Raw genomic sequence first — 55726 nt, forward strand, 5'->3', positions numbered from 1 at the left:
CTCCCTCCCCTCCGCGGTCCAGGGCTGAGCCGCCGGCCACCGCCCCGGGGCCGGGGGGCGGGGGCCCCCGGGCCCCGGGGCCCCCCCCGCCCCCCCCCCCGGGGCGGGCCCCCCCATCGACCAGGTCCGCTCCGTCGAGTGCGGCGGGGAAAGGGCTCCAGTCGGGGTCGAGCAGCCCGAGCATCGCCTTTTGAGTGAGCACTCGGCGCAGGGCCCGATCGACCAGTGCCTCCGGTACACGGCCGTCGGCGACGGCTTCGGTGAGGGGTACGCCGTATGCCTTGACATTGGGGAGTTCCACGTCGATGCCCGCGCGCAGTGCCGTTCCGGCGGCGTCGTCCCAGCCGGCCGCGATGCCGTGCAGAGTTCTGAGGAAGGCGACGGCGAAGTAGTCCGAGACGACGGTTCCGTCGAAGCCCCATGTGTCGCGCAGCAGTCCGGTGAGCAGTTCCTCGTCCGCACCGGCGGGGATGCCGTCGGTGTCGGTGTAGGCGTTCATGACTGACCGGGCGCCGCCTTCACGGATCGCCATCTCGAAGGGGGGCAGCAGCACGTCGGCGCGTTCACGGGGTCCTACGGAGGCGGGAGCGAGATTACGCCCGGCACGCGAAGCGGAGTGGCCGACGAAGTGCTTGAGGGTCGCGATGATCCCGGCGGACTCGAGGCCCTGTACGTAGGCGGTCCCGATGGTGCCCACGAGGTAGGGGTCCTCGCCGATGGTCTCCTCGACGCGGCCCCAGCGGGCGTCGCGCACGACGTCCAGGACGGGCGCGAGTCCCTGATGGACGCCCACGGAGCGCATGTCCCGGCCGATGGCGGCCGCCATGCGCCGCACTGTGTCCGGGTCGAAGGTGGCGCCCCAGGACAGCGGAACGGGATAGGCCGTCGCTCCCCATGCGGCGAAGCCGGCCAGGCACTCGTCGTGGGCGAGAGCGGGGATGCCGAACCGGTTGGTGGCGGCGACACGGGTTTGGGTGCGAGCCAGGGAAAGCGCGCCCAGGGCAGGGTCGACGGGGCCTGTGCCGAAGGGGCGGGTCAGCTGGCCCAGTCCATCGGGCAGGAGCGCGTCGAGATCGACGGCTTCCTCCATGTCGTGCTGATGGGGGGCTACTTCACCGCCCTGATCGGAGGCTCCCACCCACACTCCGTACAGTTGGGCGGTCTTCTCCTGCAAGGTCATCGCGTCGATCAGGGCGTCGACTCTGGCGGTGACGGGGACGGTCGGGTCGTTCCAGACGGAGACGGCGGGGGAGTTGTCTGCAGCCACGTTGGAATTCACTTTCCTCCCATGCCTGTCAGCCCCTTGAGCGGGCCCGACGGGCGAACGGGTAGACGGGCGGAACTGGGGCTGGGGATCCAGCCTGATCGCGGGCCGGCCCGGCGGCGCGATGTCGTCAGCGGCCGAAGCCGGCGGTCAGACCGCTCAGCAGTTGCCTGCGGGCGAACGCGTACAGGACCAGGACGGGCAGGGTGGTGAGGACGACCGCGGCGAGGACGGCAGGGACGTTCACGCCGTACTGGCCCTGGAAGGTCCAGAGCGCCAACGGCAGGGTCCGCCGGTCAGGACTCTGAGTGAGGATCAGCGGCAGCAGGAAACCGTTCCAGATGGTCAGTGCGTTGAAGATGGTCACCGTGATGATGGCCGGCCGGGTGAGGGGTGCCGCCAACCGCCACAGTACGGTCCACTCGGAGGCCCCGTCGATGCGCATGGAGTCGAAGAGTTCTTTGGGGATGTCCCGGACGAAGTTGCTGAGTACCAGCACGGACAGCGGGATGGCGAAGGCGATGGACGGGAGGATCAGTGCCAGCAGACTGTCGTACAGGTGGAGCTTGATGATGATCAGGTAGACCGGAATCACCGTTGCCTGAAGCGGGATGGCCAGACCCATGAGGAACAGCCCGTTCATCGCCCGCAGGATCCGCATGCGCCAGCCTCGGACGACCGCGTAGGCGGCCATGAAGGAGACGACGACCGCGGGGAGGACTGCGCCGACCGTGACCACGACACTGTTGATGAAATAGCGCAGGAAGTCGGACTCGATGACCAGCCGGTAGTTGTCGAGGGTGGGGCTGGCCGAAGGCACCAGAGGGTTGCTCGCGTAGTAGTGGCTCTGCGCCTTGAGGCTCGTGATGAGGGTCCAGTACAGGGGTACGGCGACGACGACGAACCAGAGCCATCCGGCGAGGCCGCCGGCCCAGTTGCGCCGACGGGCCGGGTGCGGGAAGGGGCGTTGCCGCTTGCGGGGGGTGGATTCCCGCGGTCGTCGCGGATCGGTCTGTGTGATCGACACCTCAGACCCCCTCGAGTTGGCTCGCACCGGCGTCCCGGCCTCCCAGCCGGCGCAGCAGCAGGGCGAGGGCCAGACCGATCAGGACCAGGATGACCGCGATGGCGCTGGCCTGTCCCATCAGGCTGGCCTGGAATCCCCGCTTGTACATGTCCAGTGCCAGCACACGGGTGGCATCGCCGGGGCCGCCTTCGGTCAGGACGAAGATGAGGTCGAAGAAGGTCAGTGATCCGACCACCATGAGCGTGGACGAGGTGACGATGGTGTATCTGAGCTGCGGCAGCGTGATGCTGAAGAACTGCCGGACCGTTCCGGCTCCGTCCAACTGTGCGGCCTCGTAGAGGGACTTCGGGATCTGCTGGACGCCGCCCTGGTAGATCAGTGAATGGAACGGGATGAACTGCCAGGAGACGACGAACACGACGATCCCGAAAGCGAGGCCCGGCCTCCCCAGCCAGTCCTGGCTGAGCACCTGGATCTTCAGTCCTGCCCCGAGCCCGAAGTTGGGGTCCAGGAGTGCCTTGTACGCGATCGCGATCGCCGCGGAACTGAGCATCAGGGGAACGAAGTACACCACGCCCAGCACGGCGCGATAGCGTTGACGGCCGGCCAGGAACACCCCCAGCAGAATGCTCACCGGCGTCTGAACGGCCCACGACACCGCCATGACCAGAAAGGTCACCCAGAGCGCGTGGGGGAGCCGCGGATCGGTGAGCACCGCACGCCAGCTGGCGAGGCCCGAGGGGTTGATCGCGCCGATCCCGTCCCATGTGGTGAAGCTCAGCGCGAAGACACCGACCAGCGGAATCACCGCGAACGCGACGAACACCACCAACGCCGGCATGGCCAGCCAGGGCAGGATTCCAGGAGATCCAGGACGTGGCGGATGGCCGTGGAATGAACTCATTTGCCGGTGACCTCGTTGAGGTTGCGAGCAAACTGCTGGGGCGATACGGACAACTGGAACAGCTTGACGATGTTGTCCAGCAGGGTCTCGGCGGCCGTCGGGGGGAGGGCCTGGTCCCAGGACTGGCCGAACACCTTGGCCTTGCTGGCGATGTCATAGGTGAACTGCAGGAAATCGGCGCTCTTCGAGGCGGCCAGCAGCTTCTCCGTGCCCAGCCGGATCGGAACGGACCCGTTGTCGATCCACCTCTTCACCTCGGCGTCCTGGAGGACACCTGTGGCGAAGAAGTCTTTCGCGATCTTCTTCTGCTCGGCGCCTGCCTTCGAGGAGATGGACAGGTACTGCGCCGGGTTGCCGACGGTGTCGCTCGGGTCGCCCTTGCCGCCGTCCACAGGCGGGAAGGTCATGTAGCCCAGCGCGCCGCTGGAGACGAAGTCCCCGCCGTCCGCCTTCTGGATGCCGTAGGACCAGGCGCCGTGCAGCATCATCGCCGCGCGGCCGGTGTAGAGCAGCGCCTGGTCCGCGTTGGAGTCCGCGGTGATGGAGGAGAAGCCCTTGACGAACCCGTGGGCCCTGACAAGGTCCTGGACCTTGGTCAGCGCGTTGATGGCGTCGGGGTTGGACCAGGCGTTCTTCTCGCCTTCGATGACGGCCTGGAACACCTCGGGACCGCCGATGCGGTCGAACAGGAATTCCAGCCACATCATGTTGGTCCACCGGGACTGGCCGCCGAGGGAGAACGGCGCTATCCCCTTCGCGTTGAACTTGGGCACCAGCGCCATGATGTCGTCCCAGGACTGCGGGGGTTGCGCGTGGATCTGATCGAAAGCCTTCCTGTTGTAGTAGAGGATGATCGGCTGGACGGTCTCGCACGGCATCGCGTAGATCTTGCCGTCGACGGTCGCGGCACCGAACGAGGACGGGAACAGCCGCTTCTTGACCTCGGAGTGCTCCTCGAACCACGAGGTGAGGTCCTCGACCTGGCCCGCTTCGACGTAGGTGCGCAGCGTCCCGCCGCCCCAGCCCCAGATGACGGTGGGCGCCTGGCCGGCGCCGATGGCGGTCTTGATCTTCGTCTTGTACGCGTCGTTCTGGTAGGTGGTGCCCTTGATCTGCTGCTTGGGGTGGGCCTCGTTGAACGCGTTCACCGCACCGGTTCTGACGCCCTCCTGCGGCTGGCCGTTCAGATACCAGTACGTGGCAACACCTCCGCCCTTGCTGGGGCCGGAAGAACCGCAGGCCGCCAGTGCCGCGGAGACCGGTACGCCGGTGGCCAGGCCAAGGAGGGTGCGTCGGGAGAGCGCCATGTTTTTCTCCGCACTCGAGAGCCGTCGGCTTCTCGTGAGTCATGGTGAAAATGTTTCGAAATCCCTTGCGCAGAGCTCTGGTTGTGAAAATTAGGTTTCGAGCTGACGCGCTGTCAAGATGTGTGTAGGGCTGTTGTCAGGTGCTCTTGAGCTGGATGATGTTGGCTCGGCATAGCGTGAAGAGCATCCGGAGCCGGACCGAAACAGTTTCGGAGATGCGTGGTCGGTGCGCGAGAGGGTCGCCGGCTGCCGCACCGTTGGCGCAGGTCACTGCCTGCCGACTGGGGCCGATGCCTCGGGTGCAGGACGAGGAGGAGGTCCCCTTGCCGAGGCGCTGCGGCACCCCACAGCGGCCGGGTCCGCGATCGTCCACCGGACAGCGGATGGGCCGCGGCTGACCCCCGCGGAGCATGCGTTCGTCGGGATCCGGGGAGCGCCCCCGTGCGAGGCCGACCACGGGCCTCGTCGTGGCCCCCGATACCCACCGTCATGGAGCGGGCGGCGGCCCCCGCCGCCCGTCGGTCGGGTCGCCCTACTGGACGGAGGCCGGGCCGCCCGGTCCAGCTCAGGGCCGGGATTGCCGTACTGTTGACCGGTTCCACCCGTGTCGCCGGCCCGACCGGCGGCCCGTCCCACGGGTGGATTACAGGTGAGAGGAACCGATGCGACCGAACGCCAGGCGGACCACGTTGGCGGACATCGCCCAGGCAGCCGGGGTCTCCGTCGCGACCGTGTCCAAAGTACTCAACGGTCGCGGTGACGTGGCGCCGCATACACGCACCAGGGTGCAGGAACTACTCCAGCAGCACGAGTATCTCGCACCCGTGCTGCGCCACATCGAGGCCGTCGAGAGTCCCACCATCGAGGTGCAGTTCAAGGGTGCACTCAAGTCGTACGTGGCCGAGACGCTGGAAGGAATCATCGATTCCGCCGCCGGGCTGGGAGCCTCGGTGGTGATCAGCAGGGCGTCCCATGCCCCCCACTGGGCCAGGGACCTGGTCTCGGCCGGACGGAGGGCCGTCATCGCGATAACCAGCGTGTACACCGCGGCGCACCTGAACGAGTTGGCCCGGTCGGGGCTGCCGCTGGTCGTGCTGGACCCGCTGCACCTTCCGGACGGCCGGGTCAACAGCGTGGGGGCGACGAACTTCGCCGGGGGTCTGGCAGCGACGCAGCACCTGCTCTCACTGGGCCATCGCCGCGTCGCGTATCTCGGCGGACCGGCCCTGGCCGTGTGCAACCAGGCGCGGATGCACGGCTACCGCGCCGCGATGGAGGCGAGTGGAGAGCAGGTACCCGACGTCTACGTGCGGCCGGGCGAGTTCACGTACGAGAGCGGGTTGCTCGGTGCCATGGCGCTGCTGGATCTGCGTGAGCCGCCGACGGCGATCTTCGCGGCCAACGACGAGATCGCTCTCGGGGCCGTCGAGACCGCTCGCACCCGAGGTCTGCGTGTTCCCGAGGACCTGAGCGTGGTCGGCTTCGACGACACGAGCCTGGCCCAGATGGCTTCACCGCCACTCACCACGGTGCGCCAGCCTCTGCGCGAGATGGGCGGTGCCGCCCTGCGCACCGCCCTACGGTTGGCCAACGGCGAGAAAGTCGAGTCCCATCACATCGAACTCGCCACCGAACTCGTGGTTCGCACCTCGACCGCGCCGCCTCGCGCAGGCACCCCGGCCCTCGGGTGATCGCGGGGGAGAGGTGTCCGGACGGAGCCCGCACAGCGTTCGGGGCCGCGCACAGGAAGTCGGTGGCGCTGATGAAGGTGAAGTGGACGATCGGCGGTGCGGTGCCGCGATGCCGATGAGGGGGCGGGGCGGGGTTCTGCGTGCCCCTGTCCGGGTGTGGCCGTGGAGATCCGGGCGATCCGCCGAGGGAGGGCGACCGAGGCCCGAAGCCGGTAGAAGCCGGCACTTCCCGTCGCTTCGGGGGAGTTGCCGACATGCACGCGGCTCGGCATCGAGCTCCACGGCCGTTCCCATTGGAGCGGTGACGGCGTCCGGTTGTCAGGTGGTTGTGGCGACGAGCAGGAGCAGCGGGTCGTCGGCGGGTCGAGTCTTCAGGCATGACGTGGGGACCGAGCACTCGTTAGACGTCCGCTTCTGGCTTTCAGGGCGGCCGTGCTGGTCGCAGCCGTGGATCGGCCTTTCGCCCCCGACACGGTCGTCCGCGGGGTGCTCGCCCGGGGCCCGCCACATCGCGAGCGCCTGGCCGGCGTGTTCCCCAAGACCTGGAAGCAGGACGGCCGGCCCGACACCGCTCCGCCCTTGATGCAAGCGGCGTGCGAGTACCCGGAAGCGGCGACGCTGGTGGGGGAGTTGTTCAGGGGCCGCGTCGTCAGCCCGATCGTCGCGGCGATCGACCCGGAGCGGGCCGGGCCGTGGGCCTTCCTGAAGGGCAGTTGCCGCCCTGGGCCCGCACGTAGGACGCTCTGCTCGCGTTCGACGCCCCCGCCGCCCTGCTCGGACAGGCTCTGGCACCGGGCCGGGTTCGAGGTCTCTTCGGTCGGTGCGGGCTCGGCGCGGACGACCGCCGATCTGGTCCGACGGCTGGGGAACGACAGTGGGGATCCCGCGTCGGCGGAGGTGATTTGGGTTTGCGCGGGATGAGTACGCGCGGTCCGCGAGCACAGTATCGGGTCGGGTCCCCGGCCCTCCGGGTCCGCATCGCGGCACACGGATTGCTGCCGTGGCGGCTTCGAAGGCTGGGGCATCGCCCGCCTGGCCCGTGGCGACGCGAAGGTCCGGCTGCCGTGCAGGGCTGTCGTCGGCGAGGGGGGACTTTCGTACTTGGAGGACGTCTGATCCAGGTGGCGATAGGTGCGGATGATCCTGTGACCACAGGCGTCGGCGGTTGTTGGGTGAGGTGTGAGTGCTCGTCGCCCGTACCGCCGTGATGTCTCCGACGCTCCCTGGGCCTTGATCGAACCGGTCTTCACGGCCTGGCGAGCCGGCTGGACCGGCCCGGGCGCGGCAGCCAGGGGCATCTGATCACCGACACGCCAGGCCTGTTCCTGGCAGCCTTCATCACCGTGGCGAACGTACACGACACCGTCGGCGGCAAGCATCTCCTCGATGACCTGGCCGCAGCCCATCTCGCCGTGTCCAAGGTCTGGACGGACGGCGGATACCGGAGCAGCATCCTCGACCACGGCGTCTGGCTCGGCATCTACGCGGAAGTGGTCCAGCGACCACGGGGACTACGAGGCCTTCCCGTAGAGGTCCCGCACGACGACCCACTGGGCGGTGGCTAAAAAAATGTCCCGCGAACCGTGTCTGCCGACGGGCTCCGTGAAGGGGGCTGCTGATAGCCGGCAGGGTGGCCCAGGGGCGGAACGGGTTTCCCCTGGTGGGTACGGCCATCGACCGTAAGGAGTAGGTCGGGAGGGCTGGAGGGTGTGGCCAATCTACGTCGCGTCACCCCGGGGGGTCGTCTCGGTGAATCCGATGGCGAACGCCCTCAGAGAGCGATTGAGACGTGGAGCGAAGTCGAGTGCAACGTGGCCCCACTGGGGTTCCTGCTCGTAGAGCGCCGCGAGGGTGGGGGTGGGGTGTGAGACCTGCCAGAAGCCGGAGGCCAGGGTGATCGCGACGGCCAGCAGGTTGCCGATCTGTTCCAGCGTCATGGTGCTTGCACGGTCCAGCGCGTCGGCGATCTCGTCGTGCGCGGCGAAGGCGTTGGACTTGTACCGGCGGGCCCGTTCGATGTCGACGTCGCCTTCGAGGTGGAGCGTGACGTGGGTCAGCAGGTCGCAGAAGACCGGCAGTGCGACCAGGGTCTCGCTGACCACGGCCGCGGTCTGTGCCGGCCCGAGCTCCGCGCGGCCGTCTGTCTCGTTTCTGATCGCGTCGCGCCACTGCTGCCATCCGCGTTCTGCCAATTCAAGGAACAACTCCTCCTTGCTGGCGAAGTAGCGGCGTACGCCGGTGCGGTGCAGGCCGGCGCGTTCGGTCACTGCGGTGAGCGTGACGTGCCGGACGCCTCCGAGGTCGAGCGCGAGCGCTTCCGCCGCCTTGAGTAGATCTTCCGAGCGGCGGGTCTTGTCTTCGGCTGACCTGGCTCTCTGCTGCATTCCCCCACAGTAACGCACGTTGTGATGCGCTAACCGGAATCGGGTGGTACGGTCGAGATAACGCATCACGAGGTGCGTTAAATGAGGAATGGGAACCATCATGAAGGCGATACAGGCTGTCCAGTTCGGCGCACCGAGCGTGCTCACCGTTGCCGACCTGCCGGATCCCGCCCCCGGGCCCGGCCAGATCACGATCGACGTCACCCACGCCGCCGTCGGGCTCATCGACGTGTACCTCCGCCAGGGCCTGTTCAAGGGCGCCCCGGGGCTGCCGCAGCCGCCCTACGTTCCCGGCCTCGAGGTCGCAGGCACGGTGCGCGCGCTCGGCGAAGGCGTCACCGGCTTCGCCGTCGGCGAGAAGGTGGTGTCACTGTCCTCCTACGGGGCGGGCGGATACGCATCCGTCTTCGTCACCGACCAGGAGCGAGTCGTCTCCACGCAGGACTACGACATCGATCCCGCCCTGGCCGTCGCCGCCATCCCCAACGCGCTCATGGCCCACATCGCTCTCACCCGCGCCATCAGCATGTCCGCCGGCGAGAGCGTCCTCATTCACGGCGCGCTGGGCGGCCTGGCCTCCGCCTTCCCCGGTATCGCCCGACAGCTCGGCGCATCCCGGGTGGTGGGCACCGTCCGCTCCGGGAAGGTGGCCGCGGCGGCCGCGAGCAGGCTGCACTACGACACCATCGTCGACTCGGCCCAGCTGCCCGACGTCCTCGGTGACGAGAAGTTCGACGTCATCGTCGACCCCGTCGGCGGACTCCTGCGTACTCAGAGCCTGGACCTGCTGGCACCCTCGGGCCGTCTCCTGCTGGTCGGCAACGCCAGCGGCGACTGGGACCAGGGCATCGACGGCAACCGTATCTGGCAGGGCAACATCACCGTCACCGGATTCAACGCGGGCGGTTACGTCCCGTCCCACCCCGAGTCCGTTGAGTCCGCCGCCCAGGCCGCACTGAAGGCGGTCGCGGGCGGACTGGCCGACATCGAGATCGAGACCCTCCCCCTGGCCGACGCGGCGACCGCACACGAACGGCTTGAGAACCACGCAACCGACGGCCGCATCGTCCTCACCGTCTGCGATGCTTGCTGAAGCTCCCTGCTTCGTTGAACCCCATCAGATCTGGCGGTGAACACGGACGGCCGCGCTCGCGCTCTCGGCCGTTGCGGCCCTCACCTCAGGTGCGACCGCCCGACCGGCGCGGCAGCGGCCCCCGCTCCCGCGAAACAGGGACCAACCTCGGTGGCGTGCTCCGCACCGGAGTGAACATCGTTGATCGGTCTCCCATCGCATGGAGCGGTGCCCGACCTGTTCGCGGGCGCCGGGAAAGCCCCCCGGATCCTTCCGTTCCCACGGCCGCCTCTTCAGAACCATGGGGGAACTCTTCGCGACTGCCACGCACGTACGTCGCACCGTAACCCTGGATCCCGGCACAGGAGTCAGTGGAATGCCGCGCCGGCCCAGGCCGGCGACCAGCAGAACCCGCGGAGATCGGCATCGGCGCGATCGCCGCAGGCGCACAGATCCCGCACCCCGGCGGCGTCCTGGCCGTCGAGCCGGCCGCCGTCGACGATTGGCTTGCTCCGTTCCCGAAGAGCTGCACGGCATCGGCCCCCGCCATGCCGCCACCCTCAAGCTCTACGGATCGACCACGTCGGCGTGCTCGTCGCTCTCACGCCCGCGACGGTTCAGCGGATCCTGTGAGCCCTGGTCGGTGAACCCGGCGTCGGCGCCTGCTGCCGGCCGGCCGGCTCTTTCCCGGGTGGCGCTGCCCGGCGTCGTGCGGCACCGCGGGTGCCGGACGACGGGCAACGCCGATCCGGCCTACTGAGAGGTGAGTGTGAAGGACTGGGCAGCACCGCCGGAGCAGCTCCACTGCTGGAGCCGGGCGCCGTCGGTGGTGGAGACATCGGTGACGTCCAGGCACTGGGCGGGATTGCTGCGTGGCGTCAGGGTGTAGGTGCCGCCTGCCCCGGGAACCGGCCTCCACTGCTGATTGGCACCGCCGCCGTAGGCCCAGAGCTGGATCTTCGCTCCGTCGCCGGCGCCCGTCCCGCCGGTGACGTCCCAGACGGCGTTGGCCGCGTTGCGGCTGACGACCTTGTAGTAGCCGCTGTCGGTGGGCTGGAACTGCCACTGCTGGTTGGTGCTGCCGGGCACGCAGGTCCACTGCTGTACGGCGGCGCCGTTGGCGGTCGAACCAGCCGCGTCGTCCACGCACTTGCCGCTGTTGGTGTTGGTGACCGTGTACCACTTCGCGGGGTCGACGGGCCCGGTGCTGCCTCCGCCGACGTCGGGCCAGATGTACGTGCCCACCGTCTTGGCGGGCAGCGTGCCGCTGATCTGCCGGCCGTTGGCGCGCAGCGTGACGGGCTGGTCGGAGGCCGTCTGGTTGACCACCACGGTCACCAGGCTGCCGTCGGGGTTGAGGAAGGCGACGTTGGTGACACTGCCGCTGGTGCCGTTGTTCGTCTGGACCCGGGTGGCGCCGCGGGCGATGAACTTCGAGAACTGGCCGACGATGTAGTACTCGGGCAGTGCCCAGTACGTGTCCGGGTTGCTCGGCGACTGGATGAACATGGTCGGGTCGGGTGCGCCGGACCACTGCTCAGGGCTGCGGTTCTGGTCGAGCATGGTGACCCAGTCCTGGTACATGACCGACTGGTTGCGGAAGTACTGGACGATCCGGTCCGCGCCGGCGGTGCCCCACACGGCGCGTTCGGTCATGGCCACGTCCTTGGTGGGGTAGCTCGACTTGACCTGTCCCATGGAGGTCGGATCGCCGCCGTAGTCGTGGAAGGCGACGCCGTCGACCGAGCTGAACGCGCTGCTGGGCGAGCCGGGACTGCCGAGGACCCCGGCGGTGTAGGACGGGCCGTCGCCGAAGTTGTGGTCGAAGGCCCAGATCTTGGTGGCGGACGCGCCGTTGGAGTTCAGCTCGGTGCGCAGCGCGGTGGCGATCCTGCGTTCCTGGTCGGCGGTGAGCGTCATGCCCGGGTAGTCCGGTGGCGAGAACAGCGGTTCGTTCTGCATCGTGACGGCGTACAGCGGCAGTCCCTGGCCCGCGTAGGCGGTGACGGCCTTGCGCAAGTAGGTCGCGAGCACGGGGATGTTCGCGTCGGGAAGCGTGCCGCCGATCAGGCTGTTGTTGTTCTTCATCCAGGCCGGCGGGCTCCACACGCTGCCGAACAACAGCAGGTTGGGGTTGATCTCCTTCGCTTCCTTGAGGACCGAGATGATGTTGTAGTCGATGTCCTTCTGGATGGAGAACCGCGACAGGCTCGGGTCGGCCGCGCCGTCGTCGTAGGTGTAGAACTGTCGCGAGGTGAAGTCGCTCGAACCCAGCGGGATCCGGGCGATGTTGAACCCGGCACCGTTGACCGGGTCGACGAGCTTGCGCAGTGCCGCGGTACGCGCGGAGGCGCTCATCCGGGACAGGTTGTAGATCGTGGACTCCTCCAGCGAGGAGCCGACGCCAAGGACGGACTGGTAACGGGTGGCGGTGTCGGCGGTGATGGTGGCCGTGCCCGACGCGGTGACCGCGGTGAGGTCGGACTGCCGCGACAACTGGTACCGGGTCGAGGCGAGCCCCGTCGCCGGGTTGGTGAACCAGTTCGCGTTGGCCGGGCCGAATCCCGGGGCGGTCGACTCCGAGCTGAAGTACACCTGAACGGGAGCGGCGGCCGCCTGGGCCGACGGTGCGTTCACTGCGGTCAGAGCGACGGGTGCGAGCAGCGCGCCGACCGCCGTCGCGGTCAGTGCGAGCGTGGCCCGACGGCTGCGTACCACGGGAGTGACGGTCCGGGAGCGCGGTCGCCACCAGTGGGGGTGTCTCAGAGGCACGGGAACTCCTGATCGGGTGGGGGTGTTGCCTGCCGCTCGTGTGAGCCGGCGTGACTCGCTCGTCCGACGCCTTGCGTACGTGGCGGTGCTGGATCGGGCGGGGTGTTCCGAAGGCGGGAGGCTGATGCGACTGTGGTGGACGATCAGTGCGGTGACACAGGGGATTTACATCTTTTTACAAGTCGTGAACTTAGAGCGGGTGCCGAAGTACCGTCAACCCATGCGTCTCAACGGGCGCATCGGGTGAGGTGCCTCGGACCAGCCGGTCGGTGTCTCCGTGCGTCGTGGGAACCTGGCGCGCGGAAGGCCCGACCGGCCCGAGCTGGTTCGGAGCCGAGCCGACGGCAAAGGAGGCGGCACGGGTGGCAGACCCGATGCGCTTGCCTCTCGTCCTGACGTCCTCTGGACGCCCCGTCATGTACGGACAGTGGGGCGATGCGGCACCTGCCAGGGAGAAGTTCTCCTGGTGGATCGGCTCGTGTGCCGTTTGCATGGACGGCCGATGCGTCTGGTGGAACGGACGGCCGCCATGACGTGTTCGAACGGCGGCGCGTCACATGCCTGCCCCGGCGGCGAGGTCGTGGAACGCTCGGCGTTCGGCGGTGATCGCGTCGCCCGCCCTGGTGGGATGCACGCGGTTGGTCAGCAGTACGGCGTAGCGTCCCGCGGCCGGGTCGACCCACACGCTGGTGCCGGTGAAGCCCGTGTGCCCGAACGAGTCCGGGCCGAACACCTCACCGGCGGGGGAGCCGACCGGGTCGCGGCCCTGCCAGGCGAGCGAGCGGCGCGGCCCCAGGCCGTCGGTGTGCGGGGCCGTCATCAGCGCGAAGGTGTCCGGGCGCAGCAGGCCGCGGCCGCCGGCGGCCAACGCGGCACCGATGCGTTCCATGTCCTCCAGAGTGGAGAACAACCCCGCGTGCGCCGCGGGCGCGCCGAGCACGACCGCGTTCTCGTCGTGGACCTCGCCGACGACCACACGCCCGCGCCACGGGCAGTCCTCGGTGGCCACCGCCCGTGCCCGGCGCGCCGCGTCCGGTGCGAAGCCGGTGTCCCGCAGGCCGAGCGGCGCGGACACCAGCCGCTCCACCAAGGCGTCCAGCGGTTCTCCGGACGCCGCCTCGGCGATCAGCCCAAGGATGATGAACCCCTGCGAGGAGTACTGCACCCGCGTGCCCGGCCGCGCGGTCAGGGGCAGCAGGCGCACCGCCTCCAAGAGCGCGGCCCGGGTGGGATGTTCCCGGTAGAGCGGGATCCGGCCGGGGATGCCGGAAGTGTGCGTGAGCAGGTGACGCACCGTCAGATCGGCTTTGTCACCGCCGCGGTAGCCGGGGAGGTGGGCGCCCACCGTGTCGTCGAGGCCGAGTGTGCCGCGTTCCACCAGGGCCATCACGGCCAGCCCGGCGAGCGGCTTGGTCACCGAGGCCAGGTCCCACACGTCGGTACCGTCCAGGGGCGGTCCCTCCCAACTCCGGGTTCCGATCCAGCCCCGGTCCAGCGGGCCCGACGCGTTCCCGACGGACCAGGCGGCGCCCGAGTGGATCCGCCGTGCCCGTCCCCGGGCGAGCAGGTCGGCCGGCTCGCTCACGAGCGCTCCTCCCGGGCTTCGGCCTGCACCAGGCCGAACATCGGAGCGCGGGCGCCGAGCCCGGCGGACACCGTGCGCGCGGCGGCCCGGACCATCGGCCCGAACACCTCCACACTGTCCGGATCCAGGGTGAAGGTCACCCCCGCGATCCCGATCGCCCCCACGACCCGGCCCGCCGCGTCCGTCACGGGTGCCGCCACGGACCGAACGTCCAGCTCGTCGTACTCGTCGTCCAGGGCGTAGCCGCGCTCGGCCGCCTCGGTGAGCAGGGTGCGCAGGACTGCCGGGTCGGTCGGTGTGTAGGGGGTGCGGGCCTCCAGGTCCAGTGTGTCGAGCACACCGTCGCGCTCGTCGGCGGGCAGTCCCGAGAGCATCGCCAGTCCCACTCCGCAGGCGTACAGCGGGGCACGGTGACCCGGCCGGGTGCTGATCCGGTACTCGCGAGCCGCCTCCGACTGCTCCAGGCAGACCGCGTCCCCTGCGTCGCGGGCCGCGCAGAACGCCACATGGCCGGTGTGCCGGCGCAGGTCCGCCAGGGCGGGCCGGGCCAGTTCGAGGACGCGGCTGTCGTTGAGCGCCGCCGCGGCCAGGCCCAGCAGGCGCGGACCGGGACGGTAGCTGCCGCCCTCGGTCGCCTCCGCGAAACCGTGTTCCGCCATGGTGCGCAGGTGCCGGTGGACGGTGGGCTTGGTCAGCCCCGTACGGCTCGCGATCTCCCCCAACCGATGCGGACTGCCGGGCTGGACGAGCGCTTCGAGCACCTCCATGGCCTTGTCGACGGGGCCCTTGACGAGTTCCTGGTCGACCGACCGGGTGTTGACCGCTTTCACCATGTCGCTTAGCTTAACCCAACCGCATTCCATCTGACGGAACGGAGGTGTTCTTCAATGGAACGATTTCTTCAGGGGTGCACGGCGGGCAGCAGCCGTCCCGGCCGGCGTCAGGTCCTGCGGACCGGTGGTCTGCTGCTCGGAGCCCTCAGCGCCCCTGCGCTCCTGACCGCGTGCGGCACGACGGCCGCGGCGGACAGAGCCGGCAACGTCCTGCGGGTCTCCCAGCCGGGCGACCCCAAGACACTCGACCCGCAGAAGCAGGGCGACATGGTGTCGATGAACGTGCTGATCAACATGTTCGACACACTCACCACCCGCGGCCGGGACAACCGGTTGCACCCCAGACTGGCCTTGTCCTGGAAGGCGACCGCCCCGCACACCTGGCGTTTCACCCTGCGCCCCGGCGTGACCTTCCACAACGGCGAAGCGTGCGACGCGCACGCGGTGGCCTTCAGCATCGAGCGCCTCCTCGACCCTGCGACCAAGTCGCCCATCGTCGAGCTGCGCTTCGTCAAAGGCGTCACCGTCGTCGACCGGCACACCGTGGACGTGCACACCACCGTGCACGACCCGATCCTGCCCGCCAAACTCTCCCTGTTCGGAGGCGTCGTGGTGCCGCCGCGGCACCTCTCCGAGGCCGGAGACGCCGCGTTCGCCGAACACCCCGTCGGCACCGGCCCCTTCGTCTTCGAGAGCTGGCAGCGTGACCACGAACTGCGCATGCGGGCCTACGACGACCACTGGAACGGCCGCCCCGCACTCGACGGCGTCGTCTTCAGCCCCGCACCCAACGCCTCCTCCTCACTGGCCTCCCTGCAGAGCGGCGGAGTCGACCTGGTCGCCGGACTCACCCCGGACGCCGCCCAGCAGCTCGACGGCTACGGCGGAATCAAGATCGACGGCCACACCGGGATCCGCACCGCGTACCTGTCGCTGAACACCCTGGAACGCGGCCCCCTCCAGGACCGCCGAGTACGTCAGGCACTCAACCACGCGATCGACGTACCGCTCCTGATCAAGGCCGTACTCGGCGGCAAGGCAACCGAGACCCCCGCCCTCGTCCCACGGGGCGCCTTCGGCTTCGACCCCACCGTCAAGCCCTTCACCCGCTCCCTGGACACCGCGCGCAGTCTGCTCGCCGAAGCCGGCCACCCCCACGGCTTCGCCACCACGCTCACCGCCTCCAACGTCGACGCCAACGTCGCCGAGGCCCTCTCCGGACTGCTGTCCCGCGTCGGCGTGGACGCCCGCGTCGACCTGCTCGACCCCGGTACCTACTCCGCCCGTCTCACCTCGGACAACCGCGGCGCACTCGGCCCGATCTACCTCGCCGCCAGCACCGTGTGGACCCTGGACGGCGCCAGCATCGTCCAGTCCAACGTCCGCAGCGACCGGCGCCAGAGCCGGTGGCACTCCAAGGAGGCGGACCGCCTCATCGACATCGAGGAGCTTTCCGAGGACCCGGCCGAGCGCACCCGGGCCCTCTCGGACCTGCAACGGCTGATGCGCGAGGAAGCCCCCTTCGTCTTCCTCTACCAGATCGACAACATCTACGCCCGCAACGACCGGCCCCGCTGGACGCCGGGATCCGCGGGCGTCCTCGCCATGGAGAGCGCGGAGGTGACCCGGTGAGCACACCGACCCTCGACCGACCACCCGCACCGGCGGCCCCGGCCGCCCGCCCCGGCCGCAGGACGGGACTCCTGCGCGACGTGGGCAAACGCCTGGCCATCGCCGTGTTCGTCCTCTTCTGCACGGCGACCGTCGCCTTCTTCCTGGTACGCCTGTCGGGTGACCCCGTGAAGATCCTGCTGCCGCCGGACGCCACCGCCGCACAGGAGCAGGCGCTGCGCCACTCCCTGGGCCTGGACCAGTCCCTGCTCTCCCAGTACCTCGACTACCTCTGGGGGCTACTCCACCTCGACTTCGGCGACTCCCTCGTCTACGGCCAGCCCGTGAGCGAGATCCTCGCCGACCGGCTGCCCGCCACCCTCGAACTCGCCGCTGCCGCTCTCGCCGTGACCCTCGTCATCGCGGTTCCGGCGGGCATCCTCGCCGCCATGCGACGCGGCCGGGGCACCGACAGCACCGTGATGACCGGAGTCCTGCTCGGCCAGTCCACCCCGCCGTTCTGGGTCGGCATCCTGCTCGTCCTGGTCTTCGCCGTCTGGCTGCGCGTCCTGCCCGCCTCCGGCTACGGCGCCTTCGCCAACCTGATCCTGCCCGCGATCACCCTCGCCGTGTACTCCGTCGCCGTCGTCGCACGGCTGTTGCGGTCCTCGCTCGTCGACGTACTCTCCTCGGACCACATCCGCAGCGCCCGCGCCAAGGGCTTCGGCCCCCTCCAGGTGGTCCTCCGGCACGGACTGCGCAACGCCTCCCTGCCCGTGGTGACCGTCGTCGGCCTCGAAGTCGGCAACCTGCTCGGCGGCGCGATCCTCACCGAACGGGTCTTCTCCTGGCCGGGAGTCGGACAGCTCACCGTCGAGGCGATCTCCAACCGCGACTTCCCGCTCGTCCAGGCCACCGTCCTGTTCTTCGCCACCACCTTCGTCGTGGTGAACCTGCTCGTCGACCTCTCCTACAGCTTCCTCGACCCGAGGGTGAGGACGTCACGATGACCGTCACGACCCCCGCCACGACCGACCGGGCCGCGGCGCGGACAGCGACCGGCGGCCCCGGCTCCGGCAGCGGTTCCCGGTCCGTCGTCCTGCGGGCGCTGCTGCGCAACAGGTTCGCCGTGGTGGCCCTCGCGGTCCTCGCGCTGCTGCTCGTCGCCGCCCTGTTCGCACCGCTGATCGCCCCCTACGACCCCAACACCCAGAATCTTCTGCTACGACTCAGGCCTCCCGTCTGGCAGCACGGCGGCAGCGGCGCCCACCTCCTGGGCACCGACCAACTCGGCCGTGACATGCTCTCCCGCGTCGTCTACGGCGCCCGGGTCTCCCTGCTCGTCGGCGCCGGCGCCGCCCTGCTCGCCGGTGTCGTCGGAACCGTCGTGGGCCTGTCCGCCGGATACCTCGGCGGCTGGGCCGACCGCACCCTCATGCGCCTGGCCGATGTACAACTCGCCTTCCCGGCGCTGCTGCTGGCCCTCGCCGTCGTCGGCTTCTTCGGCTCAGGACTGTGGATGGTGATCCTGGTCCTCGGCTTCACCGGCTGGGTCTCCTACGCCCGCGTCGTACGCTCCGAGGTGATGTCGCTGCGCAGCCGCGACTTCATCACCGAGGCCCGCGCCATCGGCGTCAAGGACGTCACCATCATGCGCCGGCACCTGCTGCCGAACGTGATGGCACCGCTGGCCACCATCGGCACCCTGCACGTCGCCGCCGCCATCGTCGCCGAGGCCTCCCTGAGCTACCTCGGCCTGGGCGTGCCCAAGGAGACCGTGACCTGGGGCGCGATGCTCTCCGACGGCCAGCTCTACCTCGGCACCTCCTGGTGGGTCGCCGTCTTCCCCGGCATCGCCCTGATGCTGACCTCCCTCGCCATCAACATCACCGGCGACGCCCTGCGGGACGTCGCGGACCCGAAGGCCTACCGCCGATGACCAACGACCGACCCACCCCCGAACCGTCCCGGCGGCCGGACGACGAGCAGCCGCTGCTGGCGATCGACGGCCTCAGCGTCGACTTCCGGCTCCCCACCTCCGTCGTCCACGCCGTCCAGGACGTCTCCCTGCACGTCCACGCCGGTGAAACCCTGGCCGTGGTGGGGGAGTCCGGCAGCGGCAAGAGCGCCACCGCGCTGTCCGTGCTGCGCCTCAACCCCAGCCCGCCCTGCGTCTACACCGGGGGCGAGATCCGGTTCGACGGCCGCGACCTGCTGAAACTCTCCGAGAAAGAACTCGGCAAGGTCCGCGGACGCGACATCGCCATGGTCTTCCAGGACCCCATGACCTGCCTCGACCCGCTCCAGCGCGTCGGCAGCCAGGTCGCCGAGGTCCTGCGGCTGCACACCGGCATGTCCCGCGCGGACGCCGCCGAGGTCGCACTGGCCGCCCTGGACGAGGTCGGCATCCCCGACCCGGCCGCACGCTACCGCCAGTACCCGCACGAACTCTCCGGCGGCCTGCGCCAGCGGGTGATGATCGCCACGGCCCTGGTGGCCCGCCCCCGTCTCCTGATCGCGGACGAACCGACCACGGCCCTCGACGTCACCGTGCAGCGCCAGATCCTCGACCTGCTCGTCACCCTTCAGCACAAGCACGACATGGCCGTGCTCCTCATCACCCACGACCTCGCCGTCGTCGCGGAGACCGCCGATCGGGTCGCGGTCATGAACCAGGGCAAGGTCGTCGAGACCGGCGACGTCCTCGACGTCTTCGACCGGCCTGCCGACCCCTACACCCGCGCACTGCTGGCGGCCACCCCGCGACTGGAGGCGGCATGAGCACCGACGGCACCACACCCACGTCCACCGCCGAGGCGGCGACCCCACCCGCTCCGGTCATCCTCGAACTGGTCGGCCTGCGCAAGGAATTCGGCACCCGGCACACCCACGTCGCCGTCGACGACGTCTCCCTGGACGTCCACCAGAACGAAACCCTCGCCCTGGTCGGCGAGTCCGGCTGCGGCAAGACCACCCTGACCCGGCTGCTGCTCGGCCTGCTCGAACCCACCGCCGGCAGCGTGCGCTTCGACGGACAGGACCTCGCATCCCTCTCCGCGGCCCAACTGCGCTGCATCCGGCGGCAGATGCAGGTCGTCCTCCAGGACCCCTACTCCAGCATGAACCCGCGCATGCGCATCACCGACATCGTCGCCGAGCCCCTGGTCACCCACGATCCCGAGGCCCGCGGACGGCACGCCCGGTCCCGCAACCGCGAACGGGTCGGGGAACTCCTCGAAGCCGTGGGTCTGGACGCCGGCATCCAGGACCGCTACCCCCACGAGTTCTCCGGCGGCCAGCGCCAACGCGTCTCCATCGCCCGTGCCCTCGCGCTCCACCCCCGCCTGCTGGTGCTCGACGAACCCACCAGCGCCCTGGACGTCCGCGTGCAGGCGACCGTCCTCGATCTGCTGGCCGAACTCCAGCAACGCCTGGGCCTGACCTATCTGTTCGTCTCCCACAACCTCGCCGTGGTGGCCCAGGTCGCCGACCGGGTCGCGGTGATGAGCAAGGGCCGCCTCGTCGAGGTCGGCGAGGCGGCGGCGGTGCTGCGCGATCCGCAGCATCCCTACACCCGGCGCCTGCTCGACGCCGTACCGGTCCTCGACCCGCGCCACGGGCGCCGGGCCGCCGAGCGGGCCGCGGCGACGGCGGGCACGCAGGGCCGATGACCAGGCCCGCTCCACGGGAGGCGGCGCCCGTGCCCACGGCACAGGCCCCCGCCTCCGCACCCGCCCTACGAGTGGGACAGGACCAGCCCCGCCCCGCCCAGCAGCGCCACGTCGTCGACGGCCGCCGTACCGACCAGCACCCGCGGCTGCTCGGCCTCCGCGAAGGCGACCGCGTCCCGCAGCCGCTCCTCCACCACGACGCGGAACCGCTCACCGCCCTCGCGGGCCTCGCCGTGCAGGATGAACAGGCCCGGCGCGAAGAGCTGCTGCACATTCACCAGCCCCAGAGCCAGGTTGTGCGCGTACTCCTCCACCACCCGGTCGGCCAGCGGATCACCGCAGGCGACCAGCGACTCCAGCGAGCACGCCGCACCGAGCCCCGCGGCACTCGCCCGCGCCCGCAGCCAGCCGGTGGTGGCCAGCGTCTTCCAGCAGCCCCGGCTGCCGCAGGTGCAGCGCTCACCGCTGGCCGAAACGGTCATGTGCGCGCCGCTGCGGCCGCCCGCCGGGGCCATCACCTCACCGTCGTACAGGATGCCCACGCCCAGCACCTCACCGGTGGACACCGAGGCGAACGTACGCCGCCCGCGGCCCGCACCGAACCAGCGGTCGCCCAGCACCTGCAGCCGCGCCCGGTGCTCCACCCGCACCCCGGCCCCGGTCAGCGCGGCCAGCCGGTCGGCCACGGGATAGCCGCGCAGCGCGGGAACGTCGTTGACCTCCAGGATCCGTCCCGCGCCGGGATCCACGAGCCCCGCCGCGGCCACCCCGATCCCCTCCAGTCGATGGTCGGCGAACAGGGGCGCGACCCGGGCCAGCGCCCGGTCGATGTCGGCGGGGACGGCACGCGCCGCGTCGTAAGACGACTCGGTACGGTCCAGGACCCGACCGGCCATCGACAGCACGGCCGCCCTGACCCGGCCGGGCACCAGTTCGACGGCCCCCAGCCGCGGTGCTGCCGGAGGAGCGGCCGGTTGCTCCGCGGCGTCGGGGACCAGTCGCAACAGGGAACTTTTGTGGACCATGCGCCGACTCTGCCATGGCCCCGTTTCGGAGAGGTAGCACTGTGAGTGAATTGAGGCTGACCGAACTCACCTGGCGTGAGGTACGCCGGGCCGGCGAGGAGGGCATCGTCCTGCTGCCCATCGGTTCGCAGGAGCAGCACGCCGCGCACCTGCCGATGGGCACCGACACCCTGCTCGCCGAGGAGGTCGTCGACCGCGCACTGGACCTCCTGGACCGTGAGCCCGAGGCGCCCCGCGTCGTACGGCTGCCCGCCCTGCCCTTCGGGCACAGCCCCCACCACCTGTTCGCGGCGGCCGTCTCGCTGTCCGCGGCCACCCTGGCCGCGGTCCTGGACGACATCCTCGACTCCCTGGTGGCCAGCGGCTGCCGCCGCATCATGGTCGTCAACGGCCACGGCGGCAACGACGAGATCATGCGGCTCGCCGTCAAACGGCTCGCGTTGCGCGCCGAGGTGACGGCCGCCGCCTGCTCCTACTGGACCCTCGGCACGGGCGACGAGCCGGCCGGCCGGCCCGAGGTCACCCCGGGACACGCCGGATGGTTCGAGACGTCCCTGATGCTGGCGGCCCACCCCGACCTGGTGCGCACCCCCGTACCCGCCCGCATCCCCGTCGAACCTCCACCCCTGTTCGACAACCCGCCCCACCCCGGCCTCACCGTGGAACGCCACGGCGAGTGGGAGCGGGTCGGCGGCTCCACCGACGACCCCTCCGGCGCCGACGCCGGCCGGGGCGGCCTGCTCCTGGACGACCGGGCGCGCGCACTGTCGGACGCGATCCGGGCCTTCGACACCGCGAGCCGCTCAGCCCGATGAAGCAAGGAGAAGAAATGAAGATCACCGACGTCGACGTGTGGGTCGTCAACCTCCCACTCGTCAATCCCTTCACGAGTTCCTTCGAGACCAAGACCGGCGAGACCCGCACCGTCGTCCGCGTGCGCACCGACACGGGCGTCGAGGGCTGGGGCGAGACGATGTGGGGCCGGCCGGTCGCCGCGATCGTCCGCCAGCTGATTCCCGACCTGATCGGCACGAGCCCCTTCGCGGTCGAGAGCTTCCACCGCAGGCAGCACATGGTCCCCTTCTTCTACGGCTACCTCGGCTACGCGGCGATCGCCGCCGTCGACGTCGCCTGCTGGGACGCCATCGGCAAGGCCACCGGCCAGTCCGTCACCGACCTGCTCGGCGGCCCCGTGCGCGACGAGGTCCCGATCACCGCGCTGATCACTCGCGCCGACGCACCCGGTGCGACCGGCGCCGACCTGCCCAAGGCCATGGCGGAGCACGCCGTACGCGTCGTCGCCGAGGGCGGCTTCGAGGCGGTCAAGCTCAAAGGCACCCGGGACTCCCGCGGAGACGTGGCCATCCTGCGCGCCGTCCGCGAGGCGCTGCCCGACCTGAACCTGCGCGTCGACCCCAACGCGGCCTGGTCAGTGCCGGACTCGGTACGCGCCGGCATCGCCCTGGAGGAACTCGACCTGGAGTACCTGGAGGACCCCTGCGTCGGCATCGAGGGGATGAGCCAGGTCAAGGCGAAGGTCCGTATCCCGCTGTGCACCAACATGTGCGTCGTCCGCTTCGAGGAGTTCGCCCCGGCCATGCGGCTCAACGCCGTCGACGTCATCCACGGCGACGTCTACAAATGGGGCGGCATCGCCGCGACAAAGGCGCTCGCCGCGCACTGCGAGACCTTCGGCCTGGGCATGAACCTGCACAGCGGCGGCGAACTCGGCATCGCCACCGCGGCACACCTGGCCGTGGTCGCGAGCACCCCCGTCCTGTCACGGGCCATCGACAGCATGTACTACCTGCACGCGGACGACATCATCGAGCCCCTGCACCTGGAGAGCGGCCGACTGCACGTCCCGTCCGGGCCCGGCCTGGGCGTCACGGTCGACGAGGAGAAGCTCCTCCACTACGCCGCCGTCAACGAGCGCGACGGAGACCTGACCGGATGACCGACACACCCAACGGCAAGCGGGGCGTGAGCACCCCCGACGCACCACGTCCGGCCGGCGCCTACTCCCAGGGAATCGTCGCAGGCGGCCTCCTCTACACGGCTGGCTTCGGCCCGCAGCACCCGTCCACCGGCGAGGTCCCCCAGGGCGTCGGCGCGCAGACCGCCCAGGTGCTGCGCAACATCCGCGCGGTCCTGGCCGCCGAGGGACTGACCATGCGGGACGTCGTGAAGGTCACCACGCACCTCCAGCACCTCAAGCGGGACTTCGCCGAGTACGACGCGGCCTACCGCGCCTTCTTCGAGGACCCCTGCCCCGTACGCACCACCGTGGGGTCCGACCTGATGGACATCCTCGTGGAGATCGACGTGGTGGCGGCCCTGCCCGGCCTGGACGCGTCCGGGTGACACGGCGTCGCGCCCGCAGGCCCGTCAGAGACCGGTGGCCACGACGTCCGACGGGCGCGGCACCCCCCGCGCCCGCCCGTGTCGGCCGGCGCACCCTGATCGAACACTCACCGAGGCCCGCCGCGAGGAATCCGCGTCGGTGACGTCCCCTCCGATCGGTACGACCAGGAAGGCCGACCGATGTTGCCTCAGGGCTTGCAGGGAATCGAGGTGTTGTTCCCACACCTCGACGAACTGCAGCGGCGGCGGTGATGGGGGCCGAGGCCCGGGGATCCTGGGCCACGGCGGTGTCCGGGCGGTCGCGCGGGCGGCCCGGGTGAGCGAGACGACGGTCCGCAGGGGGCGTGGACGAGATGGAGGCCGGCGAGGAGCGCTGGGCCGGGTGCGCAGGACCGGTGGTGGGCGGAAGTGGTCCCCGGTCTCATCGTTCCCAGCGCCATCGGCCAGATCCCTTCGGCAGCAGTCGTGCGCGCGCTCCTGCTCGACCAACTGGGCACGATCCTCGGCGTCACCTGGGCACAGGTCCCCCGACCTCGGCATCACGCCGGGCCCACGGAGTCGTCGGTCCTGTAGGTGATCGCTCAGCGGAGTTCGGCGCGAGGTTCCTGGGCCCGGTCCGTACGGAGGAGGCGCCCGCCCCCCGAACCCGATGTCTCAGCGTGCGGTGGCCACGGCGAGGAGGAACCAGCCTGTGTGCGGGATCCACTGCTCGGCCCACCGCCACGACTCGCCCTGCGGGGCGTCGTCCGGCAGGAAGGCGATGTCGTCCTCGTCCGCCCAACCGGAGGTAATGCCGTTGACGATGCCGCCGGGCAGATTCGGGAAGTCCGACGCGTAGTCGACGTTGCCGCGCCCGCGGCCCTGAAGCATGCACGTGTGAAAGGGATTTCGGCCGGTAATCCACGCCAACTGGTCGTCGGCGAACTCCAGCAGCCGGTTTCGGTCGGCTGCCGGGACACCGTCCACTTCCGCGCAGAAGCCGGCCGCCGCCGCGAGCGAGGCGATGGTGGCGTTCTCGCCCTGCCACCAGTAACCGGTCTCGTTGGCGTGCGGGAAGAAGAACGCATCCCGGTCGGTGCCGCCGGCCGGCCGGACCCGCTGGCGCGGGTACCCGAACGGGTTCGGTACGGCGGAGGTGCGAGCCAGCGTGTCGAGCATCGCCTCCAACGCCACCGCGCGTGCCGGGACCGCCTCGGGCGCCTCCGGGAGGACCGTGGCGAAGCGGAGCAGGGCGAGGACCGGCAGTCCGGCCTCGACCGCGTGGAAGAAGGGCCGCCCCTCCTCATCGGCGCGGAACCAGCCGGGCCCGCCGTCGTCCGGGCGCACGTATCGCTCGTACAGTGACCGCGCCCGGCGGCGGGCCGCCTCGCTCACCGACCTGCTCTTCGCCGCGTCATGCGGGCTCGCAGCCGCAGCGACCAGTTCGGCCGCGGCCAGCAGCGCCGCGTAGTCGTCGATCACCGACTCCGTGCCGTCGTCGAGGTACTCCAGGTTGTGGGCTTCGAGGTGGGCGAAGCCGGCCAGCGCGGCCTCCAGATACTGCGGTCCGGTGTAGTCGGCGTGGTCGTCGAAGGTCGACGCGCGGGCCAGTGCGGCGACGGCCAGGCCTCCGCCCTGCCGGTAGGCGGCCTGGTAGCGGTCGGTGCGGACGCACTCCGCGAGCGGTGCCGTGACGAACCGTTCGTCCAGCCGCTTGGTGAGGGCGTCGAAGACGCCGGTGTAGAAGTAGCCCTCGGGCGCCCGGAAGCGCATGAGGAAGTCGGCGCCCCACAGGGCCTCGTCACGCAGCCGGGTGCCGAGCGAGCGGACCAGGGCGGGGTGCCGCAGGCCGATCGCCTCGTGGGCCGCGGCCATCGCCCAGGCGCACAGCGGTATCTGCTGCGGGCTCATGGTCCGGGTGTAGGTGAGGTGGCTCAGGAACTTGCTCGGATCGCCGCTCGCGTCCAGCCAGCCGCCGCGTGCGTCGACCTCGCGCCCGCTCTCGTCCCCCCACAGCGACGCGTGCCGGTCCTTCCGGTCGATCTCGCCGCTGGACCGCATCGCCCTGAAGTAGGCGAGCACGTCGGACATCGTCTGGCGCTGGACGCGGTCCGCGGCGATCTCGAAGGGCTCCGACACCGTCTCGCGCCCACCGCCGTCGACCACCCGCACCGTGTACGTTCCCGGCGGCAGCTCGCGCGGGAGCGGAATCCTCGAGTATGGTCCCGCTCGCCAGCCCGGGACACCCACGACAGGTCCGGCGGTGAGCGGGCGAACGTCGCCTCCACAGCAGCGGAGTTCGCACATGTTCGGTGCGAGACCGTCCGGTAGCACGGCGATCACCGCCTTGGCCGCCGTGAGGCTGTGGCCCAGGTGGGCCGTCAGAATCGTAGGAGAGTCATGGGTTGAGCGCACCCTCGGGTACCGCCCCTTCCGTCGTGTCCGTCGTGTCCGTCGTGTCCGTCGTGTCCGTCGTGCATGTCCCGCGGGTCATGCGGGTCGTGCCTGTCATCCGTCGCCCGGTCCTGCCGCGGCGCGCGTCGGTGTCGTCACGCCAACATCGCCGACATCGCGATGATCATGGCCGCGCTGCCCCCCGCGTGCAGCGCGGCCATGCGCCGCGCCCCAACCCCCGCCCCGTCTGTGGGCGGGGGCCGGGACCATCCGACGAGCGCGGCGAGCCGGACCGCCGCGCGGGCCAGTGCCCAGCAGACGACGAGCAGCAGGAACAGCCGCACGTCGTACGGTGCCGCGGTCCCGGGCATGTCCATCCCGAGGCCGAGGCCGAGGCCGTGGCCGGGACGGCTCGCGCACGCTGTCAGGAGGACCATCGTGGTGAGGTCCACGACGGCCGGTCCCCGGCCGCCCGGTCGGCCGTCCGATGGTCCGGCGAGCGCGGTCCACACCGCGACCGCGGCGAGCGCGCAGGCCCCCACGGTCAGGGCTGCGCCGCCTGCTCCGCGCACCATCGCCGCCATGACGGTCAGGACGACCGCGGAGGGTGCCCACTCGCGGAACGGACGGCCGATGCCGTCCATCAGGCAGGCGCAGGATCCCAGGAGGGCGAGCAGCGCTGTGAGTTGATGCACAGACGTCCTCAGTACGGATAGTGAACCGGGCTGGAGTTGACCGTCCGCCATCGCCGCTCTGTGAACTCCTCCACATTGGCGTCGCCGCCGGCCCGGCCGCCGAGGCCGGACTGGCCGATCCCTCCGAACGGGGCGAGGGGTTCGTCCTGCGGTGTCGCGTCGTTGACGTGGATCATGGCGCAGTCCAGTCGGCGTGCGACCTCCGTGGCGCGGTGCACGTCGGTGCCGACGACCGAGGAGACCAGGCCGTAGCGCGTGTCGTTGGCGAGCGCGACGGCCTGGTCGGCGCCGTCGACGACCGCGACCGGTGCGATGGGGGCGAAGATCTCCTCCGTCCACAGTGCGGAGGTCGGGTCGACGTCCACGACGACGGTGGGGCGGAAGAACCTGCCCTCGCTCGTGCCGCCGGTCAGGATTCGGGCACCTCCCGCGACCGCCTCTTCCAACAGGTTCGTGGCCCGCTTCAGCTGGGCGTCGTTGATGACGGGGCCCAGGCCGGTGCCGTCACGCAGCGGATCGCCCACGGTGAGGGCCGCGGCCCGGTCGGTCAGGTTGCGCAGATAGGCGTCGGCGACCGCGCGGTCGACGATGTGCCGGCCGGCGCTGATGCAGGTCTGCCCCTGGTAGTGGAAGCTGGACCACGCGCCGATCATGGCCGCCTGGTCGACGTCTGCGTCGTCCAGGACGAGGAGGGCGTTGTTGCCGCCCAGTTCCAGTGACGTCTTCTTGAGCAGGGAACCGGCGGTGCGGGCGATCTCGCGGCCGACCGTCGTCGAACCGGTGAAGTGGACCATCCCCACGTCCGGGTGCTCGACCAGCCGACGGCCGGCCTCCTCACCGCCGGGCAGCACCTGGAGGATTCCGGCCGGCGCGCCCGCCCGCTCGAACAGCTCGGCGATCGCGAGCCCGCCGGACACCGGGGTCTCCGGCGACGGCTTGAGCAGGACCGTGTTGCCGAGCGCGAGAGCGGGTGCGATCACCCGCATGCCCAGCACCAGAGGGAAGTTCCACGGTGTGATCGCGCCGACCAGACCGACCGGTATCCGCTCGGACACGGAGAAGCGCCCTTCGTGGCCGGTCCGCAGCACCTCGCCCACCGGTCGCGAGGCCAGCGCGGCGGCCTCGGTCAGTTCACCGATCGCCGAGGCGATCTCGTAGTCGGCCTTGCCTGCGATGCTGCCGGTCTCCCGCATGATCAACTCACGGAATCCCGCGGCTTGTTCGAGAGCGGTAGCGACCCGGCGCAGGACGGTGGCGCGTTCGGAGTACGGCAGCGCCGCCCAGGCGCGCTGTGCGGTGACCGACGAGGCCACGGCCGCGTCGACGTCCACGGTCTCGGCGGCTCCCGCGACGCCGAACACCTCGTCGGAGGACTTGTCGCGGGCCGCAAGGGTGCCTTCGCCGACGGGCGGACAAAAGCGCCCGTCGACGAATATGGCGTTCGACCAGGGGTGGTTGTGCTCTGCCATGTTCAGCTCCATTCGGGATTGCGCGAGGGGGCGGCGGATGGCCGCGGGCGTCGGGCGGTGACGTGAACGCCTTGTGCGAAGGCGCCGGTGACCCGCGCGGGCACGTTCACCCCGCACGGACTAGGCCCTCGTCACCGCGCCGTGCCGGGCCCGTGCGAGGGCCACGGCGCCGGCCACCGGGGGAACGTCGAGCAGACGAAGTGTCAGATCGGGGTGGTTGGTGCCGAGTCGGGCCCTCAGCCGGTTCGCGAGCAGCGGCTGTCCGAGCACCACGCTTCCGGCGGCCACCACGGTCTCTCCGACGGCGCCCCGCGCCCGCAACCGGCCGACGAGGGCGGCCAGATGGGTCGCCGCGTCGTCGACGACCGTGAGCGCGGAGGCGGAGCCGGCCGTTGCGGCGCGGAAGACGGCGGGTGCCGCCGGACCCCAAGTGCCGGGATTGGGGGCGTCGTTGACCGCTCTGGCCAGCGCCGGGGCGTCGGCGGCGCAGTAGTGTGCGAGCAACTCGGCCAGCAGTCCGTCGTCCGGGCGTCTCTCGTCGTACGCGGTGAGCGCCGCTTTGGTCGCCTCTCGTACGATCGCTGGTGCGCTGCCCTCATCGCCGAGCACCCAGCCCCAGCCGCCGGCGAAGAGCACCGTGCCGTCGGCGGTGGCGCCCACCGCGATGGAGCCGGTGCCGGCGATGACGCCGATCCCGTCGGCGAGTCCGGCGGCCGGGACCAGCAGGGAACCGTCGTTGACCACCGTCGCGGGCACCCCGAGTGCTTCCAGGGCGGCGGTGAGGTGGGCGCAGTGCTCCTGCGTGTCGCAGCCCTGGGCGCCGACCCCGAGGGCGGCGATCTCGTCGCCCTCGGGCAGGGCCGGCCGTATCCGGCTCAGTAGCCAGCGCGCGGCCTCCTGGACCGGAGCGGCTTCCCAGTCCGTGGACGGGACTTGGGTGTCCACGCGGACCGTGCCGTCCGGCGCGGTCATCCGGATCGCGAGTTTCGTGCCGCCGATGTCGGCGCCGACGTGCAGTTTCATGCGGCCGGTCCTCCGGGCACCTTGATGTCGGAGTTGTGGAAGACGAACTCCTCGATGTCCAGGCCGCGGACCTCGGCGACGGCCTCCACGAGGATCTGCGCGACCAGGATCTCCAGGACGGCGCGCTGCGCGGCGGGCAGTCTCGGTACGCGCACGGGATGCAGCAGGGGACGCGCGGTGACGGGTTCGGCGGTGACCAGCACCACCGGGTGGCCGGCGGCGACCAGGGTGTCCGCCACCTCGTGCTCGCGTGCGTCGCCGAAGAGGACGTGGACCCCGCGGCCGGCCGATTCCATGGCGCCGTGCAGGTACTGGCGGGTGCTCATCCCCGTCGATGGAATGCGCGCGACCTCCCGGAAGAGCAGGGCGGATGCCTCGGCGGAGCCCAGCGCGGGACCGGCGCCCACGAAGTCGGCTGAGGTGGCCGTCGCGAACAGCGGGGCCAGGGAGCGCACTTGTGCGTTCAGCTCGTTCTGTGTCGCGGCGAACAGTTTGCCGAGTCCGGCCCAGCCCGCGTCGACCGTGCCTCCGTCCCAGGCGTCGGCGAGCATGCCGAGCGCGGCAATGGTCGCGGTGAAGCCGATCGTGGACGCGTAGCTGTCCGGGACGCTGCCGATGTCCAGGACGGCGGTCGCGGTGTCGGCGATCGGGGTGGGCGTCATGTTGACCACGGCGTACCGCAGTGACGGGTCGACGGACGCCAGGACGGCGAGAGTCTCCGCACTGCGGCCGCTCTGCGAGACGCCGAAGACCGGGTGCCGGCTCCTGGGGAACGGCAGGGGGTGGTCGCCCGCGCCGAGTCTCCAGGAGTGCACGCCGCGGCTGCGCAGGGACCACACCGGGGCGCACGCGGCCGCCAGACTGGCACCGATGCCGACGAACACCGGTCCGGGGCCGGTGAGCTGGCCGGCCGCGCCCATCGAGGTCACCTGGAGAGTGAGCCGGGCGATGGCGGACTCCAGTTCCTCCGCCTGGGTCGCGCGGGCCGCTCGGTAGGCGAGGTATTCGTCGCTCATGTCTGCTCCGTTCCGTCGTGGGTGCGCGTGGTCGGGTCCCACCGGGGTGGGATCGGGGGCACCTCAGGTGCGCTGCTCGCCACCCGGACGGGTGGGCCGAGTTCGACGGACTCCTCGACGGCGAGCATCACGTCGAGTACGTGGTAGGCCAATTCGCCGTCGGCGCGCGGCCGTCGGCCTGCGCGCAGGGCGCGGGCCAGTTCGAGGACGCCGACCCCGCGGTCGCTGGGGACACCGGCGGCGGGCACCGTGGTCCAGGGGGCGTCGCGTTCGGTGGAGGTCAGCAGCCGGGTGTCGCCGGCGAATCCGCTGACCGGCACCTCCATGACGCCCTCGGTGCCGGTGATCTCGAACAGCTGCCGGCGCAGCGGTGAGTCGAAGCTGTAGACGGAGGTGCCCACGGTCCCCGAGGCGAAGGTCGTCACCACGCTGACGTGGGTGGGCACGTCGACCGGGAAGACCGTCCCGGCGTGCGGCCCGGACCCGATCACCCGCTCGGCGCGCGGGCTCTGCCCGGTCGCCGACACCGACACGACCGGGCCCAACAGCTGGACGAGGGCGGTGAGGTAGTAGGGGCCGATGTCGAAGAGCGGGCCCGCGCCCTTGGCGAAGAGGAACTGCGGTCGTGGGTGCCACAGGTCCGGCCCGGGACCCTGCATGAGGGTGAGGACCGTCCTGGGCTCGCCGATCGCGCCCTCGGCCAGTAGCCGGTGCGCGGTCTGCACACCGGGGCCGAGCACCGTGTCAGGGGCGTTGCCGACCAGGACCCCGGCGGCTTCGGCTGCGTCGAGGACGGCGCGGGCGCTCGCCCGGTCCGGCGCGAGCGGTTTCTCGCCCCACACGTGCTTGCCCGCCGCGATCGCGGCCAGGGCGACCTCGGCGTGCGCGGCGGGCACGGTCAGGTTCACCACCAGGTCCACGTCGTCGCGGCCCAGCACCTCCTCGGTGCCGCCCCATGCCGGTACGCCGTACTTCTCGGCCTGTGCGCGGGCCCGGTCGGGCACGAGGTCGGCCACGGCGGTGACGGTGAGGTCCGGGTAGCCGGAGAGGGTCTTCAGATACTGGTCGGAGATGTCTCCCGCGCCGACGACCGCGACCCGCACGGGCCCGTTCACGCGGCGGCCCCGGCGAGGAAGTGAGCGGCGTTGCGTGCGACGAGCGGCCATACGTCGCTGTGGTGGGCGACGACCTCGACGACGGGCAGTTCCACGCTGGCCGCGGTCAGCGCCAGCACCTCGTCCATCCGCCCCGCCGTGTCGACGCCCAGCACGGGTCGGTCGTTGCCGGGCTCCCGCTCGTGCACCACGTGCAGATGGCGGACCCGGTCGCCCAGGCGCGGCAGCAACTCGAACACGTCGGCGCCGCCGACCCCGGCCCAGTACACGTCGACCTCCAGCACCACCGCCGGATCGAGGCGCGCGACGAGCAGGTCGTAGGCGGGCACTCCGTCGACGTGCTGGGCGAACTCGAAGTCGTGGTTGTGGTAGCCGATCCGGATGCCGCGCTCGGCGGCGGTCCCGGCGGCCTCGTTGAGGGTGTCCGCGAGCCGTTCGACGCCCGCCCGGTCGGTGATGCTTCCCGGGTCGACGTAGGGCGTGATGACGCAGCCGATGCCGAGGGCCTGTGCCGCGTCCAGGATGTCCGGCACGTGGTGGCGGAGCACCGACGCGTGGGCGGTGGCGGCCTTCAGGCCGGCGTCGCGCAGTGCGGCGCCGAGCCCGTCGGGGTCGGAGAGGATGTCGTAGGGCTCCGCGTGGGTGAAGCCGAGGCCCGCCAGCCGGGTGAGGGTACGGCCGAGGTCGGCAGGCCCGACGTCCTCACGCACGCTGTAGAGCTGGATCCCCAGCGGGGATGGGGTCGTCATGCGCCTGCCGTCTCCTGGTCGTGGTGGTGGGCGTGGTCGTGGTGGCCGGGTCCGCCGGGGTGGCAGTGGGCGGTGGCGGCGGGGATGTCGAGGGTCGGGTTGCGGTCGAAGAAGCCGTACGGCTTGAGCGCGAACCCGGTGGTGTCGACGGGCATCACCGGCCAGTCCTCGGGGCGCGGGAAGTGGGTGAGTCCGAAGGTGTGCCACAGCACGATGTCCGTGTCGTCGACGGATCGGTCCGCGGCGGTCCACGCGGGCAGTCCCGCGCCGCCGGCGTGCATGTTGACCAGGTCGCCCGACGGGTAGTTCTCGTCGGGCGCGTAGGGCGTGACCCACAGGTGCCGGGTGGCGTAGGCGGCCCGGCCGTGGATGTCGGAGTCGGCGTCGGCGAGCAGCACCGGGCGTCCCTCAGGGTGGAGTTGGTAGGCCACCGGGTTTCCCAGCCGGTTGGTGACGGAAGGGTTGGTCACCAACCAGGAGCGGTTGCGGGTGTTGTCGGCGAGGCGCTGGGCGCCGGACTCGGTGCGCAGCCGGGTGACGGACTGGGTGAAGCCGGTGCCGGTCGGGTTGTCGGGTCCGCGGGGCACGGCCACGGCCTCCACCTCGTCCACAGCGTTGTCGATGCCGTCGACCGTCATGTCCAGCCGGGCACTGAAAAGATGCTGGTGGTAGGGGGCGCCGAGGCCCGGGGCGAGTTCGGAGGCGTAGGCGTAACCGGGGCCGGGATAGCCCGAGGTGAAGACGACCCCGGTGGCCTTGACCTCCAGCTCGATGGTGCCGTCGAGCGAGAAGTACCAGTAGAACCCGTAGTCGTAATTGCCGACGGTGGCGAAGAAGGAGACCACCAGCCGCCGGTTGCGGCGGGAATCGGTGGAGCCGTTCCAGTTGTCGGTGTGCTTCCAGAGGATGCCGGTGTCCTCCTCGTGGATGCAGATCGCCTGCGGGACGGTGCGTACGCCGCCGGAGGCGTCGGCGAGCACCGCGTCGAGGTAGGTGATGTCTCCGACGCAGTCGCAGCCCAGTTCGAGGGAGTTGGCGAAGCCGCCCAGCAGGTACTCGCCGCAGTCGAAGAAGTTCTGGAACCAGCGCTGCGGGCTGGGATCGCCGTAGGGGACGACCATCTCGGCGAGGGAGGCGCGGTAGACCACCGGGCGCCGGCGGCCCGCGTCGTCGACGGTGATGTTGTGCAGTACCAGGCCCTCGCGCTGGTCGAAGCCGACCTGGAAAGACCAACCAGCCCATTCCAGGGAGCCGTTGTCGTCGACGGTGAAACTCGGGCCCTGTGGCTGGGTGATCTCGATGGGTTTGAGACCGGCGCGCGGTGGGCGGGCGACCCAGGACGGGTCGTGGAAGTTGCCGTCCTCGTCGGGCACCGGCAGCTCGGCGTGGTCCTCGACGGCCAGGACCTCTCGGGTGACCACGTCCACGACGACGGTGACGCCGTCCACCGGGTGTGCCCAGCCGAGGTCGTCCGGTGTCTTCTGCACGAAGGTGAAGCAGCGCTGGATACGGCGGCCTTCCTCGCCGGGGCCTGCCACGCCGGCCGAGAGCGGGTTGACCCGCAGCCGGGAGACGTCCGTCAGGCCACGGCGGCGCATCGCCGCGAGCCATCGATCGTCGCGGTGCACGATCTCCTCGACGAGCGCGAACTCGGCGAGCACCACCGGGACATGGCCGTCGACGGTGACGTCCAGGGCGCGGGCGGAGACGATCCGGTCCTCGTCGGGGCAGAGGGTCGTGTCGTGCGACAGACCCGTCTTGAGGTCGATGAGCATGACGCGGAAGCGACGTGCGGCGATGTCACCGGCGAGCAGTTCGCGCTTGTCCTGCTCCGCGAGGCCGAAGTAGGAGACATGGGTGTCCGGGCCGAGCAGGCCCTCCCGCTGGAGGAGGGCCGTGCACGCCGTGATCTCCTCGGCGCGTGGTGAGGCGAGCGCCCGGGCCAGGGCCGAGGTGTCGTGGGCGGATGGGGGTATTTCCGTGGTCACGGTGGCTCCGCTTCTGCGAAGGGGGTTCGGAGGGCGCCGGCTCAAGGCCCCGGCTTCCGCATGAAGGAGGTGCGCAGGCGATAGCGGTCGCCGGCGTAGCGGATCGAGGAGGAGAGCAGCGGGCGCAGGGTGCGGTCGCGGACGATCTGCCGCATGTCGAGGACGGGGGTGCCCGCCGCGATGGCGAGGTGCCCGGCGAGCGCAGCGTCGGCGGGGCGCGCCTCAATGGTGGTGTCGGCCTGTGCGAGCTCGAAGCCCGCGCGGGTGATCGTGTCGTAGAGGGACCTGACGGTGAAGTCGACCTCGTCGAAGCCGACGGCGATGTCGGCGGGGAGGAGCGCGAGGTCGACCGCGATGGGTACGCCGTCGAGCATGCGGACCCGTTCCAGGCGGAACAGCGTGGCGCCGGGGGCGATCTGCAACGCCTCGGCCTCGTCGAAGCTGGCCGGTCCGCTCTCCCGGCGCAGCACCTGGGACGTGGCCAGCAGTCCCATCCGGTGGGCGGTCTCGGAGAACGACTCCAGGGTGTTGGGCCACTCCTTGCGTTCCGCGGCCGCGACATACCAGCCGCGGCCCTGGGCGGCGCGCAGCACGCCTTCGTCGACCAGGGCGGTGAGTGCCTTGCGCAGGGTGACGCGGGAGATGCCGAGCGTCCCGCACAGCTCGCGCTCGGGGGGCAGACGGGAACCGGGTTTGATCTCGCCGACGGAGATCCGGTTCACCAGCGAGTCTCTGGCCTGCATCCACAGGGGTTCCGGATAGGTGCCGTTCAGGACCGTCGGCCCGGGAGCGGTCGGCTCCGGTCGCGGTGCGCTCATGGGTTCCGTGTTCATGCCGGGGCCTGGACCTTCTCCCATGTGCCGGAGCGCATCGAGGTGTAGCAGGCGTCCAGTACGCGGTTGACGACGACGCCGTCCTCGAAGGTCTCGCGGGGTGTGTCGCCGCGGGCGAAGCAGTCGACGAAGTGCCGCATCTGCTGGCTGAATCCGTAGGCACGGGCCTCCTCCGGTACCGGGTACACCCAGCCGGTGTCGGCGTCCGCCTTCTCCACGAGGTAGCCGGCCGGTCGCTCGATGAAGCCCCAGACCGGAGTGGCCGAGGTGTCGGTGACCAGCCGGCCCGCGCTGCCGACGAGCTCGTGGCGCAACTGCATGCCGCCCTTCTCGATCCACGAGGACTCGACGGTGGCCAACTGGCCGCCGGTGAACTTCAGCAGGGCGATCGCGGTGTCCTCACCGGTGGTGCGGTCCGCGTGGGCGAGCGTCGCGCCCCAGGCGAAGACCTCGGTGATCGGGTTGTCCTTGCCGAAGAAGTGCCGGGCGGACTCCACGGTGTGGCAGCCCATGTCGAGCAGCGCGCCGCCGCCCGCGGTGTCGGCGTCCCAGAAGTGCGGGGCGTGCGGCCCCGAGTGGGCCTCGCGCGCCCGCATGGTCAGCAGGTCGCCGATCGCGCCCGCGGCGACCATGTCGTGCGCCTTGGCGATGTTGGGCGAGAAGACCGAACTCTCGGCGTAGCCGTGCCAGACGCCGGCCTCCCGGACGATGTCCAGGATCTGCTCGGCCTCGGCACCGCTGCGGGCCAACGGCTTGGTGCACACGACGCCCTTGCCGGCCGCCGCAACGAGGCGCACCGCTTCCAGGTGTGCCTCGTTGGGCACCGCCACGACCACCAGGTCCACGGCCGGATCGGCGCACAGGGCCGCCATGTCGTCGTAACGGCGGGCGTCCGGGGCCCACTTGGCGGCCAGTGCGGTGGCCCGCGCGCGGTCGCGCGAGCAGGTGGCGACCAGCGCCGCGTTCCGTACGTCCTGGAGCGCGTCCGCGTATGTGTCGCCGATGAATCCCGAACCTATGAGACCGACGCCGATCACGCGTTCCTCTTCCCTCGTTCTGGTCTACTAGTGGCATACCGTGGTCTTCTCAATATAGACCACCTAATACCACCTGAGTGCGGTGCTCCTCATCACGCCTCCAGCAGTACGTCGAAGGCGCGGTCCACCTTCTCGTCGACCGACCGGAGTTCGGGGTGGGCGTCGTAGTGCGCCAGCGACTCCCGGGCACCCTGCGAGAAGGTCACCTCGGGGGCGAACCACGGCACCAGGGACCGGAGCTTGGAGGTGTCGAAGAGCATCGAGTGCCGGAAGTCGTGCTCCAGCACCTCGCCCCAGCCGGGCACCTCCACCGCGATCGACTCACTGGCGCGGTGCCGCAGCACGGGCTCGCGCACCCCGGCGGCCGCCGCCAGCGTCAGATGGATCTGATCCCAGGTGAGGATGTCCCCGCTGACCACGTTGACGCTCTCGCCGACCGCGTGCCCGAGACCCAGCAGTGCCACGAAGGCCCGCGCGAAGTCCCGGGCGTGCATGAGGGACCACAGCGAGGTGCCGTCGCCGTGCACCACCACCGGCCGGCCCGCCCGCATCCGTTCGATCGCCGTCCACCCGGCGAGCACCGGGATCACGGTCCGGTCGTAGGTGTGGAAGGGGCGCACGATCGTCAGCGGGAAGCCGGACGAGCGGTGCGCGTCCTCCAGCAGCAGCTCGCAGGCGATCTTGTCCCGCGCATAGCCGAACACCGGCTGGCGGCGCGGACTCGCCTCGGTGATCGGCAGGTTCGGCACCGGCCGCCCGAAGACCGAACAGGTGCTGATGAAGACGTACTGACCCGTCCGGCCGGTGAACAGCTCCGGGTGCGCGCGCACATCGTCCGGTGTGAAGCCGACCCAGTTGACGACCGCGTCGAACTCCTCGTCGCCCAGCACCGCCTGCAGCGCCGCCGGATCCCGGACGTCCGCGCGCAGTTGCCGCACCCGGTCCGCGACCGCGCGGACCGGTTCGGACCGCGTCACGATCGTCACGTCGCAGCCGCCGGCGGCGGCCCTCGCCGCCGCCGCGGAACCGATCATCCCGGCACCGCCGAGGAACAACACCCTCATACCCGCTTCTCCTTCGTCGCCGGGACGGACCCGCCCCGGGAGAGCCCGCGGCCCACCAGATGGTCGTAGGAGCGCCGCAGCGCCTCGAACGTCTCGATGTGCAGCCGCTCCAGCTCGACGATGTGCCAGCGCAGACCGGACGGCCTGCCGAGCGTGCGGGTCCAGTCGATGCCGCCCTCGCCGATGGGCACCATCACGTCTTCCTCGTAGCTGACCGCCGGTCCGTCCTTCACATGCACGAAGCGCGCCCGCTCGCCCAGTCCGGCCAGGACGGCGGCCGGGTCGGCGCCGCCCATCACCGCCCAGTAGGCGTCGAGTTCCACCAGCACCCGGTCGTCGAGCAGTTCCAGCAGCAGGTCGTACGCCCGCCGGCCGCCGAACTCCTGGGAGAACTCGGCGAAGTGATTGTGGTAGGCGATACGCATGCCTCGGGCCGCCGCGCGTTCGGCGCCCTCGTTGATCCGTTCCACGCCACGCCGGATCGCCTCGGGGGAGTCGAACTCCTCTCGCTCCATGCTCCACACCAGGACCTCGGCGCCCAACTCCTCATTGGTGTCGAGGAGTTCCTCGGCGTCCGGGCCCGCCGGGAAGGGCGTGTGCGCACTGATCAGGGTGAGTCCGGCCGAGGCGATCGCGGCCCTGACCCGGCGGGGCCCGAAGTACTCCACCAGGCCGTAGGTCTCGACGCCCAGGTAGCCCAGGCCCGCCAGCCGGGCCAGGGTTCCTTCCAGATCCGCCCGTGCCCGGTCGAGCACGGTGTACGTCATGACGCCGATCTCGGCTGCCACGTCTCCTCCTCCGGCCGGCCCCGCGGAGCCGGCGCTCGTCGTCTCAGTCACGGCCGGACGCCCACAGCAGGGCCTGGCGGACCAGGGTGCGCACCGGGGGCTCGCCCCAGGAGCGCATGTCGTGGCCGAGCGCGAGATAGACCACCCGGCCGGCGCCGAACTCCCGTACGTACAGAACCGGAATGACCTCGCCGTCCGCTCGGTGGCGCTGCGCGAGCACCTTCACGTCGTCGTCGGCCAGCTCGAACTCGTAGTACTCGTCGAAGAGGTCGAAGTCGGTGACCCCCGAGGTGACGGGGTGGTCGGCGACGATCTCGATTCGGTGCCTGCCCTCGTGGTGGCCGGGTCCGTGCGAGAGGTAGCGGTTGCCGAGCAGCTCGAACAGCGGGCGGTCGGCGGGGTCGAGGCCGTCGCCCTGCCGGCCCATGATGTTCGCGCCGTGCACCCCGACCAGTCCCTTGCCGGACCGCACCGCGTCGGCCAGCGCCTGCTGCTGGCCCGTCGCGAAGTTGCCGCCCGCGGTGTAGAAGAGGTAGACGTCCGACTCGGCCGTCTCCGGCCGTGGATCGACGAAGCGTCCGGTGCCCATGGCCCGGCGGGTGGCGAACCCGGCCTCGACGCCTAGCTGCTGGAAGACTCCGGCGGCGCCGATCAGGTCGTGGTGGATGTCGTCGCCGTTCACGACGACCATGGCTCTCGGCGTCGAGAGATGGGACATGGCTCTCCTCGCGGTGGTGCGGCAGGTTACTGGTTCGGGGCGCGCGGCGCGCGACGGCTCAGACCGGCTTCAGCCGCAGGGCGACCACCGGGTTGGGCACCGGGCTGAAGTAGGGGTTGTCCGGGCTGGGGAAGCCGGTCGCCTTGGCGGTGCTCCAGTTGCCGTAACTGCCCCAGTAGAACATCGGGATCCAGGGCAGGTTGTCGACGAAGATCCGCTCGATGCCGTTCAGGATCTGTTGTCGCTGGGCGTCGGTGGTGGCCGTCGGGTACTGCTTGAACAGCGCGGCGGCCTCGGTGTTGCGGAACCGCTCGATGTTCTGGAACGTCGGGGTCGCCTTGCCGATCGGGTAGTACAGGTTGGGGTTGATCGTGTCGTTGTAGTAGGAGAAAGCGCGCGGTGCGGAGTTGACCGGGTAACCCATCGTGGAGTCGAAGTCACCCTTGCCGGTACGGGTGTTGATGTCCGTGACGGTGGTCGTGTCGATGGTGAGCTTGATACCGATGTCCTTGAGCTGGGACACCAGCACCTGCACCCGGGAGGCGATGTCGGTGTACGCCGACGGGAAAGTGATCGAGAACTCGACCCGCTTGCCGCCCTTGCTGTAGTAGCCGTCGCCGCCCTTGGTGTACCCGGCGTCGGTCAGGGTCTTGTGGGCCTTGTCGACGTCCTGGACGAAGTCGACGCCCTTGTACTGCGGCGCGATCGACGAGGTGTACGCCGGCATCGGCAGCCCGGTGACGCTGGTGGCCGGCGGCGAGGCGGTGGCCGCGCCGACCTGCTTGCGGTTGACGCCGTAGCTGATGGCCTTGCGGACCGCGATGTCGCTCAGCGGCCAGCGCTCCAGGTTGGGGATCAGTCCGTCGGTGCCGGCCAGCGGCGCCCAGTAGTTGTTGTGCTTGCTGCGGCTGAGGTAGGTCTTGTCGGCGTTGGCGATATACGTGCCGCCCCAGTCCGCCTGCCCCTGCACGAGCGCGTTGGTCATCGCCTCGTTGTCCTTGTAGGCGACGAACCGCAGCGTCTTGATCTGCGCCTTCGGCTGCCAGTAGTCCTCGTTGCGCACCAGCGTGAAGCTCTGCGGGGAGAACTGGTCGAGCTTGAACGGTCCGGTGCCGACCGGGCTGTCGTCCGTGTACTTGGCCGGGTCCTCGACCTTGGACCAGATGTGCCGCGAGACGATCGGCGCCGACACCACGTTGGTGAAGAACTGCTCCGACGGCCGCGGGAAGGTGAAGACGACCTGGGTCGGCGACGGCGCGGTGACCGAGGTGATGTCCACGCCCAGCAGATTCAGCCCGGGGTTCTTCTTCAGCATGGTGTACGTGAACACCACGTCGTCGGCGGAGAACGGCTGCCCGTCGGTCCACTTCACTCCCGACTGGAGATCCATGGTCAGTGTCCTGTTGCCGTCGGACCAGTGCCAGCTCTTGGCCAGCCAGGGGATGTCGTGGCCGATGTCGACCGTGTTGATCTGCACCAGCGGCTCGTAGATGAAGCCGCCCGAGCCCTGCCCGGTGTACGTCAGGCTCTGCGCGGTGTTGGCCAGGAACGGGTTGAAGACCTTGGTGAGGTTGTCGGACTGGCCGGCCACGGTGAGCGTGGTGCTGCCGCCCGAGCCGCTTCCTGCGGACGGCTGGCAGGCGGACAGCGCTACGGCGCCCGCGCCCGCGAGCGCTCCGGCGAGAAGACCGCGTCTCGTCATGCCGGACGTGAGCGGAGACTGTGAAGTGGTCACGTGCGTCTGCTCCTTGAAGGTTGGGACAGCGGATGGAGCTCCGTTCGGGCCGGCGGGGAGGCCCCTCGGTTTCATGACGTGGGGGAGGCTGGAGAGTCGGGGATGCCCGGGGCGGCGGGAGGCGCCCCGCCGGATTGGGGTCCGGCCGGTTCGGCCGGAGTCGTCAGGCTCGCGACGGCCTCGGCGTTCTCGGCCCGGCGGGCCAGGGCCTCGGGGTCGTCCGCGTAGAGCCAGCAACGGGCGGTGTGGCCGGGTGAGATGTCGAACGGCGCCGGAGCCTCGGCCGCGCACCGTTCCATGGCGTACGGGCAGCGCGGATGGAACCGGCAGCCGGCCGGCGGGTCGATGAGACTGGGCGGCTGCCCGATGTCCTTGACCCGGTCGGCACCGACCCGCGAGGGATCGGGCGCGGACGCGATCAGCAGCTGCGTGTATGGGTGCGCGGCATGTTGCGTCACTTCCTCCGAGGGTCCGCTCTCGACCATCTGGCCGGCGTACATCACCGCGGTGTCGGTGGCGAAGTACCGGGCGGAGGCGATGTCGTGGGTGACGTAGAGCATCGCCGCGTTGCGTTCCTCGGTGAGGCGGCGCAGCAGGTTGAGGACGCCCAGCCGGATCGAGACGTCGAGGCTGGAGACCGGCTCGTCGGCGAGGAACACCTGCGGGTCGGCCGCGAGGGCGCGGGCGATCGAGATGCGCTGGAGCTGTCCGCCGGACAGTTCGTGCGGGTACTTCGTGGTGAACTGCCGAGGCGGCACCAGGCTGATCTGGGTGAGCAGGTCGTCGATGACGGCGTCCCGCTCCCTGCCGCGCTTCCCGGGGTGGTGCAGGGCGACGGCCCGCTTGAGCGTACCCGCGATCGTCGCGACCGGGTTGAAGGAGCCGAAGGGGTCCTGGAGGATCAGCTGGACCTGGCGGACGTGGTCGCGGAAGGCCCGTCCGCGCATCGCCCTGACCGGTTCGCCGTGCAGCCGTACCTCACCCGCGGTCAGCGGGTGGAGCTGAGCGAGCAGCCGGGCGAGGGTCGACTTGCCGGATCCCGACTCGCCGACCAGCGCGGTGATCCGTCCCGCGTACAGGCTCAGGCTCACGTCCTCGACGGCGTGCACGACCTTGCGAGGAGATCCGCGCCGGGGCAGTCCGCCTCGTACCGGGAAGTGCTTGGTCACATGGACGGCCTCGAGGACGGGTGCGTCGGCCGCGCCGTCGGGTCCGGTGCCGTGGTCGGCCAGGGCCGTCGTCTCACCGCTCATCGTGTGTCACCTGTCGCGAGTTCGTTCATGGTGGTCCGCGCGTCGTGCGGGCGCGCGGGCTCCGCCGTCGCGTCCGTCCGCGAGGCCTGGTCCTGCTCGTCGTCCCGGTGCAGCAGGCAGGCCGCCAGTGAGGTGCCGCCGCCGGGGCCGGCGATCTCGTAGAGCGGCGGAACCTGCAGTGCGCAGGCGTCGAGGGCGTGCGGGCAGCGGGGCTGGAAGGCGCAGCCGGTGGGAAGCCTGCGCAGGTCGGGCGGGGAGCCGGGGATGCCGGTCAGCTCCCGCTTCGGGCCGCCGAGGGTGGGGAAGGAGGCGAGCAGTCCGCGGCTGTAGGGGTGTTGCGGACGCAGGTAGAAGTCGTCGGCCGCGGCCTTCTCGACGATCTTCCCGCCGTACATCACGGCGATGGTGTCGGAGAGTTCGATCAGCAGCGAGAGGTCGTGGGTGATGAACACGACCGAGAAACCGAGCCGGTCCTTCAACTCCATGATCTGCTCGATGATCTGCCGCTGGATGACCACGTCGAGCGCGGTGGTCGGCTCGTCCATCACGATGATCTCGGGGTCCAGCGCGAGCCCGACGGCGATCATCGCGCGCTGCCGCATACCGCCGGACAGTTCGTGCGGGTAGGAGTTCGCGCGGTCCGCCGGAATGCCGACGGTGCGGAGCAGTTCGATGACGCGGGCAGCCCGTTCCGGCGCGGCCATGCCCGGCCGGTGGGCGACGATGACGTCCTCGATCTGGGCACCGATGCGCAGCACGGGGTTGAGTGCGTGCATCGCCGACTGGAAGACGATGGACAGTTCCTCCCAGCGGAACTCCCGCAGTTCGGCGTCGTCCATGGCCAGTACGTCGACGCTCTCACCGTCCGGCTTGGTGTAGTGGATCTCGCCCTGGGAGATCTCCGCCGGCGGTCTGTGCAGCCGGGTGATGGCGTACGCGAGGGTGGACTTGCCGGACCCGGACTCGCCCGCGATGCCGAGCACTTCGCCGCGCCGCAGGGTGAACGACACGTCGCTGACCGCCGGGGTGCGGCCGCCCTCGCCGACGTACTCGACCCGCAGGTCGCGTACGTCGAGTACGACGTCCATGCTGTCCTGGGTGAAGGGCTCGGGGGCCGTGCGGGCCGCTGCCGGGGCCCGGCGCCTGACGCGGCGGGTGCGCTTGGCCGTCACCTGGCCGCGCTGGGCCTTCTTGGTGCCGATGCCGGCCTGGCGCAGCCGCGGGTTGATGAACTCGTCGATGCCGAAGTTGACCAGGGACAGCGCGGTGCCGAGGATCGCGATGGCCAGTCCGGCCGGCACGAACCACCACCAGGCGCCGGTCAGCAGTGCGCTGCCGGTCTGCGCCCAGTACAGGATCGTCCCCCAGGACCACTGGGTGACGTCGGCGAGTCCGAGGAACGCGAGGCTGGCCTGGGTGAGGATGGCCGCGGTCACCGTGCCGAGGAAGGCGGCGGCGATGACCGCCACCTGGTTGGGCAGGATGTCCTTGACGATGATCCGCCAGGTGGGCTCGCCGGTGGCCCGGGCCGCCTCCACGAAGTCACGCTTGCGCAGCGACAGGGTCTGCGCGCGCAGTACCCGGGCGCCCCACGCCCAACCGGTCACGGTGATCACCAGGATGATGCCGAGGGAGCCGCTGTGCGGGAGATAGGCGGCCAGGATGATGGTCAGAGGCAGGCTCGGCAGGACCAGGAACACGTTGGCCAGGAGCGACAGGACCTCGTCGCCGAGCCCGCCGACGTAGCCGGCGGTGACACCGACCAGCACCGACAGCACGGTGGTGAGGACCGCGGAGCCGATGCCCACGAGCATCGAGGCGCGGGCGCCGTAGAGCATCTGCGACAGGACGTCCTGGCCGTTCTGTGTGGTGCCCAGCCAGTGCGAGGCGGAGGGCCCGGCAAGGGTGGTGTCGCTGACGGCGGAGGGGTCGTACGGCGAGATCCAGGGGGCGATCACGGCCAGCACCAGGAAGATCAGCACGATCACCAGTCCGCTGAGCGTGAGCGGTGAGCGCAGCAGGCGCAGCCAGAGGCGGCCGGGTCCGCCGGACGACTCGGAGGGAATGTCCGCCTCGGCCAGGGCAGCGGGTTGCAGGGCCATGGTCAGCTCTCCCTTGTCCGCGGGTCGAGGAAGACGTACGCGATGTCGGCGATGAGGTTGGCGACGAGCACCAGCACCGTGATGAGCAGGAAGATGGCCGACATCAGCGGGTAGTCGGCGGCCTGCGCGGCCTTGAAGAGGACCGACCCGATACCGGGATAGTTGAAGACCACCTCGGTGACGATGGAGCCGCCGATGACGAACCCCAGGGACATCGCGAAGCCGGACAGCGACGGAAGCATCGCGTTGCGGGCCGCGTAGGTGTACATCACCCGGCGCCGGGACAGCCCCTTGGCCTCGGCGAGGCGTACGTAGTCCTCACTGAGCGTGGTGACCATCATGTTGCGCATGCCGATCAGCCAGCCGCCGACCGAGGCGACGGTGATGGTGACGGCCGGCAGGACGGCGTAGTTGATCGCGCTGCCGATGAAACCGGCGTTCAGGCCGATGTGCTGGTCCAGCGCGTAACCGCCGGACAGCGGGAACCATTTGAAGGTGATCGCGAAGAGATAGACCATGATGATCGCGAACCAGAAGTACGGGATCGACGACAGGAACGTCGTGACAGGCACCAGTGAGTCGAGCCAGCTGCCGCGTTTCCAGCCCGCGAGCATGCCCAGGGCGGTGCCGATGACGAAGCCGAGCACCGTGCAGAGGGTGATCAGGATCAGCGTCCAGTACATGCTCTGGCCGAGGACCGTGCTGACATTCGACGGGTAGTAGGCGTAGGAGGTGCCGAAGTCGCCGTGGAAGACGCTGTGCCAGTAACTGACGTACTGCTGCCAGAGGTTCTGGTTGGACTGCCCGAACAGGATGCGCAGGGCGTGCACCGCGGAGGGGCTGAGCTTGCCGTGGAACTGGTTGATCAGGTTGTCCGCCGGGTTGCCCGGCATGATGCGCGGGATGAGGAAGTTGAGGCTGATCGCGGCCCAGGCCGTGAGCAGGTAGAAGACGGTCTTTCGTAGCAGTGTGCGCACCGGTCACTCCCCGTTCTGTGCGCGGCCGGACCGGCAGACCCAGCGGGCGGCACGCCGGACCAGTCGGCGCATTCCTGGCTCGCCCCAGATCCGCATGTCGTGGCCGAGTTGGAGGTAGACGACCCGGCCGTTCCCGTTCCGGCGGGTGTGGACGAGCGGTTCGGTTCCGGAGCCGGTCTCCCGCCACGCGACGACGCGTGCGTCGGGCCCGGTGGCGAGCCGGTAGTGCTCGTGGGTTACCTCGAACGGGTCGATGTCCGCCGTGAGTTCGTGGTCCGGGTCGAGCCGAACCTGGAACCGGCTCTCGTGCGGCCGGGGTCCGTGCGAGAGGTAGCGGCTGCCGATCAGCTCGGCCAACAGCCGGTCGCCCGGGTCAAGTTGGTCCGGCGAGGAGGCGAGGACCGTGGTGGAGTGGAGAGCGACCAGACCGCAACCGCCGTGCACCGCTCGCGCCAGGGCCTCGCGCTGTCCGGTGGTGAAGCGGCCCAGCGCGGTGTACAGGACGGCCACGTCGGCGTCGGCCGCGCTGTCCAGTGACGCGGTACCCAGTCGGGTCCGGACGGCGAAGCCCTCGTCGGTCAGTGCGCCCTGGAGCGCGGAGGCCGCGGTGAAGAGATCCTCGTACACGTCGTCGCCGCTGATCACGGCGAGGGCGGCGGGTCCGGTGGCGCGGCCGGCGGGCTGTCCGGCGGTCAGGGCGGTGGGCCCTGGGGCGCGTGCGGCCGGCGTGCCCGTGTGCATCACCGGGGCATGGCGGGGCCGGGGAATCTGCATGCGGAGGCTCGATTCAGTAGGTGGAGCGCAATTCACCGGAAGGGCTTCAGAAGCCCTCCGCCCGCCCGATGTTCAGGGCGTGGTCCATGCGGTCCAGCGGCAGCGGAAACCGCCGTGTGGACCAGCTGCTTTCAAAGGGACGAAGATCAGTTCGGCGCCGCGCGGCGCGTGCCAGGCGCGCGGCACGGGTCGTCGGCCGGTGCGCAGCACGGCGGCCGGGTCGCGGATCGCGTCGGCCGTTCCGGCGGCGATCGCCGGGTAGACACTGCGCTCCCAGGTGCGGGGGCCGGTGCCGAAGGGCCGACTGCCGCACCAGTTCGTCGCTGTCGAGGATCCGGAGCAGGGTGCGGGCACCGCGGAGGTAGGCCCGCCCCGGGTTCCCTGGACGATCGGTCCGAGGTCGTTCTCCAAATCGATGACGGGGGTGTGCGGTTCGCGTCCGGTGGGGACCACCGCCTTTACCCGGTCCCGCCCAGCCGACCTGCGTCAGTGAGGCGGTCTCGGTGAAGACGCCGTAGACGTAGCGGTCGACGGAGACGCCGGTCCGGTCCAGTACCTCACTTCGCGGCGGTGTCCGGCCGGTGGTACGGGATCAGGTCCAGGGTGTGGGTGCCCCGGTCGAAGAGGTTCGGGCAGTGGCCCTCGACGGTCACCACGTCGCCGATCTCGCACTGTGCGATCCGCTCGTGTGCCTGGGTCCGCACGGGATCGAAGCGACGTTGCAGGTTGACGGTCAGGACGACTTCGGCGCCGGCCGTCTCGGTCGTCACGGCCACGGCATCGCCGTGGCCGAGGGCGATCGGCTTCTCGCAGCGCACCGCCCGCGCGCCAGCCGCGATCGCCGTGCGCACGACGTCGAGGTGGCGGGCCGGTGACGTACCGACGTCGGCGGTGTCCGGCCGCATGTCCGCGAGCAGTTCGCGGAAGTCGCCGCTCACGTGCGGCATGGCGAGTTCCGCGGCCAATGCCTCGGCTGCAGCGAGGTCGACGTCCGCGAGACCGGCCGGCGCCACACCGGACGAGCAGACCGAACGCGTGCCCGCGGCCCTGCGAACCCGCCCTGACCGTCACCGCGGAGAGGCACTGATCCGTCGTGGTCCGCGCGGAGTCGTCCATGACCGCTCCCTTCCGATGGGATCTGCGGGTGTGCCACTTGCATACCTCTTGCAGACATCTTAATACGTCGACCGGTCCTGTCTAGAGGTCGAACGGAAGGTGACGCGGCGAAAACACGCCCTATTTATCGGCAATTTCGGGGCAAAAGGGAAAAAACATGACAGCTATTCCGGCCATGAACACTGCGAACCAGGGCTTACCACTTAGAACCACTTGGCTACACTGGCAGGCACCACTCGGACAGGAGACCCGTATGAAGTTCAGTCAAGTCGTGGGCCCGCGCACCTCCGAGATCGTCATCGCCGACGACCCGGTCCCCTCTGACGACCAGATCCTGGTGGAAGTCCTGGCGTGCGGGGTCTGCACCTCCGACATCGGGCCCTGGCTCGGCCACGATCCGGCCGACGCCCCTGTCCGGCTCGGTCACGAGATGGTCGGCCGGGTCGCCGTCGCCGGACGGAACGCGACCCGTTGGCGGCCGGGAGACGTGGTGACCGGCCTGGGCGGCGACGGGTTCGCCACCCTCGCCGTGATGGACGCGAACGCCGTACTGCCCGTGCCGCCGGGCATCGAACCGGCCCACGCGATCGGCGAACCGGTCGCCGACCTGGAGGAGGCACTCTCCCGCACCCCCGTCCGCCCGGGCGCCACGGTGGCCGTCGTGGGCCTCGGCTTCATGGGTCTTGGTCTGGTGCAGCTCACCAAGCGGCACGCGCCCGGACTGCTCATCGGCGTCGACCCCGACCCGGAGCGCCGCCGCCGCGCGCTCGGCCTCGGCGCCGACCTCGTCTTCGCCCCCGACGAGCTGCCCGAGGAATACCGCACGCAGACCAGCCGGACCACGGACGCCCGGCCCGAGATCGTCCTGGAGGCGACCGGCGCCACCGGCGGACTGAAGACGGCCGGCAGCATGGTCCGGCCGTTCGGGACGCTCTGCGTGGTCGGATACCACCACACCGGCGACGCCATGATGGACATGGACCTCTGGTACAAGGCCGTCACCGTGGTCAACGGCTTCTGCCCCGACCGCACTCGCCTGGTCGCCGCGATGCGCGACGCCCTCGATCTGATCGGCGAACGGCGCTTCAGCTACGCGCCGTTGATCACCCACCGGTTCGGCCTAGACGGGGTCGACGAGGCGTTCGGCGCGATGCGAGAGGCCGCACCCGACTTCGTCAAGGGCGTGGTCCTCTTCTGACGAACCACCCCCTACCGCCGCACCGGCTACGAGCGGGCGAACGACGTGCGCAGCCGGTAGCGGTCACCCGCGTACTGGATCGTCGAAACGAACAACGGCTCCTGCTGCGCGTTGAGCGCCAGCTGCCGCATCACGAGGACCGGGTCGCCGGGCGCGAGAGCGAGGTGTTCGGCAGTGCGCTCGTCAGCCTTGGTCGCCTCGATGGTGCTGTCCGCACGCACCGGTTCCACACCGGCCGCCGAGAGCGTCGAGTACAGCGACCGCTCCTGGAAGTCGACCTGTTCGATGTCCGGCACCAGCGCGTGCCGCAGGCGGGTGAGGTCGAGAGCTATCGGCACGCTCTCCAGAAGCCGGACCCGCTCCAGCCGGAACAGCGCGGTCCCGGGCGCGATGCCCAACTGCTCCGCCTCGTCGATGCTCGCCGGACTCGTGTCGGCCCGCAGCACCTTCGAGTGCGGCTTCAACCCCATCCGGTTCGCCGTCTCGCTGAACGACTCCAGGCTGTTGGGCCACTCCTTCTTCTGCGCGCTCTGCGCGACGTACCAACCCCTGCCGTGCGACGGGTTGAGCACACCCGCCTCGACCAGACTGCCCAGCGCCTTGCGCAACGTCACCCGGCTGATGCCCAGCTGCTGGCACAGCTCCCGCTCCGGCGGCAGCCGGCCACCGGGCCGGAGCACCCCGCGATCGATCTCGCCCCGGATCACATTGACCGCCTGGATCCACAACGGCTCCGGGGAACCCGGGAGGACCGGGCCGGAGACCTCAGGTGAGTCGTTCATACGGTGAAGCCCCCATGGTGATCCACTCCGCTGGACAAGCGCGGATCACCATAGCTTTACCTACGACGCTGTGGCCAGAAGCCACCACGGGGGTGGCGAAACGGTGGCGACGGGGTGTGCCGAGCGGCGGTTCACACGTTCGGTCGCGTTCGAGCCGCGTGCCCCGGAGCAGGGGCCGGGGCACGGAGGGACGAGGCTGCCTCCCGCAGGCTTCTGCCCCTGTTGCCCCGCTCTGGAGGAACCTCGTGCTGCTGAGCTCGGTCAACCTCAACAAGCTTCTCGGCGCCTCCAGCAGGCGCCCGCTCCCACCCTGCCACCTGGCTGCGCGAGCACGTCGTGAAGATCGTGCTCGCGCAGGAACCGGACAGGCCGCCGACCGGACGCCGCGGCCCCTGGCGGGCTTCACGTCGCCTCCTCGCTGCGGCCGGCCGTGGTCATGAGATCGGACACAGACCAGGCTGCTGACGCTCCTGGACCACCACGACTCCGCACGGCCCGCCGAGACCCCAGCCGACGCCCGCCAAGACCACTGACCGGTTACCCGCGAGCCCGGCCGGGACCGAACCCGCAGACGACGACACGGCACCGGCCCCGCTTGCGCCCCCGGGAGCGGCGAACCTTGCCGCCGCCCGTCAGTTCCACGCCCGCGGCGCGCTCCCACGCGGTGTTTGTCGAGCAGGTGCCGGGCCTGCCGCAGGACCACCGATCCCGCACCGGGCCGGCGGGCTGGCCGCGGCCGATTGCGATCGAGCTCGGCGGCCGTCGTTTCGGTGGCCTGCACCGCCGACGGTGCCCGGCCAAGGACAGTCCGGTAGTGACGCCCTTTGGGGGTCGCGTAACCGGCGCGACCGGCGGGCGCGAGGCCGGCGGCCGGCATGGACAGCAGGCGATCACACAGGACGAGGGCCGTCCCCGGAACGGTTCCGGGGACGGCCCTCGCCGAACGAGCGTCAGCGCTTGAAGGCGTCCTTGGCCTTCTCCTTGGCCTCGCGGGCGTCACCCGCGCGCTTCTGCACCTGCCCTTCGGCGGTCAAGCGCTCGTTGCCGAGGGCGCGCCCGAGGGCCTCCTTGGCCTTGCCCTGAGCCTGCTCGGTCTTCGCCTTGGCCTTCTCGCCGGCACTCATGAGATATTCCTCCTCGTCGCTTCACTTCCGCTGCCGCGGTAACGCCGCTGGTGCCCCGGCAGTCCCTTCACAAACAAGGACTGCTCGGTGAGTAGAGCGCGATCGGCAGGGCACACGGCGGCCAGGAGGTTGATAACTATGGTTCCCCTGCTTCTCGTTCTGCTGCTCGCCCTGATTCTTTTCGGCGCCGGATTCGCCATCAAGATTCTCTGGTGGGTGGCCGTGGTGGTTCTCGTGCTGTGGCTGCTCGGCTTCGTCATGCGATCCACCAACGCTGGAGGAAGCCGCGGCCGCTGGTACCGATGGTGACCTGACCGCGCACACCCTCTCGTGTGGGGCCCGGCCGTCCCGACGGCCGGGCCCCACACGTACGCCGTTGAACAGGCACACACCCCCCAGGACTGAAGATTCACCGCACGGAACCGGGGCGGGGGAGTGTGAACCGCTCAGGGATCGGTGGAGGCTCTATGCGTTGACTCCAGGCGCCGGTTGGGGCTGGTGTGGAGCGTAGGAGCTGGTCTCGTGCTCGTGGGCGGGATGTCTCCGATCGCCGTGTGGAGGCGCTGGTTGTTGAACCAGTCGACCCATTCCGCGGTGGCAAGTCCGACGTCGGCAAGGCCGTGCCAGGGCTTGCGGGGTTTGATCAACTCCGTCTTGTGGAGGCGGGGCCGGGATTCCATGAGCGCGTTGTCCAGAGCATCGCCGACGGTGCCGATCGAAGCGTCGAGGGCGGCGTCGAGGAGATGCGCGGTGAACGCGAACGATGTGTACAGGACGGATTCAACTGATCGTCGCGGCACCTTGATCGGGAGGTGGAGCGGTGGGCTCTGTGGAGCGGCATGAAGTCGGCCATCCACCGCTCGTTCGGACGGGACGCGGTGAAGTCGCGTTGCAGCAGGTCGCTGGCCCTCTCGTGGCCGTCGTCCCGGATGGTGGTGCGGATCTCTTCCCGCGTCGGGCGCCCTGAAGGCCGAGGTCGCGCATCAGCCGGGCGACGGTGCAGCGGGCCACCGGTAGGCCCTCGCGGTGCAGCTGCCGCCAGACCTTCCGGACCCCGTGCTGGTGTTGACGCGGCTTTCAGGGAGCCCACAGTCGAGGAGTGCGGCGAGGATTCCTTTGTTGGTCTCGATGAACCTGGTGTCCACGCCGGAACAGGTCGTAGACCCGGTCCCACGGCCCATAACGTTCGGGCACGTCCGCCGGGGAGCACCGGTCCGGGTCCGCCACCGTATGCCGTCTGTCAGCTGCCGCCGTGTCCACACCTGCGGCCGGCCCGGCCTGATGCCCGTCGGCAGCAGAGGCTCCAGCCGGGCCCGCTGGCCGTTCGCCAGATCCCCACGTCCCACAGGACGTGATCATCAACGATCAAGATCCACTTTCCCAAACAGACCCTATAGCCGCTTCCGTCTCCGCCGTCCACGTCGCCGCCGTGGAACAGTGGCTCGCCGGCAGTCTGCGGCCCGGCCATGCCGATCAACGAGGCAATCGCGAAGGCCAGGAAGACGCCGGCTGCGGCTGACCGCTTGGTCTTCCGGTCCGATCGGCTCGGCCGAACGGACGACCTGCGCGCCGGCGTACCGCAACCCGCCGGGGCGGGGCCGAGAATGGGCCACAGGACGAGCCCGCAGCCAGGAGGACCAGATGGCGATCACCGTGGTCGTCGCCGACGACCAGGAGATGGTGCGTGGCGGCTTCCGGGCCATCCTCGACGCCCAACCCGGGATCACCGTCCTGGCCGACGTCGCGGACGGGCTCGAAGCGCTCCAGGCCTCGGCCGAACTGCGCCCGGACGTGCTGCTGCTCGACATCCGGATGCCGCGTCTGGACGGGCTGGAGGTGCTGGAGCGACTGGGCGCCGAGGCGGCAGCCGGGAAGCCGGTGCCGAAGGTCGTCGTGGTCACCACCTTCGACCAGGACGACTACGTCCGGACCGCCCTGCACCGCGGTGCCTGCGGCTTCCTGCTCAAGGACGCGGGGCCCGGCCTGCTCATCGAGGCCGTCCGAGCGGCGGCGGCAGGCGACTGTCTGATCTCCCCCTCACTGACGGTGCGGCTGCTGTCAGGCCACGAGCCGTCCACGCCGCAGCGCGAACGCGGTCGCCGGCTGACGGAACGAGAGCTGGATGTGGCCCGCGAGGTCGCCCAGGGCGCCACCAACCAGGAGATCGCGAGTCGACTCTTCCTCTCCCTCTCGACCGTCAAGACACACCTGAGCAAGATCCAGGAGAAGCTCAGGGCCCGCAACCGGGTGGAGGTCGCCGCGTGGGCATGGGAGTCCGGCCTCATGCGCCGGTCCTGACCCGCCACAGACGAGGCCACCACTCATGCCGACGAACCGGGCCAACCCGTCATACCCCCCGCCTGCTCCGCAGGAGGCTGCCGGGACCGGACGCCGCATCTGGGCCATCTCCGACTGGCCCACCCGCACCGTCGCCGGCCACTTCGCGCTCGCGGTCGTACTCGCGCTGGCCGTCACATTCGAGACGCTGCACTTCGCCACCCGCTTCGGTGCAGCGAACTTCACCATCCTCGCCTCGGGCCTGTTCGCCAGCGCCTGGGCGATCCCCCTGCGGCGCCCGCCGCTCGCGGTCCGCGGTCTGGCCGCCGCCTGCGGCTCACTGGCCTGCACGGCCGTCATGCTCGGGCTGCGCCCGTCCATCCACCTCTGGGGCGTCGGCGAGTCGGTCGCGCTGCTTGTCCTGCTGTCCGGAGTCCTGCGCCGCGCTCCGACCGGGCAGGCGCTGTGGCTCGGCCCGGTGATCGCCCTCGCGGCCGTGACCACCCCGGCCCGCGACGCCCACCCCGGCCCGGTCACGGCCACCATCGGCGCAGCCACGGTGGCGACCGTTGCCCTCGCCCTCTACCTGCGCCACCAGGACGCCGAGCGTGACGTCGCGGTGGAGCAGGCGCGCGGTGCCGAACGGCTCGAACTGGCGAGGGAACTGCACGACTTCGTCGCCCACCACGTCACCGGCATTCTGGTCCAGGCGCAGACAGCCCGCGCGGTCCCCGACGACGAACCGGGAAACCGGGAGCGCATGGCCCGGATCGAGGAGGCCGCCAACGAGGCGCTCACCGCGATGCGCCGCGTGGTGCGGGTCCTACGCGAGGAGAACAGCAGTACGGCCCCGCTGGCGGGGCTCGACGACATCGCGGCGCTCGCCGCCGAATTCCGACTGGTCGGACCGCCGGTCGACCTCGACATCGACCCGTCCCTGCATCGTCAGCTCGCCCCGGACCTGGCCGCGTCCGCCCACCGCGTGGTGCGCGAGGCCCTGACCAATATCCGCAAGCACGCCCCCACGGCAACGCGCGTGGAGATCAGCCTGCGTCGCACCGGACACGGGCTGCGTGTCGAAGTCACCGACAGCGACGACGGATCGCGGCGCGAGCCGCCGCCGATCCAGCGACGCGCTACCGGGCACGGGTGGGGCCTGCTGGGCCTGTCCGAGCGGGCGGGCGCGCTCGGCGGTCACCTCGAGTCGGGTCCGACCGCCAACGGCTGGCGGGTCGTCGCCGAGTTCCCGGAGACGGCCGCCGAAAACGAACCGTAACCGGTGCCTGCTCAGCTCCCGAGGACGAAACGGGCCGGCACCCGGCCTAGTCGGACTGCCGCCCGCGAGGCCTCCGCCCCCAGGGGCTGAATGCCGCCGGCCACCGCAGCCCCGCCCGTCGGCCGCGCTGCTCCCGTTCGACCGTACGACGTGCGGGCAGGTGCAGGTCGGAGCCGATCGAAGTGAGCCGCACCGCGAAGACCATGGCCGCGCCGAGCGCCATCGGGGCAGGCCCGGTCACGCGCACCCGGTCGAGCAGCAGGCGGCAGCCCGCCCCTGCGAGGGCCACGAACGCGTACACCTCCTCGCGCAGTACCTGCGGCGGGAATCGTCCGCAGAGCACGTCGCGGACGATTTCGCCCGCGATGTGCCGGTCAGTACGGCGGGCAGCAGGACCGCCAGGGCCTGGCACCCGGTTCCAGGGCAGCCTGGGCGCCGGTGACCGTGACCGCAGACAGGCCCATGGCGTCCACGATCGGCAGAGTGCGCTCGGGCAGCTCTCGGGTGCGCAGCAGCCGCATGGTGCCGCCGCCGACCGTCGTGATCACGCTCAGCGGGAGCCAGTCATGGGTCCGGTACAAGGGCGCGCGGCCGAGGACCCAGCGTGCGGATCGTCCCGACGGCGATGGCCGAGACGACAGCCACGACGGGGCCCCGAAGGGGTCCAGCTTGGCGCGGTGCGCGGCCGGCACGCCGTCCGTGACGAAGGCGGCAGTGCCGACGAGGTAGAGAACTCGGAGCAGCAGGCTCGCCTCTGGGGTCCGTCCAGTCCGTTCTCCCCCACACTGCCGGGGTGTGCGGGGGCGCGGACATCGGCCGGGCGGGCATCTCACCGGCCGCAAGGACCAGGTCAGCGTCATCGTCCTTTCGGCCGATGACGTCTGGCCGCCGGGCCGATCCCGGGCGAGTGGCCCCGGCTCTACGGTGGTGTGCGGTGGGGGCCGAGTCCGGAGGAGAGACCCACATGCCGACCCGTCTCGCCGCACAGCTGACGATGTCCGCTTCGCTGACCCTGCCCGCGCTGACCTGCTCCGTCAGCCGTGCACGCCGCGCCTTCACGGCGCTGTGCGCGGACCACGCCGCCGCCTCCGACGGCCGACTGCTGCTGTCCGAGGCCGTGGCCAACGCGGTCGAGCACACCGACACCGAACAGGTGCGCGTAGTGATCCAACACCACCCGCCCACCGGCCGCCTTATCTGCGCCGTCCACGACAGCAGCACTGACGTCCCGCCCGAGCGAGCCGAGAACCCGAGCGCAGACGCGGAGTCGGGCCGTGGCCTGTACCTGATCGAGGCCCTCAGCGAGGCGTGGGGTCACCTGGTCCGCCCTGACGGAAAGTGGACCTGGTTCAGCCTGCGCCCGTCTGGCACGTCGAGCTGAATATTGCGAGCGGGCCGAACACGGAGGAAGTCATGGCAGCGAAGAAGCTGCCGACCCCGATCCCCACCGGGGGGCGCGGCGGAGCTCCTGGACTCGATCGCGGATGAGTCGCGGCGCACCGACGCCACGCGACTCGACGATCTCATGCGGGAGATCACCGGCGCGGCCGACGGTGTGGGGCGGTGGCATCGCCGGCTTCAGGGCGACGCACCACTGGCGGGGTTCGCTCCGCGCAAGCAGCACCTGGGGTACAGCCATTTGACGCGGCACGGGGCGCGGCACTCACGGCACTCACGGCACCCACTGGGCTCGGTCTGCCCCCGCCAAACGGCATCGATCAGCCCAGCGACGCAGTCGCCGCGCGGTCCTCCAGGGCTGTCAGTGCATGTGGCGCGAGCCCTTCCGCGTCATCACGATCGCTTTCGGACCACTGGGCGTAGCCCCGCTTGAACGCGAGGACTTCCAGCTCGCCCGCGAGATGCGCAGTCGGCTCGGGGACACCGCGGGCGATGAGCGCGGCTGTCATGGCGGGTGCGAGGCCGACGCTCTTGAGGGTGTCGCGCTCCTGAAGCTCGGTGCCGGCTGCCACGGCTGCTTTGATGCGGGGGCGGTGGAGGCGAGCAGCGAGAGCGGCGCGGACAGCGCGGCGATCAGGACGTGTCGGGTGGGGGCGAGACACACGGCCGGGTCTCCGTTTCGAAGATCACGAACAGGAGTGTGATCTTCGTGGCGCTCGGCAAGGCCGTGTCGGCCGGTCCGCGGGCCCATTCACCCGACCGGCGAACTGGTCACACCTCCGACCACCCTCCGGCGCGCGATGTCGGCTCCGCACTGAGGCCCCCACGACGGTGGAGGGCCTCAGAGGTGTGCAGCCCGGGAGGGTCATTACGCAACGAAGTCACTGGTCAGAAGCCCAGGAGAGTTGCGTTTAGCGGGTTGTTGATGGTGGCGGGGCCGGGCCGCCTGTCGCGGACGCCTTCGGTTTCAGTTCCCCAGGGGTTTTGAATGGGGTTCAGTCGAGCGTGTGGCTGCGGGTGGTCCGAAGGATCTCGTCGGAGAGCCCGGGCTGGACCTGGCGTACGGCGCGGGCGAGCATCAGCGCGCCGACCATTTCGCTGAGCAGGCGGATGGCCCTGTGGCGGGCTTCGGCCGGGTCGAGCTTGCGGCCCTTGTCCTCGGCTTCGCGCAGGAACTCGGCGGTGAAGCCGGTGAGGTAGCCCTCGACGCCTTCGGCGTAGGCGCTCTGCACGGCTTCGCTGTGCCGTCCGGCGTCGGTGGCCAGGGAGGCGGAGGGGCAGCCGCCGTCCGGGGCGTCGCGGTGCTCGGTGGACAGATATCCGGCCACGACGCGTT

The 55726-nt window shown here is 70.5% G+C and carries 53 protein-coding genes and 5 pseudogenes (1 of these 58 only partly in view); 18 read left to right on the forward strand and 40 right to left on the reverse strand.

Annotation, left to right across the window (positions count from 1 at the left end):
* From ACFXI4_RS20340 to ACFXI4_RS20355, 4 genes are all read right to left on the reverse strand, one after another.
* Positions 1–1279 (reverse strand): glycoside hydrolase family 3 protein (locus ACFXI4_RS20340; RefSeq protein WP_384992681.1); only part of this gene is annotated, 1279 nt, incomplete at its 3' end.
* Positions 1280–1394: 115 nt separating this feature from the next.
* Positions 1395–2291, reverse strand: coding sequence for a carbohydrate ABC transporter permease (locus ACFXI4_RS20345; protein ID WP_384992683.1), 897 nt, complete (start codon positions 2289–2291; stop codon positions 1395–1397).
* A gap of 1 nt (position 2292) precedes the next feature.
* Positions 2293–3195 (reverse strand): carbohydrate ABC transporter permease, encoded by a 903-nt coding sequence (locus ACFXI4_RS20350; protein WP_384992686.1) that lies wholly within the window; start codon positions 3193–3195, stop codon positions 2293–2295.
* Positions 3192–4502 (reverse strand): extracellular solute-binding protein, encoded by a 1311-nt coding sequence (locus ACFXI4_RS20355; RefSeq protein ID WP_384992688.1) that lies wholly within the window; start codon positions 4500–4502, stop codon positions 3192–3194. The genes ACFXI4_RS20350 and ACFXI4_RS20355 overlap by 4 nt, the downstream gene beginning before the upstream one ends.
* Positions 4503–5164: 662 nt before the next feature.
* On the opposite strand from ACFXI4_RS20355, the gene ACFXI4_RS20360 reads away from it, so the two are divergent.
* On the forward strand, positions 5165–6193 hold the full coding sequence (locus ACFXI4_RS20360) for a LacI family DNA-binding transcriptional regulator (protein WP_384992690.1): 1029 nt from the start codon (positions 5165–5167) through the stop codon (positions 6191–6193).
* An 810-nt stretch (positions 6194–7003) separates the two neighbouring features.
* Here ACFXI4_RS20360 and ACFXI4_RS20365 read toward each other — a convergent pair.
* A pseudogene (locus tag ACFXI4_RS20365) lies at positions 7004–7288 on the reverse strand (IS5/IS1182 family transposase); the annotation flags it as partial.
* A 170-nt stretch (positions 7289–7458) separates the two neighbouring features.
* Here ACFXI4_RS20365 and ACFXI4_RS20370 point away from each other — a divergent pair.
* On the forward strand, positions 7459–7758 hold the full coding sequence (locus ACFXI4_RS20370; RefSeq protein WP_384992870.1) for a transposase: 300 nt from the start codon (positions 7459–7461) through the stop codon (positions 7756–7758).
* Between the two features lie 153 nt (positions 7759–7911).
* On the opposite strand, the gene ACFXI4_RS20375 is transcribed toward ACFXI4_RS20370, so the two are convergent.
* Positions 7912–8577, reverse strand: a complete 666-nt coding sequence (locus tag ACFXI4_RS20375; protein ID WP_384992693.1) for a TetR family transcriptional regulator — start codon at positions 8575–8577, stop codon at positions 7912–7914.
* A gap of 100 nt (positions 8578–8677) precedes the next feature.
* Here ACFXI4_RS20375 and ACFXI4_RS20380 point away from each other — a divergent pair, with 100 nt between their 5' ends.
* Positions 8678–9670: a zinc-binding alcohol dehydrogenase family protein gene (locus ACFXI4_RS20380; protein ID WP_384992695.1), complete on the forward strand. Its 993-nt coding sequence runs from the start codon at positions 8678–8680 to the stop codon at positions 9668–9670.
* A gap of 732 nt (positions 9671–10402) precedes the next feature.
* Here the strand turns inward: ACFXI4_RS20380 and ACFXI4_RS20385 are convergent.
* The 3 genes from ACFXI4_RS20385 to ACFXI4_RS20395 form a co-directional block, all read right to left on the reverse strand.
* On the reverse strand, positions 10403–12367 hold the full coding sequence (locus tag ACFXI4_RS20385) for an RICIN domain-containing protein (protein ID WP_384992697.1): 1965 nt from the start codon (positions 12365–12367) through the stop codon (positions 10403–10405).
* A gap of 607 nt (positions 12368–12974) precedes the next feature.
* Positions 12975–14006, reverse strand: coding sequence for a serine hydrolase domain-containing protein (locus ACFXI4_RS20390; protein ID WP_384992699.1), 1032 nt, complete (start codon positions 14004–14006; stop codon positions 12975–12977).
* The gene (locus ACFXI4_RS20395) at positions 14003–14839 is read right to left on the reverse strand and encodes an IclR family transcriptional regulator (protein ID WP_384992702.1); all 837 of its coding nucleotides are present in this window, start codon (positions 14837–14839) and stop codon (positions 14003–14005) included. Before ACFXI4_RS20395 ends, ACFXI4_RS20390 begins: the two co-directional genes overlap by 4 nt.
* 54 nt (positions 14840–14893) lie before the next feature.
* Here ACFXI4_RS20395 and ACFXI4_RS20400 point away from each other — a divergent pair, with 54 nt between their 5' ends.
* The 5 genes from ACFXI4_RS20400 to ACFXI4_RS20420 are packed head-to-tail and all read left to right on the forward strand — an operon-like array spanning position 14894 to position 20121.
* On the forward strand, positions 14894–16471 hold the full coding sequence (locus ACFXI4_RS20400; RefSeq protein WP_384992705.1) for an ABC transporter substrate-binding protein: 1578 nt from the start codon (positions 14894–14896) through the stop codon (positions 16469–16471).
* Entirely contained in the window at positions 16468–17460 is a 993-nt protein-coding gene (locus ACFXI4_RS20405; RefSeq protein WP_384992707.1) for an ABC transporter permease, read from the forward strand. Before ACFXI4_RS20400 ends, ACFXI4_RS20405 begins: the two co-directional genes overlap by 4 nt.
* On the forward strand, positions 17457–18389 hold the full coding sequence (locus tag ACFXI4_RS20410) for an ABC transporter permease (protein WP_384992710.1): 933 nt from the start codon (positions 17457–17459) through the stop codon (positions 18387–18389). The genes ACFXI4_RS20405 and ACFXI4_RS20410 overlap by 4 nt, the downstream gene beginning before the upstream one ends.
* On the forward strand, positions 18386–19231 hold the full coding sequence (locus ACFXI4_RS20415; RefSeq protein ID WP_384992712.1) for an ATP-binding cassette domain-containing protein: 846 nt from the start codon (positions 18386–18388) through the stop codon (positions 19229–19231). Before ACFXI4_RS20410 ends, ACFXI4_RS20415 begins: the two co-directional genes overlap by 4 nt.
* Entirely contained in the window at positions 19228–20121 is an 894-nt protein-coding gene (locus tag ACFXI4_RS20420) for an ATP-binding cassette domain-containing protein (protein WP_384992715.1), read from the forward strand. The genes ACFXI4_RS20415 and ACFXI4_RS20420 overlap by 4 nt, the downstream gene beginning before the upstream one ends.
* Positions 20122–20186: 65 nt before the next feature.
* Here ACFXI4_RS20420 and ACFXI4_RS20425 read toward each other — a convergent pair whose 3' ends face one another.
* Positions 20187–21146: an ROK family protein gene (locus ACFXI4_RS20425; protein WP_384992717.1), complete on the reverse strand. Its 960-nt coding sequence runs from the start codon at positions 21144–21146 to the stop codon at positions 20187–20189.
* A gap of 41 nt (positions 21147–21187) precedes the next feature.
* Here ACFXI4_RS20425 and ACFXI4_RS20430 point away from each other — a divergent pair, with 41 nt between their 5' ends.
* The 4 genes and pseudogenes from ACFXI4_RS20430 to ACFXI4_RS20445 all read left to right on the forward strand — a co-directional run.
* Positions 21188–21961 (forward strand): creatininase family protein, encoded by a 774-nt coding sequence (locus ACFXI4_RS20430; protein WP_384992720.1) that lies wholly within the window; start codon positions 21188–21190, stop codon positions 21959–21961.
* A 14-nt stretch (positions 21962–21975) separates the two neighbouring features.
* Positions 21976–23103 (forward strand): mandelate racemase/muconate lactonizing enzyme family protein, encoded by a 1128-nt coding sequence (locus ACFXI4_RS20435; protein ID WP_384992722.1) that lies wholly within the window; start codon positions 21976–21978, stop codon positions 23101–23103.
* The gene (locus tag ACFXI4_RS20440; RefSeq protein ID WP_384992724.1) at positions 23100–23510 is read left to right on the forward strand and encodes a RidA family protein; all 411 of its coding nucleotides are present in this window, start codon (positions 23100–23102) and stop codon (positions 23508–23510) included. Before ACFXI4_RS20435 ends, ACFXI4_RS20440 begins: the two co-directional genes overlap by 4 nt.
* 180 nt (positions 23511–23690) lie before the next feature.
* Positions 23691–23919 (forward strand): annotated as a pseudogene (locus ACFXI4_RS20445) (hypothetical protein); the annotation flags it as partial.
* A gap of 245 nt (positions 23920–24164) precedes the next feature.
* Here ACFXI4_RS20445 and ACFXI4_RS20450 read toward each other — a convergent pair.
* The 21 genes and pseudogenes from ACFXI4_RS20450 to ACFXI4_RS20550 form a co-directional block, all read right to left on the reverse strand.
* Positions 24165–25661 (reverse strand): glycoside hydrolase family 9 protein, encoded by a 1497-nt coding sequence (locus ACFXI4_RS20450; RefSeq protein ID WP_384992727.1) that lies wholly within the window; start codon positions 25659–25661, stop codon positions 24165–24167.
* A gap of 377 nt (positions 25662–26038) precedes the next feature.
* Positions 26039–26578, reverse strand: a complete 540-nt coding sequence (locus ACFXI4_RS20455) for a hypothetical protein (protein ID WP_384992730.1) — start codon at positions 26576–26578, stop codon at positions 26039–26041.
* Between the two features lie 8 nt (positions 26579–26586).
* Entirely contained in the window at positions 26587–28047 is a 1461-nt protein-coding gene (locus ACFXI4_RS20460) for an aldehyde dehydrogenase family protein (protein ID WP_384992732.1), read from the reverse strand.
* Positions 28048–28167: 120 nt separating this feature from the next.
* Positions 28168–29070, reverse strand: a complete 903-nt coding sequence (locus tag ACFXI4_RS20465; RefSeq protein ID WP_384992734.1) for an N-acetylglucosamine kinase — start codon at positions 29068–29070, stop codon at positions 28168–28170.
* Positions 29067–30086 carry an SIS domain-containing protein gene (locus ACFXI4_RS20470; RefSeq protein ID WP_384992735.1) on the reverse strand — a complete coding sequence of 340 codons (1020 nt, stop codon included), beginning with the start codon at positions 30084–30086 and terminating at the stop codon, positions 29067–29069. The genes ACFXI4_RS20465 and ACFXI4_RS20470 overlap by 4 nt, the downstream gene beginning before the upstream one ends.
* Entirely contained in the window at positions 30083–31201 is a 1119-nt protein-coding gene (locus tag ACFXI4_RS20475; protein WP_384992738.1) for a Gfo/Idh/MocA family protein, read from the reverse strand. Before ACFXI4_RS20475 ends, ACFXI4_RS20470 begins: the two co-directional genes overlap by 4 nt.
* Entirely contained in the window at positions 31198–31950 is a 753-nt protein-coding gene (locus ACFXI4_RS20480; protein ID WP_384992740.1) for a sugar phosphate isomerase/epimerase family protein, read from the reverse strand. Before ACFXI4_RS20480 ends, ACFXI4_RS20475 begins: the two co-directional genes overlap by 4 nt.
* On the reverse strand, positions 31947–33938 hold the full coding sequence (locus ACFXI4_RS20485; protein ID WP_384992743.1) for a primary-amine oxidase: 1992 nt from the start codon (positions 33936–33938) through the stop codon (positions 31947–31949). Before ACFXI4_RS20485 ends, ACFXI4_RS20480 begins: the two co-directional genes overlap by 4 nt.
* Before the next feature lie 41 nt (positions 33939–33979).
* On the reverse strand, positions 33980–34771 hold the full coding sequence (locus ACFXI4_RS20490; protein ID WP_384992745.1) for a GntR family transcriptional regulator: 792 nt from the start codon (positions 34769–34771) through the stop codon (positions 33980–33982).
* Positions 34768–35808 (reverse strand): Gfo/Idh/MocA family protein, encoded by a 1041-nt coding sequence (locus tag ACFXI4_RS20495; RefSeq protein WP_384992747.1) that lies wholly within the window; start codon positions 35806–35808, stop codon positions 34768–34770. Before ACFXI4_RS20495 ends, ACFXI4_RS20490 begins: the two co-directional genes overlap by 4 nt.
* A gap of 92 nt (positions 35809–35900) precedes the next feature.
* Positions 35901–36872, reverse strand: coding sequence for an NAD-dependent epimerase/dehydratase family protein (locus tag ACFXI4_RS20500; RefSeq protein WP_384992750.1), 972 nt, complete (start codon positions 36870–36872; stop codon positions 35901–35903).
* The gene (locus tag ACFXI4_RS20505; protein WP_384992752.1) at positions 36869–37660 is read right to left on the reverse strand and encodes a sugar phosphate isomerase/epimerase family protein; all 792 of its coding nucleotides are present in this window, start codon (positions 37658–37660) and stop codon (positions 36869–36871) included. The genes ACFXI4_RS20500 and ACFXI4_RS20505 overlap by 4 nt, the downstream gene beginning before the upstream one ends.
* 43 nt (positions 37661–37703) lie before the next feature.
* Positions 37704–38378 carry a ThuA domain-containing protein gene (locus ACFXI4_RS20510; RefSeq protein WP_384992754.1) on the reverse strand — a complete coding sequence of 225 codons (675 nt, stop codon included), beginning with the start codon at positions 38376–38378 and terminating at the stop codon, positions 37704–37706.
* Between the two features lie 58 nt (positions 38379–38436).
* Positions 38437–40113, reverse strand: a complete 1677-nt coding sequence (locus ACFXI4_RS20515; RefSeq protein WP_384992756.1) for an ABC transporter substrate-binding protein — start codon at positions 40111–40113, stop codon at positions 38437–38439.
* Positions 40114–40184: 71 nt separating this feature from the next.
* Positions 40185–41366, reverse strand: a complete 1182-nt coding sequence (locus ACFXI4_RS20520) for an ABC transporter ATP-binding protein (protein ID WP_384992759.1) — start codon at positions 41364–41366, stop codon at positions 40185–40187.
* The gene (locus ACFXI4_RS20525; RefSeq protein ID WP_384992873.1) at positions 41363–42454 is read right to left on the reverse strand and encodes an ABC transporter ATP-binding protein; all 1092 of its coding nucleotides are present in this window, start codon (positions 42452–42454) and stop codon (positions 41363–41365) included. Before ACFXI4_RS20525 ends, ACFXI4_RS20520 begins: the two co-directional genes overlap by 4 nt.
* A 180-nt stretch (positions 42455–42634) precedes the next feature.
* A pseudogene (locus ACFXI4_RS20530) lies at positions 42635–43468 on the reverse strand (ABC transporter permease); the annotation flags it as partial.
* A 2-nt stretch (positions 43469–43470) separates the two neighbouring features.
* A complete protein-coding gene (locus tag ACFXI4_RS20535) occupies positions 43471–44445 on the reverse strand; it encodes an ABC transporter permease (RefSeq protein WP_384992761.1) in 975 nt (324 codons plus the stop codon).
* Between the two features lie 3 nt (positions 44446–44448).
* Positions 44449–45219 (reverse strand): ThuA domain-containing protein, encoded by a 771-nt coding sequence (locus tag ACFXI4_RS20540; protein WP_384992763.1) that lies wholly within the window; start codon positions 45217–45219, stop codon positions 44449–44451.
* Between the two features lie 72 nt (positions 45220–45291).
* Entirely contained in the window at positions 45292–45672 is a 381-nt protein-coding gene (locus tag ACFXI4_RS20545; RefSeq protein WP_384992765.1) for a hypothetical protein, read from the reverse strand.
* A gap of 104 nt (positions 45673–45776) precedes the next feature.
* Positions 45777–46232 carry a Gfo/Idh/MocA family protein gene (locus tag ACFXI4_RS20550; RefSeq protein WP_384992768.1) on the reverse strand — a complete coding sequence of 152 codons (456 nt, stop codon included), beginning with the start codon at positions 46230–46232 and terminating at the stop codon, positions 45777–45779.
* 356 nt (positions 46233–46588) lie between these two features.
* Between ACFXI4_RS20550 and ACFXI4_RS20555 the strand changes: the two genes are divergently transcribed.
* A complete protein-coding gene (locus ACFXI4_RS20555) occupies positions 46589–47533 on the forward strand; it encodes a zinc-binding dehydrogenase (protein WP_384992771.1) in 945 nt (314 codons plus the stop codon).
* Positions 47534–47559: 26 nt separating this feature from the next.
* Here ACFXI4_RS20555 and ACFXI4_RS20560 read toward each other — a convergent pair whose 3' ends face one another.
* The gene (locus ACFXI4_RS20560; RefSeq protein ID WP_384992774.1) at positions 47560–48315 is read right to left on the reverse strand and encodes a GntR family transcriptional regulator; all 756 of its coding nucleotides are present in this window, start codon (positions 48313–48315) and stop codon (positions 47560–47562) included.
* Between the two features lie 950 nt (positions 48316–49265).
* Positions 49266–49439, reverse strand: coding sequence for a CsbD family protein (locus ACFXI4_RS20565; protein WP_384992778.1), 174 nt, complete (start codon positions 49437–49439; stop codon positions 49266–49268).
* A gap of 138 nt (positions 49440–49577) precedes the next feature.
* Here ACFXI4_RS20565 and ACFXI4_RS20570 point away from each other — a divergent pair, with 138 nt between their 5' ends.
* Positions 49578–49748 carry a hydrophobic protein gene (locus ACFXI4_RS20570; RefSeq protein WP_384992780.1) on the forward strand — a complete coding sequence of 57 codons (171 nt, stop codon included), beginning with the start codon at positions 49578–49580 and terminating at the stop codon, positions 49746–49748.
* 137 nt (positions 49749–49885) lie between these two features.
* Here the strand turns inward: ACFXI4_RS20570 and ACFXI4_RS20575 are convergent, their stop codons facing one another.
* From ACFXI4_RS20575 to ACFXI4_RS20585, 3 genes and pseudogenes are all read right to left on the reverse strand, one after another.
* A complete protein-coding gene (locus tag ACFXI4_RS20575; RefSeq protein WP_384992875.1) occupies positions 49886–50119 on the reverse strand; it encodes an integrase core domain-containing protein in 234 nt (77 codons plus the stop codon).
* Between the two features lie 100 nt (positions 50120–50219).
* Positions 50220–50483, reverse strand: a pseudogene (locus ACFXI4_RS20580) (transposase); the annotation flags it as partial.
* Positions 50423–50785, reverse strand: coding sequence for a transposase (locus tag ACFXI4_RS20585; protein ID WP_384992783.1), 363 nt, complete (start codon positions 50783–50785; stop codon positions 50423–50425). The pseudogene ACFXI4_RS20580 and the gene ACFXI4_RS20585, both read right to left, overlap by 61 nt.
* 5 nt (positions 50786–50790) lie before the next feature.
* Between ACFXI4_RS20585 and ACFXI4_RS20590 the strand changes: the two genes are divergently transcribed.
* From ACFXI4_RS20590 to ACFXI4_RS20600, 3 genes are all read left to right on the forward strand, one after another.
* Complete coding sequence (locus ACFXI4_RS20590) at positions 50791–50958, forward strand: hypothetical protein (protein ID WP_384992785.1); 168 nt, start codon at positions 50791–50793, stop codon at positions 50956–50958.
* A 122-nt stretch (positions 50959–51080) separates the two neighbouring features.
* Positions 51081–51737: a response regulator gene (locus tag ACFXI4_RS20595; protein ID WP_384992787.1), complete on the forward strand. Its 657-nt coding sequence runs from the start codon at positions 51081–51083 to the stop codon at positions 51735–51737.
* A gap of 25 nt (positions 51738–51762) precedes the next feature.
* Complete coding sequence (locus tag ACFXI4_RS20600) at positions 51763–52992, forward strand: sensor histidine kinase (RefSeq protein ID WP_384992790.1); 1230 nt, start codon at positions 51763–51765, stop codon at positions 52990–52992.
* Between the two features lie 46 nt (positions 52993–53038).
* On the opposite strand, the gene ACFXI4_RS20605 is transcribed toward ACFXI4_RS20600, so the two are convergent.
* Together ACFXI4_RS20605 and ACFXI4_RS20610 are read right to left on the reverse strand one after the other, a co-directional pair.
* Positions 53039–53335 carry a hypothetical protein gene (locus tag ACFXI4_RS20605; RefSeq protein ID WP_384992792.1) on the reverse strand — a complete coding sequence of 99 codons (297 nt, stop codon included), beginning with the start codon at positions 53333–53335 and terminating at the stop codon, positions 53039–53041.
* Between the two features lie 31 nt (positions 53336–53366).
* Positions 53367–53573 (reverse strand): hypothetical protein, encoded by a 207-nt coding sequence (locus ACFXI4_RS20610; RefSeq protein ID WP_384992795.1) that lies wholly within the window; start codon positions 53571–53573, stop codon positions 53367–53369.
* A gap of 383 nt (positions 53574–53956) precedes the next feature.
* Between ACFXI4_RS20610 and ACFXI4_RS20615 the strand changes: the two genes are divergently transcribed.
* Positions 53957–54373: an ATP-binding protein gene (locus tag ACFXI4_RS20615; protein ID WP_384992797.1), complete on the forward strand. Its 417-nt coding sequence runs from the start codon at positions 53957–53959 to the stop codon at positions 54371–54373.
* Positions 54374–54710: 337 nt separating this feature from the next.
* Here the strand turns inward: ACFXI4_RS20615 and ACFXI4_RS20620 are convergent.
* Both ACFXI4_RS20620 and ACFXI4_RS20625 read right to left on the reverse strand, forming a co-directional pair.
* Positions 54711–54980: pseudogene (locus tag ACFXI4_RS20620) on the reverse strand (TetR family transcriptional regulator); the annotation flags it as partial.
* Between the two features lie 405 nt (positions 54981–55385).
* A protein-coding gene (locus ACFXI4_RS20625; RefSeq protein ID WP_384992800.1) for a TetR/AcrR family transcriptional regulator crosses the window boundary here: on the reverse strand, positions 55386–55726 show its 3' portion. It continues 268 nt past the right edge of the window; the window shows 341 of its 609 coding nt (coding positions 269–609); the start codon falls outside the window, past its right edge; its stop codon occupies positions 55386–55388.

The organism is Streptomyces sp. NPDC059224 (assembly GCF_042754285.1).
Lineage (GTDB): Bacteria > Actinomycetota > Actinomycetes > Streptomycetales > Streptomycetaceae > Streptomyces.

What these genes read in the sequence shown, in the direction of transcription:
- ACFXI4_RS20350 (WP_384992686.1), bottom strand. Translation starts at nt 3,195, where the DNA reads ATGAGTTCATTCCACGGCCATCCGCCACGTCCTGGATCTCCTGGAATC.
- ACFXI4_RS20355 (WP_384992688.1), bottom strand. Translation starts at nt 4,502, where the DNA reads ATGGCGCTCTCCCGACGCACCCTCCTTGGCCTGGCCACCGGCGTACCG.
- ACFXI4_RS20360 (WP_384992690.1), top strand. Translation starts at nt 5,165, where the DNA reads ATGCGACCGAACGCCAGGCGGACCACGTTGGCGGACATCGCCCAGGCA.
- ACFXI4_RS20375 (WP_384992693.1), bottom strand. Translation starts at nt 8,577, where the DNA reads ATGCAGCAGAGAGCCAGGTCAGCCGAAGACAAGACCCGCCGCTCGGAA.
- ACFXI4_RS20380 (WP_384992695.1), top strand. Translation starts at nt 8,678, where the DNA reads ATGAAGGCGATACAGGCTGTCCAGTTCGGCGCACCGAGCGTGCTCACC.
- ACFXI4_RS20395 (WP_384992702.1), bottom strand. Translation starts at nt 14,839, where the DNA reads ATGGTGAAAGCGGTCAACACCCGGTCGGTCGACCAGGAACTCGTCAAG.
- ACFXI4_RS20400 (WP_384992705.1), top strand. Translation starts at nt 14,894, where the DNA reads ATGGAACGATTTCTTCAGGGGTGCACGGCGGGCAGCAGCCGTCCCGGC.
- ACFXI4_RS20410 (WP_384992710.1), top strand. Translation starts at nt 17,457, where the DNA reads ATGACCGTCACGACCCCCGCCACGACCGACCGGGCCGCGGCGCGGACA.
- ACFXI4_RS20415 (WP_384992712.1), top strand. Translation starts at nt 18,386, where the DNA reads ATGACCAACGACCGACCCACCCCCGAACCGTCCCGGCGGCCGGACGAC.
- ACFXI4_RS20420 (WP_384992715.1), top strand. Translation starts at nt 19,228, where the DNA reads ATGAGCACCGACGGCACCACACCCACGTCCACCGCCGAGGCGGCGACC.
- ACFXI4_RS20425 (WP_384992717.1), bottom strand. Translation starts at nt 21,146, where the DNA reads ATGGTCCACAAAAGTTCCCTGTTGCGACTGGTCCCCGACGCCGCGGAG.
- ACFXI4_RS20435 (WP_384992722.1), top strand. Translation starts at nt 21,976, where the DNA reads ATGAAGATCACCGACGTCGACGTGTGGGTCGTCAACCTCCCACTCGTC.
- ACFXI4_RS20440 (WP_384992724.1), top strand. Translation starts at nt 23,100, where the DNA reads ATGACCGACACACCCAACGGCAAGCGGGGCGTGAGCACCCCCGACGCA.
- ACFXI4_RS20460 (WP_384992732.1), bottom strand. Translation starts at nt 28,047, where the DNA reads ATGGCAGAGCACAACCACCCCTGGTCGAACGCCATATTCGTCGACGGG.
- ACFXI4_RS20465 (WP_384992734.1), bottom strand. Translation starts at nt 29,070, where the DNA reads ATGAAACTGCACGTCGGCGCCGACATCGGCGGCACGAAACTCGCGATC.
- ACFXI4_RS20470 (WP_384992735.1), bottom strand. Translation starts at nt 30,086, where the DNA reads ATGAGCGACGAATACCTCGCCTACCGAGCGGCCCGCGCGACCCAGGCG.
- ACFXI4_RS20480 (WP_384992740.1), bottom strand. Translation starts at nt 31,950, where the DNA reads ATGACGACCCCATCCCCGCTGGGGATCCAGCTCTACAGCGTGCGTGAG.
- ACFXI4_RS20490 (WP_384992745.1), bottom strand. Translation starts at nt 34,771, where the DNA reads ATGAACACGGAACCCATGAGCGCACCGCGACCGGAGCCGACCGCTCCC.
- ACFXI4_RS20500 (WP_384992750.1), bottom strand. Translation starts at nt 36,872, where the DNA reads ATGAGGGTGTTGTTCCTCGGCGGTGCCGGGATGATCGGTTCCGCGGCG.
- ACFXI4_RS20510 (WP_384992754.1), bottom strand. Translation starts at nt 38,378, where the DNA reads ATGTCCCATCTCTCGACGCCGAGAGCCATGGTCGTCGTGAACGGCGAC.
- ACFXI4_RS20520 (WP_384992759.1), bottom strand. Translation starts at nt 41,366, where the DNA reads ATGAGCGGTGAGACGACGGCCCTGGCCGACCACGGCACCGGACCCGAC.
- ACFXI4_RS20525 (WP_384992873.1), bottom strand. Translation starts at nt 42,454, where the DNA reads ATGGACGTCGTACTCGACGTACGCGACCTGCGGGTCGAGTACGTCGGC.
- ACFXI4_RS20540 (WP_384992763.1), bottom strand. Translation starts at nt 45,219, where the DNA reads ATGCAGATTCCCCGGCCCCGCCATGCCCCGGTGATGCACACGGGCACG.
- ACFXI4_RS20555 (WP_384992771.1), top strand. Translation starts at nt 46,589, where the DNA reads ATGAAGTTCAGTCAAGTCGTGGGCCCGCGCACCTCCGAGATCGTCATC.
- ACFXI4_RS20560 (WP_384992774.1), bottom strand. Translation starts at nt 48,315, where the DNA reads ATGAACGACTCACCTGAGGTCTCCGGCCCGGTCCTCCCGGGTTCCCCG.
- ACFXI4_RS20565 (WP_384992778.1), bottom strand. Translation starts at nt 49,439, where the DNA reads ATGAGTGCCGGCGAGAAGGCCAAGGCGAAGACCGAGCAGGCTCAGGGC.
- ACFXI4_RS20570 (WP_384992780.1), top strand. Translation starts at nt 49,578, where the DNA reads ATGGTTCCCCTGCTTCTCGTTCTGCTGCTCGCCCTGATTCTTTTCGGC.
- ACFXI4_RS20575 (WP_384992875.1), bottom strand. Translation starts at nt 50,119, where the DNA reads ATGGAATCCCGGCCCCGCCTCCACAAGACGGAGTTGATCAAACCCCGC.
- ACFXI4_RS20595 (WP_384992787.1), top strand. Translation starts at nt 51,081, where the DNA reads ATGGCGATCACCGTGGTCGTCGCCGACGACCAGGAGATGGTGCGTGGC.
- ACFXI4_RS20600 (WP_384992790.1), top strand. Translation starts at nt 51,763, where the DNA reads ATGCCGACGAACCGGGCCAACCCGTCATACCCCCCGCCTGCTCCGCAG.
- ACFXI4_RS20615 (WP_384992797.1), top strand. Translation starts at nt 53,957, where the DNA reads ATGCCGACCCGTCTCGCCGCACAGCTGACGATGTCCGCTTCGCTGACC.